At 45.5% G+C, this 45,883-nt stretch carries 36 protein-coding genes, 1 riboswitch and 2 other annotated features; of the genes, 25 read left to right on the top strand and 11 right to left on the bottom strand.

Annotated features, from left to right (window positions below; genetic code table 11):
- Window positions 1-308: 308 nt before the first annotated feature.
- Window positions 309-1,715 carry a glucuronate isomerase gene (gene uxaC / locus C0033_RS25305; protein ID WP_103230636.1) on the bottom strand — a complete coding sequence of 469 codons (1,407 nt, stop codon included), beginning with the start codon at window positions 1,713-1,715 and terminating at the stop codon, window positions 309-311.
- Window positions 1,716-1,734: 19 nt separating this feature from the next.
- Window positions 1,735-2,736, bottom strand: coding sequence for a LacI family DNA-binding transcriptional regulator (locus tag C0033_RS25300; protein WP_103230635.1), 1,002 nt, complete (start codon window positions 2,734-2,736; stop codon window positions 1,735-1,737).
- Window positions 2,737-2,912: 176 nt separating this feature from the next.
- On the opposite strand from C0033_RS25300, the gene C0033_RS25295 reads away from it, so the two are divergent.
- The 13 genes from C0033_RS25295 to C0033_RS25235 all read left to right on the top strand — a co-directional run bounded on the left by C0033_RS25295 (window position 2,913) and on the right by C0033_RS25235 (window position 16,899).
- Window positions 2,913-4,394 (top strand): altronate dehydratase family protein, encoded by a 1,482-nt coding sequence (locus tag C0033_RS25295; RefSeq protein WP_103230634.1) that lies wholly within the window; start codon window positions 2,913-2,915, stop codon window positions 4,392-4,394.
- Between the two features lie 67 nt (window positions 4,395-4,461).
- On the top strand, window positions 4,462-5,223 hold the full coding sequence (locus C0033_RS25290) for an IclR family transcriptional regulator (RefSeq protein ID WP_103230633.1): 762 nt from the start codon (window positions 4,462-4,464) through the stop codon (window positions 5,221-5,223).
- Between the two features lie 105 nt (window positions 5,224-5,328).
- A complete protein-coding gene (locus C0033_RS25285) occupies window positions 5,329-5,979 on the top strand; it encodes a bifunctional 2-keto-4-hydroxyglutarate aldolase/2-keto-3-deoxy-6-phosphogluconate aldolase (RefSeq protein ID WP_103230632.1) in 651 nt (216 codons plus the stop codon).
- Window positions 5,980-6,026: 47 nt separating this feature from the next.
- Complete coding sequence (locus tag C0033_RS25280; RefSeq protein ID WP_103230631.1) at window positions 6,027-7,058, top strand: sugar kinase; 1,032 nt, start codon at window positions 6,027-6,029, stop codon at window positions 7,056-7,058.
- Between the two features lie 100 nt (window positions 7,059-7,158).
- Window positions 7,159-8,187 (top strand): sugar kinase, encoded by a 1,029-nt coding sequence (locus C0033_RS25275; protein WP_103230630.1) that lies wholly within the window; start codon window positions 7,159-7,161, stop codon window positions 8,185-8,187.
- Between the two features lie 17 nt (window positions 8,188-8,204).
- On the top strand, window positions 8,205-9,224 hold the full coding sequence (locus C0033_RS25270; RefSeq protein ID WP_103230629.1) for an aldo/keto reductase: 1,020 nt from the start codon (window positions 8,205-8,207) through the stop codon (window positions 9,222-9,224).
- A 15-nt stretch (window positions 9,225-9,239) separates the two neighbouring features.
- Window positions 9,240-10,043, top strand: coding sequence for an amidohydrolase family protein (locus C0033_RS25265; RefSeq protein WP_103230628.1), 804 nt, complete (start codon window positions 9,240-9,242; stop codon window positions 10,041-10,043).
- Window positions 10,044-10,356: 313 nt separating this feature from the next.
- Complete coding sequence (locus C0033_RS25260; protein ID WP_103230627.1) at window positions 10,357-11,568, top strand: ROK family transcriptional regulator; 1,212 nt, start codon at window positions 10,357-10,359, stop codon at window positions 11,566-11,568.
- Window positions 11,569-11,591: 23 nt separating this feature from the next.
- Window positions 11,592-12,086: a tripartite tricarboxylate transporter TctB family protein gene (locus C0033_RS25255; RefSeq protein ID WP_103230626.1), complete on the top strand. Its 495-nt coding sequence runs from the start codon at window positions 11,592-11,594 to the stop codon at window positions 12,084-12,086.
- Between the two features lie 31 nt (window positions 12,087-12,117).
- Entirely contained in the window at window positions 12,118-13,164 is a 1,047-nt protein-coding gene (locus C0033_RS25250; protein ID WP_180994895.1) for a tripartite tricarboxylate transporter substrate binding protein, read from the top strand.
- 55 nt (window positions 13,165-13,219) lie between these two features.
- The gene (locus tag C0033_RS25245; RefSeq protein WP_180994894.1) at window positions 13,220-14,716 is read left to right on the top strand and encodes a tripartite tricarboxylate transporter permease; all 1,497 of its coding nucleotides are present in this window, start codon (window positions 13,220-13,222) and stop codon (window positions 14,714-14,716) included.
- A gap of 18 nt (window positions 14,717-14,734) precedes the next feature.
- A complete protein-coding gene (locus tag C0033_RS25240) occupies window positions 14,735-16,216 on the top strand; it encodes a sulfatase-like hydrolase/transferase (protein WP_103230623.1) in 1,482 nt (493 codons plus the stop codon).
- Between the two features lie 110 nt (window positions 16,217-16,326).
- Entirely contained in the window at window positions 16,327-16,899 is a 573-nt protein-coding gene (locus C0033_RS25235) for a DNA-3-methyladenine glycosylase I (protein WP_103230622.1), read from the top strand.
- Window positions 16,900-16,999: 100 nt separating this feature from the next.
- Here the strand turns inward: C0033_RS25235 and C0033_RS25230 are convergent, their stop codons facing one another.
- The 4 genes from C0033_RS25230 to C0033_RS25215 form a co-directional block, all read right to left on the bottom strand.
- Window positions 17,000-17,773, bottom strand: a complete 774-nt coding sequence (locus tag C0033_RS25230; protein ID WP_103230621.1) for an ATP-binding cassette domain-containing protein — start codon at window positions 17,771-17,773, stop codon at window positions 17,000-17,002.
- On the bottom strand, window positions 17,766-18,662 hold the full coding sequence (locus C0033_RS25225) for an ABC transporter permease (protein WP_103230620.1): 897 nt from the start codon (window positions 18,660-18,662) through the stop codon (window positions 17,766-17,768). The genes C0033_RS25230 and C0033_RS25225 overlap by 8 nt, the downstream gene beginning before the upstream one ends.
- A 26-nt stretch (window positions 18,663-18,688) precedes the next feature.
- Window positions 18,689-19,780: an ABC transporter substrate-binding protein gene (locus tag C0033_RS25220; RefSeq protein WP_103230639.1), complete on the bottom strand. Its 1,092-nt coding sequence runs from the start codon at window positions 19,778-19,780 to the stop codon at window positions 18,689-18,691.
- Window positions 19,781-19,944: 164 nt separating this feature from the next.
- Window positions 19,945-20,179: a binding site (T-box leader), on the bottom strand.
- A 59-nt stretch (window positions 20,180-20,238) separates the two neighbouring features.
- Window positions 20,239-20,649, bottom strand: a complete 411-nt coding sequence (locus C0033_RS25215; protein ID WP_103230619.1) for a hypothetical protein — start codon at window positions 20,647-20,649, stop codon at window positions 20,239-20,241.
- Between the two features lie 161 nt (window positions 20,650-20,810).
- Here C0033_RS25215 and C0033_RS25210 point away from each other — a divergent pair, with 161 nt between their 5' ends.
- From C0033_RS25210 to C0033_RS25190, 5 genes are all read left to right on the top strand, one after another.
- Window positions 20,811-21,323 carry an isochorismatase family cysteine hydrolase gene (locus tag C0033_RS25210; protein ID WP_103230638.1) on the top strand — a complete coding sequence of 171 codons (513 nt, stop codon included), beginning with the start codon at window positions 20,811-20,813 and terminating at the stop codon, window positions 21,321-21,323.
- A 246-nt stretch (window positions 21,324-21,569) separates the two neighbouring features.
- A riboswitch (cyclic di-GMP riboswitch) is annotated at window positions 21,570-21,645 on the top strand.
- Between the two features lie 278 nt (window positions 21,646-21,923).
- A complete protein-coding gene (locus C0033_RS25205; RefSeq protein ID WP_103230618.1) occupies window positions 21,924-25,139 on the top strand; it encodes a hypothetical protein in 3,216 nt (1,071 codons plus the stop codon).
- 15 nt (window positions 25,140-25,154) lie between these two features.
- Window positions 25,155-25,553: a hypothetical protein gene (locus C0033_RS25200; RefSeq protein WP_103230617.1), complete on the top strand. Its 399-nt coding sequence runs from the start codon at window positions 25,155-25,157 to the stop codon at window positions 25,551-25,553.
- Between the two features lie 14 nt (window positions 25,554-25,567).
- Window positions 25,568-26,497, top strand: coding sequence for a DNA repair protein (locus C0033_RS25195; protein ID WP_103230616.1), 930 nt, complete (start codon window positions 25,568-25,570; stop codon window positions 26,495-26,497).
- The gene (locus C0033_RS25190; protein ID WP_242984595.1) at window positions 26,475-28,382 is read left to right on the top strand and encodes a DNA repair protein; all 1,908 of its coding nucleotides are present in this window, start codon (window positions 26,475-26,477) and stop codon (window positions 28,380-28,382) included. The genes C0033_RS25195 and C0033_RS25190 overlap by 23 nt, the downstream gene beginning before the upstream one ends.
- 167 nt (window positions 28,383-28,549) lie before the next feature.
- On the opposite strand, the gene aroA is transcribed toward C0033_RS25190, so the two are convergent.
- The 3 genes from aroA to aroF are packed head-to-tail and all read right to left on the bottom strand — an operon-like array spanning window position 28,550 to window position 31,952.
- A complete protein-coding gene (aroA, locus tag C0033_RS25185) occupies window positions 28,550-29,827 on the bottom strand; it encodes a 3-phosphoshikimate 1-carboxyvinyltransferase (protein ID WP_103230615.1) in 1,278 nt (425 codons plus the stop codon).
- Between the two features lie 11 nt (window positions 29,828-29,838).
- Window positions 29,839-30,939, bottom strand: a complete 1,101-nt coding sequence (locus C0033_RS25180) for a prephenate dehydrogenase (protein WP_103230614.1) — start codon at window positions 30,937-30,939, stop codon at window positions 29,839-29,841.
- A complete protein-coding gene (aroF, locus tag C0033_RS25175) occupies window positions 30,936-31,952 on the bottom strand; it encodes a 3-deoxy-7-phosphoheptulonate synthase (RefSeq protein WP_103230613.1) in 1,017 nt (338 codons plus the stop codon). Before aroF ends, C0033_RS25180 begins: the two co-directional genes overlap by 4 nt.
- Before the next feature lie 196 nt (window positions 31,953-32,148).
- On the opposite strand from aroF, the gene C0033_RS25170 reads away from it, so the two are divergent.
- From C0033_RS25170 to C0033_RS25150, 5 genes are all read left to right on the top strand, one after another.
- Window positions 32,149-32,577, top strand: a complete 429-nt coding sequence (locus tag C0033_RS25170) for a hypothetical protein (protein ID WP_103230612.1) — start codon at window positions 32,149-32,151, stop codon at window positions 32,575-32,577.
- Between the two features lie 339 nt (window positions 32,578-32,916).
- Window positions 32,917-33,990 (top strand): 5'-3' exonuclease H3TH domain-containing protein, encoded by a 1,074-nt coding sequence (locus C0033_RS25165; protein WP_103230611.1) that lies wholly within the window; start codon window positions 32,917-32,919, stop codon window positions 33,988-33,990.
- A gap of 102 nt (window positions 33,991-34,092) precedes the next feature.
- Window positions 34,093-35,652 carry a HEAT repeat domain-containing protein gene (locus tag C0033_RS25160; protein WP_103230610.1) on the top strand — a complete coding sequence of 520 codons (1,560 nt, stop codon included), beginning with the start codon at window positions 34,093-34,095 and terminating at the stop codon, window positions 35,650-35,652.
- A 175-nt stretch (window positions 35,653-35,827) separates the two neighbouring features.
- Window positions 35,828-37,930, top strand: coding sequence for an elongation factor G (locus C0033_RS25155; RefSeq protein ID WP_103230609.1), 2,103 nt, complete (start codon window positions 35,828-35,830; stop codon window positions 37,928-37,930).
- Window positions 37,931-38,909: 979 nt separating this feature from the next.
- Window positions 38,910-39,863, top strand: a complete 954-nt coding sequence (locus C0033_RS25150) for a type II CAAX endopeptidase family protein (RefSeq protein WP_103230608.1) — start codon at window positions 38,910-38,912, stop codon at window positions 39,861-39,863.
- Between the two features lie 77 nt (window positions 39,864-39,940).
- Here C0033_RS25150 and C0033_RS25145 read toward each other — a convergent pair whose 3' ends face one another.
- Window positions 39,941-40,531 (bottom strand): Crp/Fnr family transcriptional regulator, encoded by a 591-nt coding sequence (locus C0033_RS25145; protein WP_242984594.1) that lies wholly within the window; start codon window positions 40,529-40,531, stop codon window positions 39,941-39,943.
- Between the two features lie 374 nt (window positions 40,532-40,905).
- Between C0033_RS25145 and C0033_RS25140 the strand changes: the two genes are divergently transcribed.
- Window positions 40,906-42,069 (top strand): FprA family A-type flavoprotein, encoded by a 1,164-nt coding sequence (locus tag C0033_RS25140; protein ID WP_103230606.1) that lies wholly within the window; start codon window positions 40,906-40,908, stop codon window positions 42,067-42,069.
- Here C0033_RS25140 and C0033_RS25135 read toward each other — a convergent pair.
- On the bottom strand, window positions 42,066-42,821 hold the full coding sequence (locus C0033_RS25135) for a YwaF family protein (protein ID WP_103230605.1): 756 nt from the start codon (window positions 42,819-42,821) through the stop codon (window positions 42,066-42,068). The genes C0033_RS25140 and C0033_RS25135 overlap by 4 nt on opposite strands.
- 153 nt (window positions 42,822-42,974) lie before the next feature.
- Window positions 42,975-43,223, top strand: a binding site (T-box leader).
- Between the two features lie 45 nt (window positions 43,224-43,268).
- Here C0033_RS25135 and leuS point away from each other — a divergent pair.
- A complete protein-coding gene (gene leuS / locus C0033_RS25130) occupies window positions 43,269-45,680 on the top strand; it encodes a leucine--tRNA ligase (protein ID WP_103230604.1) in 2,412 nt (803 codons plus the stop codon).
- Window positions 45,681-45,883 lie beyond the last annotated feature (203 nt).

Genomic DNA, 45,883 nt, shown 5'->3' with positions numbered 1-45,883 from the left:
TTTTCTTATTATTATTCCAAAGTATGTGAAAACTAAAGAACCGCCGTATACGAGACCCGTTCGTACGGTGGTGTGAGAGGTCGGCTACCCAAATAATGGGTAGCCTCCTACTCGATGCCCCTTGAGCAGTGAAGTCATCAGGAGTTCACTGCGAATGGGCGCCGCTCTGCCTTTTTCCGTTTCTGGCGGCCTTAGTACCTCTTAGGGTCGAAACTCGAATCCCCTATCTCTTATTATTCCCGCCGCCCGCCCAGGTTTCCCCTTCTTTCCGGCGTACCTTAGTTAACTAAAAAAGACTTCTCAATCCCCTACAGTTTGAAGCCGAAGTAGCGGACTGCATTGTTGTAAGAGATATCTTCAACCAGGCTCTTTAAGGACTTCATGTCAGCCGGATATTCTCCGTTTTCAACCCATGAACCGAAGATATCGCAAAGGATTCTTCTGAAATAGTCATGTCTTGTATAGGAGATGAAGCTTCTGGAGTCTGTCAGCATGCCGATGAAGTTTCCAAGGCATCCTAAGTTTGCGAGACTGGTGATCTGCTCTGTCATGCCGATCTTATGATCGTTGAACCACCATGCGGAGCCGTGCTGGATCTTGCCGGCCATGGTAGGGTCCTGGAAGCAGCCGATGATGGAGCCGATGGAAGCGTTGTCGTTTGGATTCAGGGAATATAAAACGGTCTTCGGCACTTCGTCGGATGCGCTGAGTGTATTTAAGAAATCAGCCATTTCTGAGGAAGGAGCGTAGTTGTTGATGCAGTCGAATCCTGTGTCGGCACCCAGTTTTTCAAACATTAAGGCGTTGTTGTCACGTTTGCAGCCGTAATGAAGCTGCATTACCCAGCCGCGTTTGTGGTATTCTTTTGCTACGAACAGCATGAAAGCAGTTTTGTATTTTAATTCTTCTGCGCGGGTAATCGCCTGTCCGGAGATTCCTTTTACGAAGATTTCATTTAATTCCTCTTCAGAAGCAGGAGCGTACATTACATACTCTAATGCGTGGTCGGAAACAAGGCAGCCGCGTTTTGCAAAGTAATCCATGCGGACCTGAAGGGCCTTTTTCATGGAATCCAGATCTTTGATCTCTACGCCGCTCACTTCTGATAATTTTGCGATGTAAGGAACGAAGGTTGGTTTTTCGATATTCATGGCCTTGTCCGGTCTCCATGCAGGAAGAACCTGAACGTCGAATGTGGAATCAGCTGCGATCTTATCATGCCATTCCAAGGTATCAACAGGATCATCGGTTGTACAGATCAGAGTAACATTGGACTGCTTGATGATATTGCGGACAGTCATGGAAGATTCCTGAAGTTTTGCGTTGCAGAGATTCCATACTTCTTCTGCGGTGTCACCATTTAAAAATCCGGTATAGCCGAAATATTTCTGTAATTCCAAGTGGCTCCAGTGATATAATGGGTTGCCGATCAGTTTTGGCATGGTTTCCGCCCATTTCTGGAATTTCTCTCTGTCGCTGGCATCTCCGGTGATATATTTTTCGTCAACTCCGTTGGAACGCATCTGGCGCCATTTATAATGATCTCCGCCCAGCCATACCTGGGTGATGTTGTCAAACTTTCTGTCTTCGTAAATTTCCTGTGGGTTGATGTGGCAGTGATAGTCTAAAACCGGCATCTTTGCTGCGTAATCATGATACAGGGTTTTGGCTGTATCGTTGGATAATAAAAAATCGTTGTCCATAAATGCTTTCATGTTTAAAATCCTCCTTGAATTAGAAATTGGTTGTATCTCTTTTTATTAAATCGGCCGCAACGGTTGTCTTGCTTGGTACGTTGCCGCCATTAAAAACGCCCATCAGCGTATTGATGGTAGTGGTGCAAAGCGCTTCGACCTTGTTGTCAACGGTTGTGATCTCAGGGTCGGTGCATAAGGAATAGATGGAGTTATTATAACCCACAATGCTGAGTTCATCAGGAATTTTCAGACCTTTTATATGGGCATATTTGACAGCTCCCACAGCCAGCTCGTCTGCAGCGGTGAGGACGGCATCAAAATGCAGGCCGGATTCGTGAAGCTCAATCAGCAGATTTTTGGCGGAAACCAGATCCTTGGGGCAGAGATGGATATAGGAATCCCGGATCTCCAGCTGGTTGTCCCGCAGCGCATTTTTATAGCCCTGAAGTTTATTGAGTCCGCTGAAGGAAGGGCTGTTATAAAGATAGAGAATATCCTTTTTGCCGGACCGGATTAAAAGGTCGGCGGCCTGATAGGTGGCGGTAACGTCATCACAAACCGTACAGTAGATATTCTCGCCTTCCAGAAAACCGTTTACCAGCATAACCGGAAGTTCTTTGGCAGCATCCAGAATGTAGGAATTGTCTTTTGCTTTTGCTTCTATGAATTGGGAGCCGGCGAGAATGATCGCGTCCACCCGTTTGGAACGAAGCAGGTCAAAATACTTTTTTTTAGTTTCCAGAAGATTGCCGGTACAGCAGAGAATGGAATCGTAGCCGTTGTTTCTCAATTCCCGTTCCAGATAGTAAATGGCGTTGGCCAGGTAGGGATCGGAAGAATCGGCGCACATAATACCGATCGTCTTCATGGTTCCGAGTCCGAGGCCGCGTGCGAATACATTGGGGGTGTAGCCGAGCTCATCCATAACGGCCAGAACCCGCTTGCGCGTCTTTTCACTGACATTGGGATTGCCGTTTAAAACTCTTGATACTGTAGCGATGGATACTTGGGCTTTTTCTGATACGTCGTAAATATTCAAATCATCACCTCTACATTCTGTAAGTACTTACAACATAAAATTATTATACATATTTACCATTAAAAATGCAAGAGCTTTGCATTTTTTTATTGACTTCTATTCCCGGATTTTGTAGAATATTTGTAAGGGCTTACATTATTTTTTAAATATTTATGAATAGAAGGCGGGAAAAAAGGATGCAGGATATTATCAGGATACACGAAGACGACAACGTGGCGGTTGCATTAAGACCCATCGCAAAGGGTGAAACGCTGGACGTTAACGGCATCTTAGTCACCACAATTGAAGAGATTTTGCAGGGACATAAGTTTGCGGTCAGACCGGTGAAGGCGGGAGAGGAAGTGGTAAAATACGGCTTTCGTATCGGCTATGCCAAAGAGGACATAGAGAGCGGTCAGTGGATTCACGTTCATAATTTAAAGACTGCGCTGGGAGATGTTCTGGATTACACTTATGAACCAAAGCCTTCGGCGCTGAAGGAAACGGAGCATGCGTATTTTGATGGATTCAGAAGGGCTGACGGAAAAGTTGGGGTGAGGAATGAAATCTGGATCGTCCCTACGGTGGGATGCGTGAACTCCATCGCTCAGGCGTTGGAGAAAGAGGCCAAAAAATTTGTAAAAGGAACTGTGGAGGATGTGATTTCCTTCCCTCATCCGTATGGATGTTCCCAAATGGGGGATGATCAGGAGAATACGAGAAAGGTTTTGGCCGATATGATCAATCACCCCAATGCGGCGGGCGTGCTGGTGCTGGGACTTGGCTGTGAAAACAGCAATATTCCCATTTTAAAGGAGTATATCGGAGAATACGACGAACAGCGGGTGAAATTCCTCCAGTGTCAGGATGTGGACGACGAGATGGAAGCGGCGATGGCACTTTTAGAAGAGCTGGCAGTTTATGCAGGAGCATTTTCCAGGGAAGCGATTGATGCAGCGGAATTGATCATCGGCATGAAATGCGGAGGCTCCGACGGTTTATCCGGAATTACGGCCAATCCAACGGTAGGAGCATTTTCCGATCTTCTGATCTCCAAAGGGGGAACAACGATTCTTACCGAGGTACCTGAGATGTTTGGAGCGGAGACGATTCTGATGAACCGCTGCGAAACTCCCGAGCTTTTTGAAAAAACAGTTTCACTAATTAACGATTTTAAGAATTATTTTACGAGTCACAACCAAACTATCTATGAGAACCCGTCACCAGGCAACAAAAAGGGCGGCATCTCCACATTGGAGGATAAATCCCTTGGATGTACCCAGAAATCAGGAAGCGCTCCTGTTAAAGGCGTACTGGCCTATGCACAACCGATAAAGGTAAAAGGGCTTAATCTGCTGAGCGCGCCGGGCAATGACTTAGTGGCTTCCACCGCATTGGCGGTTTCCGGCGCCCATATCGTATTGTTTACCACCGGGCGCGGCACTCCGTTTGCTTCTCCGGTGCCTACGGTGAAGATTTCCAGCAATTCCACCCTGGCAGGCCATAAAAACAACTGGATCGATTTCAATGCCGGACCGGTTGTGGAAGATTCTAATATTGAAGAGATGGCTCAGAAGTTATTTGATTATGTACTGGAAGTTGCTTCCGGCAAAAAAGTGAAGGCAGAAGAAGCCGGATTTCATGATATGGCCATCTTTAAACAGGGAGTGACATTATAATCCGGTTGCATGGTTCAGGAAACATGAGTATACTGAAAGAAGAGACTTATGAAAAGGGGACTTGAACATGAAACTGAACAGGACAACACAGAGAACCGTGGAGATCTTAAAGATGGTTTCCAAGAATCCGGAAGGAATTACATTGGATGAGATCTGTGAGAGAATGAAACTTCCCAAAACCAGCGCCTACGATATTGTGACAACGTTGGGCGAGATGGGGATGGTGAACGTTCTGCGCGGCCAGAAACAGAGATATACCATCGGCCTTACCGCATACCGGATCGGCATCAATTACACCAACAATCTGGATTTTATCGGAACCATAGAACCGCAGCTGCGCTCCTTTGCAAAGGAAGTGGGAAAAACCGTCTTTTTCGGTACGCGTTCAGGCCATGAGATTGTATATATTTGCAAAGCTGAACCGGAGAACCCGATTATCACGACTTCCACCGTGGGATCGAAAAATCCCATTTACTGCACTTCGTTGGGAAAGGCCATTCTGGCGTTTACGGAAGATGAGACGAGAGATGAGATTCTAGGCCAGGTGAAGTTCCAGAAGAAGACGGAGAACACCATTCTTTCGGCAGAAGCTCTTTTACAGGAACTTGAAAAGGTGCGCCAGCAGGGATATGCGCTGGATGCCAGAGAGGTGGAGGACCACATGGAATGTGTGGGTGCGCCCGTATTTGGACCGGACGGCAACGTGCTGGGAGCCATCAGCATTTCCAGTTTGTACAAGCCTACGGAGGATTATGAGGCTTTAGGACTGCTCGCCAAAGCAAAAGCGGATGAAGTTTCAAAATTATTAGGATTTCTTGGAAAAATATAGGGATTTGCTGTTGACAAATGGGTTGGTAACTATTAATATTTATATATAAAATCGTAATTATGAAAGTACTTCGTATATACGAATAAGAAAGAGAGAGGATTAATCATGAAAAAAGAACAAGTTATTTCAAAAATGAAAGAACAGTGTTTGGTTGCCGTTGTTCGTGCAAAGAATTTAGAGCAGGGCGAAAAAGTAGTTGACGCTATCATCAAAGGCGGCATCAATTTCATCGAAATTACTATGACTATGGATGAAGGAAACCCGGTTGAATTCATTCAGCTTATGTCTAACAAATATAGATCCAATCCGGACGTGGTAATCGGCGCAGGTACTGTACTGGACCCTGAAACTGCAAGAGCAGTCATCCTTGCAGGCGCTAACTATGTTGTAAGCCCAGGCTTAAACGTAGAAACCATCAAACTTTGCAACCGTTACAGAGTTCCTATGCTTCCGGGCGTTATGACACCAACCGAAGCGATTACCGCATTAGAAGCAGGATGCGACGTAATTAAAGTGTTCCCAGGCAACATCGTAGGACCGGCAGCCATCAGCTCCTTCAAAGGACCTCTTCCTCAGGGCGAATTCATGCCTTCAGGCGGCGTTGACGTAGACAACGTGGACAAATGGCTGAAAGCAGGCGCTTGTGCAGTAGGTACAGGAAGCAGCCTTACAAAGGGCGCTAAGACAGGCGACTTCGACGCAGTTACAGCAAAAGCTCAGGAATTCGTTGCAGCAGTAGCAGCGGCCCGCGCATAATCAGATCCGATAACAATATTATATTATATAAATAAGGAGATTTAAAAATGGCTAAGATCGTAACCATGGGCGAAATCATGTTAAGATTATCCACCCCAAATAATGAAAAATTTATTCAGGCAGACGAATTTGATATTAACTACGGCGGCGGAGAAGCTAACGTAGCAGTTTCTTTAGCAAATTACGGACATGATACACAGTTCGTAACAGCAGTTCCGGCTAACCCGATCGGTGAGTGCGCAGTTGCAGCTTTAAGAAAATACAATGTAGGAACAAAATACATCTCCAGAAGCGGTGAGAGACTTGGTATCTACTACTTAGAGACTGGTTCCGCAATGAGAGCTTCCAATGTTGTTTATGACAGAGCTCATTCTTCTATCTCCACAGCAACAGCAGCTGAATTTGATTTTGACGCAATCTTCTCTGACTGTGACTGGTTCCATTTTACAGGTATTACACCTGCAGTCAGCGATGCAGCAGCAGAACTGACAGAGATCGCTTTAAAGGCAGCTAAGGCTCACGGTGTAACCGTATCCGTAGACTTAAACTTCCGTAAGAAATTATGGTCTTCTGAAAAAGCTCAGAAGGTTATGACAAACTTAATGCAGTATGTTGATGTCTGCATCGGTAATGAAGAGGATGCTGAAAAGGTACTCGGCTTCAAACCTGGCAACACAGATGTTACTTCCGGAGAACTGGAATTAGCAGGTTATGTAGATATCTTCAACCAGATGGCTGACAAGTTCGGCTTCAAATACATCATCAGCTCTTTACGTGAAAGCTTCTCAGCTTCCAACAACGGCTGGTCAGCATGTATTATGGATGGTAAGACACGTGAGTTCTATCATTCCAGAAAATATTCCATCACACCGATCGTAGACCGTGTAGGCGGCGGAGATTCTTTCGCAGCTGGTTTAATCTGCGGTTTAGCTGATGGAAAAGATATGAAGGCAGCTCTGGAATTTGCAGTAGCAGCTTCTGCTCTGAAACACACCATTCCTGGAGACTTCAACCTGGTAACACGTGCAGACGTGGACAGCCTGGCTGGCGGCGACGGATCAGGCCGTGTACAGAGATAATTAACGGTACAAGACTGTAAGCAGATGATTAAAGGGACAGCTCTCTTGCTCATAGGAGCATAAGAACTGTCCCTTTCTTAAAAGAGCGAGGTAAACAGAGATGGAAAGTGAGAGAAATTTCGATTTATTGACATTGGGACAGCTGTTGCTGCGGTTATCTCCGCCTAACAATGAACGGCTTTCAAGAGGGGATACATTTGTAAAGCAGGTGGGCGGCGCGGAACTTAATGTGGCCGTAGGCGTGGCTTTATTAGGACTTCATACCGGAATTATTTCCAAGATCCCGGCTCATGATATGGGAAGCTTTATGAAGAGCAAGATCCGTTCTTATGGGGTGAGCGATGATTACTTCATGTATGACAATTCGCCATCTGCGAGAGTGGGAATCTATTACTATGAAAACGGGGCTTATCCAAGAAAGCCCAAGGTGATTTATGACCGGGCCAACAGCTCATTTTATTCATTAAATATTGACGAGATTCCAGAAGACGTATATACTGCAACCAGATGCTTCCATACAACGGGAATCACGCTGGCCCTCAGCCAGAAATCCAGAGAAACCACGCTGGAGATGATTAAGCGGTTTAAGGAAGCGGGAACATTAGTGTCGTTTGATGTGAATTTCCGTGCAAACCTCTGGACCGGAGAAGAGGCGAGGGAATGCATTGAAAAGATTCTGCCGTATGTGGATATCTTCTTCTGTTCGGAAGATACGGCCAGGCTGACCTTTAAAAAGACGGGAACGGCCAAGGAGATGATGAAGAGTTTTGCGGAGGAATATCCGATCTCTATCATCGCATCCACCCAGAGAATTGTTCACAGTCCAAAACGCCACACCTTTGGTTCCGTCATGTATGATGCCAAGAAAGACATGTATTATGAGGAAGAGCCATACCGCGATATCGAAGTGGTGGACAGAATCGGAAGCGGAGACGCCTATATCTCAGGCGCATTATACGGCCTTCTTACCAACAATTTTGACTGCTCAAAAGCAATCCAGTACGGCAACGCTACCAGTGCTGTGAAGAATACCATACCGGGAGACCTTCCGTCTTCTGATCTGGAAGAAATTGAAACAATAATCAAAGCTCACAATCAGAAAGGACCTCAAAGCGAGATGGCCCGTTAAAAAAAGGGGGAGATAGGATGAAGGTAACATTAGGCTCAACTGGAATCACCGTGGATAAAAATGGGTTCGGCGCCCTGCCGATTCAGCGAATTCCAAAATCAGAGGCGGTAAAACTGATAAGGAAAGCATTTGAACATGGAATCCGTTTTTTCGATACGGCCAGAAGTTACACGGACAGTGAAGAAAAGCTGGGAGAAGCCCTGGAGGGGATTCGGGAACAGGTGTTTATCGCCACAAAAACTCCGTCCAAGACAGTGGAAGGTTTTTGGAAAGATCTTGAAGAATCGCTGAGGCTTTTAAAAACGGATTATATTGATTTGTTCCAGTTCCACAATCCGACGTTTTGTCCGAAGCCGGGGGACGGCACCGGGCTTTATGAAGCCATGTTGGAGGCAAAAGCTCAGGGAAAGGTTCGTCATATAGGCATTACCAACCACAGGCTGAATGTGGCTAACGAGGCAATCGAGTCCGGACTTTATGAGACACTGCAGTTTCCGTTTTGTTATCTGGCAACGGAGAAAGATGTGGCGCTGGTGGAAAGCTGCAAAAAGGCCAACATGGGCTTTATCGCGATGAAAGCTCTGTCCGGCGGCCTGATTACCAATTCGGCGGCGGCTTATGCCTATCTGGCCCAATTTGACAACGTGCTTCCCATCTGGGGCGTTCAGAGAGAAAGAGAATTGGATGAATTTTTATCCTATGTGGATAACCCGCCGTCCATGACGGAGGAAATCAAACAGCTGATTGAACATGACAGAGAAGAACTTCTTGGAGAATTCTGCCGCGGCTGCGGATATTGTATGCCCTGTCCGGTGGGAATTGAGATTAATACGTGTGCCAGAATGTCTCTGTTAATCAGACGTTCGCCGTCGGAAAAGCAGCTGACGGAAGCGGCTCAGCAAAAGATGAAAAAGATTGAGGAGTGTCTCCACTGTAATCAGTGCATGAGCAAATGTCCTTATGGGCTCAACACTCCGGATCTTCTGGCTAAAAACTATCAGGACTATCAGGAGATTTTGGCGGGAAAGGCTTATTAGAAAGGCATAAAGATCATGAAAATAATTGATGCGCATCTTCATTTTTGTCTCAACGACCAGTATTTTGACGGAATAGCTCTGGCCGCAGGCCATAAAAACAATGCCGGCCATCTGTGGTCCCAATATAAAGAGCTGGGGATCGTGGGCGGCGTGGTGATGGGAAACAGGAGTCTGGAGCCCGAGCGCCACCAGTATCCTGAGTATCTGCGCTACTGTATCGGGCTGGACAGTCATTACATGGAAGTACACAAGATCGCAGATGCCATCGGCCAGGTGGAATACCACCTGCAGCAGGATCAGTGCGCAGGAGTGAAGCTATATCCGGGCTATAATCCGATCTATGTCACCGATCCTATGTATGAGCCGGTATATGAACTGGCAGCCCGCTACCATAAGCCGGTTGCCATTCATACGGGCGAAACCGCGGGGCCTAATGCATTGTTAAGATACAGCCATCCGCTGACTCTGGATGAAGCGGCGGTAAAACATCCCGATGTGCAGTTCGTAATGTGTCATTTTGGAAATCCGTGGCTGAACGACGCGGCCGCGGTGCTCAGTAAAAATCACAATGTGGCGGCTGATTTGTCCGGGCTTTTGGAGGGCAGAGTTCTGATTCCCGAATTTGTGAAAGAGAAAAAAGGATATATTGCCGCTTTGCAGACATGGCTGGAGTATTTAAGCTATGACAGAATCATGTTTGGAACGGATTGGCCGTTGGTAAATCTGAAGGATTATATCGAGTTTATCACTTATCTTGTGCCTGAGCGGTATCAGGAGCAGGTGTTTTACGAGAACGCAGCCAGGATTTATGGATTTTAATTCATAGATCCTGGCTGTATTTTTGTGCGGACGGGTGATTGGATAAGGGAAAAGCGGAGGAAAAAGCAGGTATAAAATTGCCGAAGAAAAGAATTCGTGGGATAGCAATATAGGTAAGAATACACATCTTTATTTAAAATAATATTAAAGTATGTAAATGAAAACTTAAAAAGTGACTATAAAAGGCTTTTTGAAAGATTAAAACATAAAACTTATTTACAAATATAAATAAAGTGTTATAATATACAATATGATAAACAATCGTATAACCCAATGTTTTTGAAAATATTGAATTGGATAGATAGGAGAAATTATGGCTGAGTATTCATTAGAGGAATTGTCACTGGAACAGATGACAGTGCTCCGTACCATTTTTGAAAGCGAAATAATATCCAGAGATGAGATCAGTGAAAAGACAGGATTTAAAAGCCCTACAACCAACCGCTTCCTGGAGAGCCTGAAGGATTACGGATTTGTGGTCGTTTGCGGGGAGGGGGATTCCACCGGAGGACGAAGACCCCTTCTTTATTCTCTGAATGAAGAAAAACGGATTTTCAGCGTCGGTCTCATGATCGGTCTATATCACATTGATGTGGCGGTTCTGCACTATTCCGGGCGGCTGGTGGATGTAAAGTCTAAAACGCTGAGCGGTGACTATACTCCGCAGGAGGGAATACTCATTATCGAAGAGCTGTACCGCAGTATCCTGACGGAGAACAATATCAGGCCGGAGGAAGTGAAGATGGCGGGCATGAGCACATTTTGTTCCGTTCAGAAGACGGAAGGGGCGGTGCTCAATGTGCTTCCGTCTATGCTGCCCAATAAGGAATGGGAGAACTTTCCGCTGAAACAGAAGGTTTCTCAAGTCTTTGGAACGGATGTGATCGTGGAAACGTCGGCCAATGGAGCCTGTATGGGAGAATATCTGCTGGGACAGGGCAGGCACTGTTCCAACCTCTGCTTTCTGCTCTGCGGAGGCGGAGGGATCAGAATCGGCAGCATTCAGAACGGAACCATCATCCGGCCCATCTATAATCAGGACGATGCGTTCAGCCATATGGTGATTGTGGCAGGGGGAGAGAAATGCGAATGCGGCAATTACGGATGTATCAACGCATACTCTTCGGCAAAGGCAATTGTAAAGCGTTTCGTTACCCTTTTGAAGATGGGAAGATCCAGCTGCCTTGAGAATATGGATATTGAAAGCATTACCGTTCAGGATATTTTAAGCGCGGCTGATGAAGATGATTTCCTGGCGAAAGAAGTGGTTACCCAGGCGGCAACCATGCTGTCCGTGGGAATTGCCAATTATATCAACATCATGAATCCCTCGATCTTTGTGTATGGAGGAATTATGATAGAAAACCACCGCCTTTACCGGGAAATCATACAGGAAAACGTACAGAATAAGGTTCCGTTTCTAAAAGAAAACCATACGCTGTTCCGATGCAGAAGCAATTACGGAAAGCCGGTGATCGGAAATGGGCTTTTAGCGATAGAAGCTCTGTTGGGAAGGAGGTATTAAGGAGGAGAAATTCAACAATGTGAATGAGTCTGCATGAGAAAGGAGGAAGCCGGGTGAAGCTGCAGTTTAACAAAAAAGTCTTTGGAGAAAAGGAATTCTTTATCGGCATTTTCGCAGTGGTTTTCGGCGGATTTTTGTTGATGGAAAAGGACAAGAATCCGGAGATTTATCAGATTTATCCCAGATTTGTTTTTACGGCACTGATGATGATCGGTATTATTATGGCAGGAAAAGCGGTGCTGCAGTCCGAAGCGAAGAATAAAAAAGGGACTGGAGTTACGGTGCTGGAGCTTATCATATTGGCGCTTTTGCTGGCAGTAAGGCCTGGAATGGAATTTCTGGGGATTTACAGCACATTGTTTCTTGTGTGCATGGCAATCGGGATTTTGCTGGAAAAGGAACGGACCATGAAAAACCTGGGAAAGCTGGCCTGCTATAATCTGGGGCTGACGGCGGTGTTATACGTGGCATTTACGGTACTGTTGAGGGTGAATATGCCGAAAGGACTTTTGTTCTGAGAGGCAGGCAATGAAAGTGGAGGGAATTTACATGAAAAAAACGATTGCGTTATTGTTGTCATCTGCAGTTATTTGCAGCCTTTTGAGTGGGTGTTCAGGCGGAGGTTCATCATCCCAAAGTACGGCGGCAGAACAGACCACCAAGGCTTTGGAAAGCAAAGCGGAGGAAAAGCCCGTACAGACGACGGAGGCTTCCGGAACGGAATGGCCGGAAAAGACAGTACAGATTACCGTTCCGTATAAAGCAGGAGGCGGTGTGGATAAGGCGGCGCGGCTGGTCTGCAGCGCGTTGGAAAAAGAAACGGGGAAATCATTTGTAATCACCAATAAACCGGAAGGCAATGGAATTGTGGCTACCAATGAACTTCTGAAGCAGGAACCGGACGGATATAATCTGGAGATCGTTTCTGTTAGAGATATCTTTGGACATATTGTAAACGGAATTGAAGGTGTGGAATATGACAAGGACAGCTTTACTTACATAGCTTCTCTGCTGGAACCGGCGGATGCAATTTATACTCAGGATGCAAAATATGCCTCGTTTGAAGATCTGGTTGCGGCGGCTAAGGCGAACCCGGGAGGATGTACCATCGCTATCGCCAATAATACGGGGCAGCAGGTGCTGGATATCATCGATGAACAGCTGGGGGTTGAATTTAACGGAATTGTATACAGCAGCGGATCAGAAGCATTTGCCGATCTGTTGGGCGGCCATGTGGACGCATGTATGGTAGCTACATCATTCTGCAGCCAGGCATTTGAAAACAAATGTGCTCCTGTTGTTACGATGACTTCTCAAAAATATGACATTCTGGACGGAGTTCCCTGTATTACGGATCTGGGGGTGAAGGATGCGGTCAGCCCGATGAACCGTCTGCTTCTGGGGCCTGCCGGTATGCCTCAGGAGCTGGTGGATGCGATTGTAGCCCAACTGGACGGGATCTATGTTCCGGATGGCGAGCTGATTCAGCAGATCAACAGCCAGTATGATATGCCTACATATCTGACAGGAGATGCGCTGAAGGCATTTATCGATGAAAACTTTGCATTCCGCCAGTCACAGGCCGGAAACCAATAACTGATCCGGATAATGGAGGGAGAGGGAGCAATTGAGCCAGATATTTAGTATATTTTTGAATACTTTTCAGCCGGTTATGCTGCTGTCCGGTTTTTTTGGAACCCTGTTCGGGGTGGTGTTAGGCGCTATACCAGGATTAAACGGCGGGATTGGAATCGCAGTCATGCTGCCGTTTACCTATACAATGCCCCCTGCGGTAGGGCTGCTGTTTTTAGGCGGAATCTACATGGGCTCCGGGTACGGCGGGGCAATTTCAGCCATCCTTCTCAATGTGCCGGGTACGGTAAATGCAGCCTGCACTGCCATCGAAGGCAGCTGCATGGCTAAGAAGGGGAAGGGAAAAGAGGCGTTGTATTATGCCGTGCTGGCCAGCTGTGTGGGAGGTTTTGTAGGCGTCGTTGCGTTGATTTTATGCACGCCGCTGCTGGCAAAGCTGTCGCTGCGTTTTGGCCCGCCTGAGATGTTTCTCGTGTCGCTCTGCGGTTTGGCCATTGTAGGAAGTATGTCCAGCGGAAAGGTGCTGAGGGGGATTATGTCCGCATTTTTAGGACTGTTTCTCAGCATGATCGGGATGCAGGCGTCCACGGGATTTACCAGATTTACATTCGGCAGCAAGCTGCTTTTATCAGGAATTGATACGATTCCTGCAATTATCGGACTGTTTGCCATCTCTGAAATGATCCATCAGGCATATGTGCTGAAAAACAGTGAAGAGCAGAAGATTAATTATCAAATAGAAAACAATATAAGAGCAGTCACGGCCATAAAAGGGATGATGACCACTTTTCGGTCAACTCTATTGAAATCCTCATTGATGGGAACCTTTATCGGTATTTTACCGGGAACCGGCGGGGCGATCGCTTCATTTTTAGCTTACAGTGAGGCGAAACGAATCTCTAAGGAACCGGAACAGTTTGGGAAGGGTGCGCCGGACGGAATTGTGGCAGTGGAAAGCGCCAACAATGCTGCTGTAGGCGGTTCCATGGTTCCTATGCTGGGACTGGGGATTCCGGGCTCCACCAATTCAGCCATCATGCTGGGGGCGCTGACCATTCATGGATTGATTCCGGGAAACCAGCTGTTTACGGAGACACCTGAGGTGGCATATGGATTTTTGTTCGGAATGCTTTTGACGGTTGTATTCATGGGAGTAATCGGAATATTTGGTATTCCTCTGTTTTCACAGATACTGAAAGTGAAGATGAAATACATTATCCCGGCTGTCATCATGTGCTGTCTGTTAGGGGCTTACAGTTCCAGAAATTCCATGGCAGATGTATTTTTTGCCTGTATATTTGCAGTGATCGGTTTTGTGTTCACTAAGCTGGATATACCCAGCGCACCCCTTCTCTTAGGCTTGATTCTCGGCGGCATTATCGAGAAGAATTTTGTAAAAACTCTGTCGCTGGCCAATGCCCATAATAACCCGATGGTGCTCTATATTATAAAGCGGCCTCTTTGCATAGGGATCTTGGCGGTTGTGCTTTATCTGATCTACAGCAATGCCAGGGATGGGGGAAAGGCGAAGAAGATCAAAAAAGAAATCAATTGACGGAGAGAGGGGTAGTTCATGAAACAGCCGAATATAATTATGATTTTGACAGATGAGCATAACGGCAAGGTGGTGCATTGCGGCGGCGATCCATGGGTGAGGACGCCAAACATGGATGAGCTTGCGAAAGAGGGTGCTCTGATGGAACACGCATACTGCAACTCGCCGCTCTGCGTTCCAAGCAGAAGCTCTATGCTGTCGGGGCTCATGCCTCATACAGTTGGAATCTTTAATAATGCTCAAAGCCTTCCGAGCGACAGGGCTACATTCGTGCACTGCCTGGGGGCGGCGGGGTATGAGACTGTGCTCTGCGGAAGAATGCATTTTGTAGGTCCGGACCAGCGCCACGGTTTTGAAAAAAGGCTGGTGGGAGATATTACGACTGCTGTGCTGGGGGTGTCCTTGGCAGAACGGCGGTACGGGTATTTTGCAAAATGTTCTATGCCCGGGAGAACCGGGATTGAGCGTTCCGGAAAGGGCGAAAGCGCCGTAATGGCTTATGATAAGGATGTAACGGACGCTGCTGTGGACTTTCTGGAGACAAGAGAAGAGGAACGGCCTCTGTTCTTAACAGTAGGTCTCTACGGCCCCCATTCGCCTTATGTGGCCCCTCAGGAGCTGTTTGACTACTATTACAGCATTCTGCCGGAACCGGCGGGGCTGAGCGAAGAGGATTGGAACTCCATGCATCCGTTTGAAAAACAGTTTCTTAATAACCGGGGCCTTGGAATGGAGACGCCGGAAGAGATAAAGCGGGTCAGGGCCGCTTATTACGGTATGGTTGAATATGAGGATTTTTTGTTAGGAAGAATTGTGGACGTGGTGAAGAGAACCGTAGGGCTGGAAAATACGATCCTTCTCTATACTTCGGACCATGGCGACGGAATCGGCTGTCACGGCTTATTCTGGAAGTCCAATATGAGAGAGGAATCTTTGAGGGTTCCGATGATTTTCTGCTGGAAGGATCATATTCCGGCGGGCAGTAAATTAGGCGGGCTGCCTAGTCTTCTGGACCTGTCACAGACGTTCATCGACGCGGCGGACGCTCCAAAACTTCCGGGAGCGGAAGGAACCAGCCTTATGCCCTATCTGCTGAATGGAGAAGACCTGCCCGAGAACCGCCCGGTCATCAGCGAAATCTGTGACATCAAGGGAGAAGACCCTGCGGCGATGATACGGAAAGGAAGGTATAAATACATATCCTATTATGGGTATGAAAAGGAATGTCTCTACGATCTGGATGAAGATCCTGACGAAAATTGTGATCTTGCGGAGGATGAAAAATACGGCCGGATTAAGGGGAAATTAAAAGCTGAGCTGGAGCAGGTTTGGGATGCAGAAAAAGTCTGCCGCCAAAGAGCTGAATTCCTCCCTCACATGATGCTCATGAGAACCTGGGCCAAGGAACAGAAGGTTAATTTATTGTACGACGAGTGGAATCAGGAAGGCGAGAGCCGGAATCAAAATTATCTGATTGTGGACGGGGAAAAGCTATTTTGAGAGACGGCAGCAGGATGGACAGGAGCGGCGGGTTATGGTAGAATACAGGTATCAATCATAGCCTCGGGCCCGGATGCCCGAAAGGGAAGTGGCTTGAAAGGACAGACTTTATGTGTGAGAAAAAAAGATGTTCCTGGGCGGGGGATCTCCCCATATACATCGATTATCATGATAATGAGTGGGGGCGGCCTGAACATGATGACAACAAGCTGTTTGAAATGCTGATATTAGAGGGGATGCAGGCAGGACTGAGCTGGATCACCGTGCTAAAAAAAAGGGAGGCGTTCCGGAAAGCCTTTGATGGTTTTGATCCGGCTAAAGTGGCTCTTTACGGTGAGGAAAAGATACAGGAGCTGCTGGCAAACGAAGGAATTATCAGAAACCGCCTAAAAGTGAACGCCGCCGTGACGAATGCCAAAGCATTTTTGGAGATTCAGGAAAGATACGGAAGCTTTGACAAATTTATATGGTCATATGTGGATGATACCCCGATAAAAAACCACTGGGAGAAGATGGAGGATATCCCGGCCTCAACACCGGTTTCAGATCGGATCAGCAAGGATTTAAAAAAGTTGGGATTTAAATTTGTAGGTTCCACAATCATCTATGCTTTTATGCAGGCGATAGGTATGGTAAATGACCATGTGACCGATTGCTTTATTTATCAGAATGAGAATGTGTAAATACATATTTGCCTGCCTTTAACCGGGCAGAGAACCAAATAAAAGAGGACTGCGGCATTTCCTGCTGCAGTCCTCTTTTGCATATCCGATATTTCAATTTTTAATTGCCGCATTCAATACTTATCTCGTTGAATTGATCCAGAATATCGTCAATTTGAACCTTCGCTTTTTCATCGCCGGCCTTGTCGATTATGGCGCGGCCCTGATGCATCATGATGAGGCGGTTCCCGTATTCAACGGCATATCTTAAATTGTGGGTGACCATAATGGTGGTCAGTTTTTTCTCTTTTACAACTTTATCGGTCAGCTGCATGATGATCTCCGCTGTTTTCGGGTCTAAAGCGGCGGTGTGCTCATCCAGAATCAGGAATTCAATGGGAGTCATGGTGGACATGAGAAGAGCCATAGCCTGACGCTGGCCGCCTGACAGAGACCCCACTTTAACGTGGAGTTTGTCTTCCAGGCCGAGTCCGAGAAAGCTTAACTGGTCACGGTAAAAATCGATCCGCTGTTTGTTGGTTCCGCGGCGGAGATTAAAGGATTTCCCTTTATTGTCGGCCAGGGACATATTTTCCAGGATGGTCATGCTGGGACAGGTTCCCATAGCCGGATTTTGATAAACGCGGCCGATGGTGCGCTGGCGTTTGTATTCCGGCATATTGGTAATATCAGTGGTGTTGATTATCACCTGGCCGCTGTCAACCGGTATGCTTCCGCAGATGATATTCAGCATGGAAGTCTTGCCGGAGCCGTTGCTTCCGACCACGGATACAAATTCATTGTCCCGGATTGTTAAATTAAAGTCTTCAAACAGGCACATTTCATTGACGGTGCCAGCATTGTAGTATTTATTGATATTTTGAAGTTTAAGCATGGCCGGCCACCTTCTTTCCTTTTTGATTGCTCAGCACCAGAATCACTAAGAAAAGGACGGAAGTGATGAGCTTTAAGTTGGAAGCGCCTAATCCCAAAGATATAGCGAAGGAAATGGCAATGGATACGCAGGCTTTGTAAATGATGGAGCCGATCACTACCGCGGTGGTGGCTTTTACAAAGCTGACGCGTTTCAAAAGCTTTGTACCGATAATCACGTTGGCAAGGCCGATTACAATGGTGCCGGTTCCCGTGCTGATCTCGAAAAATCCGTTCTGCTGGCAGTAGATACTTCCTGCAAGGGCCGCAAAGCCGTTTGCAATGGCTAAACCGATGATTTTTACCGTACCCTTGTCTTTTGCAAGAGAGGTTACGAGGACATCGTTGTCACCGGCGGCGCGCAGAAGATAACCGGAACGGGTTCTCATATAAAGATCCAGAAGGATTTTCACGAAAACAACGATGAGGAACAGGATGATAACCACTGAGTAAGGAGCCAGAGCAGGAGGAATAATGCTGTCTAAAAATGCATTTTCAAAGATCGTTTCCTTACTGAAGATCGGGACATTAGCCTTTCCTGCAATGGTTAAATTAATGGAATATAAGGCAGTCATGACAATGATACCGGACAGAAGGTCGCGGACTTTCAATTTTACGTGAATGATGCCGGTGACGGCCCCGGCGGCGGCTCCTGCTATAAATGCGAACAGGAGAGCGGTGGCCGGATTCATTCCGGACAGGATTAACGTAGCAGTGACAGCCGCTCCCAAAGGGAACGTGCCGTCAACTGAAAGATCCGGAAAATCCAGAATTTTATATGTGATGTAAACGCCTAATGCCATGATGGCATAGATAAAACCTTCTTGTAAAACGCCAAGTACGATTGACATGATTAAACCTCCGGTGTCATTTTCTATTAATGGGAGATGGTGTCAAACATCTCTTTGGCTGATGAGGTCAGGGATTCAGGCAGTGTGATTCCAAGATTCTCAGCAACCTCTGTGTTGCCGTAGAAGGATGCTTCCGCGATCACTTCAAAGTTGATTTCGCTGGCTTTTTTCTCGCCTTTTAAAACCTGGGCAGCCATTTTTCCTGTCTGCTTTCCTAAGTCGATGTAATCCAGACCTACGGTTGCCAGACAGCCGATCTTAACCTGCTCTACTTCGGAGCCGAATACAGGGATATTTTTCTTGCCCGCTTTATCCAGAATAACAGGGAGAGCGCTTACGACTGTGTTATCTGTTAAATTGTTCAGACAGTCCACTTTTTCAAGAAGGGAATCGGCTGCCAGAGGAATGTCTGCTGCGGCTGAAATACCGCTTTCTACGATTTCAAATCCATAGGCAGGAGCTGCCGCTTTATATTCTGCAATGGCGGATTCGGAATTCACTTCGCTGGTGCTGTACATGATTCCGATTTTTTTTGCGTCAGGTAAAATGGCGCGGATCATTTCCAACTGTTTTTCTACAGGAAGTTTATCGCTGGTGCCTGTAATATTGCCCACCGGTGTGCCGTCCGCGTTGGCAAGCTCAGCTAAAACAGGATCTGTAACGGCTGTGTAAATAACCGGAACGTCGGTCTTCTTTGTTGCGCTGTATGCGCTCTGAGCGATAGGAGTTGCGATAGCGCAGATCAGATCCGCTTTTTTGCTCATGAAATTGTCCATGATCTGACTTGCGGTTCCGCCGTCGGCCTGGGCATTTTCATAGTAGATAGTCAAATTCTTGCCTTCGATGATTCCCTCATCGGCCAGACCCTGTAAAAATCCTTCCCGGCAGTTGTCGAGAGAACCGTGTTCCGCAAACTGTCCGATGCCGATGGTATAGCTTTCTTCTGCGGAAGTTTCTTTTACATTCTCCGCCTGCTTCTCTGTAGTGCCTGCCGTTGCCGAATCGGTGGAAGCGGCAGCAGATGATGACGCGTCATTGGATGCAGGTTTGGAACAGCCTGATAAAAGGGAAGCAGCAGTTGCAGCTGCCAGCATTACTGATAAAATAGTTTTCTTCATAATCGTTTCCTCCATAATTTGAAATAATATTTTAATAAAATACCGTCCATGTTTTTGTGAGGTGTTGGGGATGAAATAAGAAAGAATCCCGCCCGGAGGGCTTTTTTTTGTCATAGGAGCATTTCTATGACATAAAAAAAGTCTCAAATATGTTAAATTAACATATTTGAGACGAATTAACATCCGCGGTGCCACTCAAATTGACCGAAGTCCACTTTTCCTCATATACAAACATATATGCCACATCAATAACGGTTGTGGTTGCCGTCGGTCCCTACTGATAAATTCAAGACCGCCCTCAAAAGTCCATTCAGCTAAAAACGCCATATCGCAATCCCACCACCTGCGACTCTCTGTAATCTTGTTTAGAAGCTTACTCCTCTTTCTCAACGGTTTATTTTATTAATCAGTATCATAATACTTTGAACAGTATTTGTCAACCGGGTTTTTAAAATTAATTATTGGTAATTAAACAGTTTTGAAAGCGGCTCGACGATATCGTGAAGGCTTTGGATGGACTTGTTCAGGCTGTCGATATCCAGGGCATTCAAACGGTCGGATGCCTGTTTGATGCTGTATTCGCTGGTGGAAACCAACTGGTCAATCCCGTCTATCATCTGGCCCAGGTTAGCTTTTGCCAGTTCGTTGGTTATGGTTTCCATATCGGACATGACCGTGTCGATGCTGGTAAACATGGTTTTTAAACGAGGCAGCGCAAACAGGCTGGCACTGATAACAAGGGCCAGTGCCGTCATGCTGGCGGCGGCCGTTATTTTAGACATCAGGTATTGTTTTTTGGCATATTCTTCTCTGCGCTCGCTTGATTTTTTTAATTGTGTGAGCAGTTCCAGCATTTCGTCCTGTTCCATAAATACTTCCTCCGGATTGTTTTCTATATTTTATAAGTATACTACAGCAGGCTTTTGTTTAAAATCAAAAATTAAAGATATTTCCTTTTTTCCGGACGCAAACTATGATAAAATATCTGATAACAGGATAACATTTGATGAAAAACAGTGAGGCAGAGGAAATGAAAAAATTATTGATTGTGGTGGATATGCAGAATGATTTTATTGACGGAACATTGGGCACTAAAGAGGCGGAAGCGATCGTTCCTGCTGTGATTAAGAAGATTGAGGAATATCAGGAGCGTTCGGACGAGGTGATTTTTACTCTGGATACGCATTTTGACGATTATCTGGAAACCATGGAAGGGAAAAAACTTCCCGTTTCCCACTGCATAAAAGGGACGCCGGGCTGGGAACTGCAAAAGGAGATCGGCCGTTATGACGGAAAACGGTTTGAAAAAATCACGTTCGGAAGCCTGGACTGCGCCGGGTACGTTGCGGCGGGCGGATATGAAAGCGTGGAACTTGCAGGACTTTGTACGGATATCTGCGTGATTTCCAATGCGCTGATTTTAAAGGCTGCGATGCCGTCTGTGCCAATTCTGGTGGACAGCAGCTGCTGTGCGGGGGTAACGCCTGAAAGTCATCAAAATGCATTAGAGGCGATGAAGATGTGCCAGATCGATGTGATATGATTCAAAAAAACGGAAAATAAAAAAGAGTAGGGCAGATGCATGGAAGGTATTCCGACATCTGCCTTCTTTTTGAAAAAATACATTCAATTTATGATAATTGCACTAAAATATAGAATGATAATCAGAAATATATAAAAATTATACAAAATATCGTTGATCTTGTATCAAGAGTCGGTTATAATATTTTTATCATAAGGATGTGATAATTGAGCGTTGAACAATTCCTTATATCGTAGTTTAGTGAGTTGTTCTTTTTGGCAAAATAAGCGAAAGCTTATGACGCAAAACTATAGGGACTGTAAAATGTCAGCCAGTTGCATTTATCGCGGGCATTGTAGAAAGAGATCTCTGCAATGTCTTTTTTGATGGGAGGAAAGAAACGGATAAAAAATATGAGATAGACAATAGATGTCCATGGGATTTTGTATAATAGGCTTTGTGGGAGGTGATTGCATGGTGATAAAACGGCAATTAGAGCAGGTCAGAACCTGGATATCTTTGAATGATCTGCTGCTTTATAAATATTAAATACATTAAAAATAAGGGGAAATGGTATCGGGTTTGTGAAAATAGAAATGATACGGGTTGAGGAGGCAAAAGATGGAGCAGCTGGAAAAATTAAAGAAATTAATAGAGCAGAAAGCGCAGTATTGGTACATGGTTGTGACCAGTTTTGCGCTGTTGGAAATTCTGAACTGTGGGATCTTGAAACATTTTATCCCATTTTGGGCTGTCACTTGCGTGACCGTTTTCTTATTGCTTTTGATGATGGGGTATGTTGGCGTTCTGTATTTACATGTCCGTCATAAATACAGGGAGTATTTGGAAAACAACAAAAACATTTTGCTTGAACGGGTCGGCCTGCTGGAACAGAATATGAATGAGATGAATGAGAAAAACACAGAATTGGAAAACCGGCTGGCAGATTTAATTCAAAGGCAGAATGAAGATCATACGGAAAAAATCTTGAATGTTATTGATAACGCATTAAAGACAGAACTGGATGCATTCAATAAAACATCCAACGAAACGATGGAAAAACTTTCAGGATTTGAAGAAAACTTTGATATAACAAGCAGCAGGATCAATGACAATCTGGATAAGCACGGAAACTTACTTCTGGATAAACTCATTGATAATCAAAAAGAGGAAAATGCCCTGTTTATAGAGCAGTCGTCCCTTCTTACGGATAAGCTGGAATCCATGGAATCCGGTTTTCAGGAAATCAGCGACCGGAATGCCTATGCCGCACAGGAACAGGCGGAAACTCTGCTGTCACAATGCATCACATTGGAAAAGAATTTGGACGGCCTGATCCATGAGAAAGCGGATATGTTAAGAGGACAGACTGACCTTCTAAACCGTGAGGCGGAAATTCTTTCGGAAAAACTGGATGATATGCAGCAGAAAGCAGATCAGTCTATGCAGGAATGCAGCGCTCAGATGACGGCGCATACACAGGCGGTTTTGGATAAAACAGAAGTCTCCGCAAAAGAGGCATCAAAGGCAGTTACTGATTATTTGAATCTCGTTCAGGAAACCATTCTTAATTCAAATGAGAAGAATGGGGCGGAGATGAAAGAACTGGCTGAAATACATATGCAGCAGAATGCTGCGGAGAATAAACAGCTGAATGAACTCATAGAGAAAAAGTCAGCCATGTTAACGGAGCAGAATACAGAACTGAATAAGGAAATCCTTGAATCCAATGAGCGGATGATGGAGAATGCCGGAATCAATACAGAAGGCATATTAACGCATATTGCGGAGGCAGCGAAAGCGGGAAGCACTCATCTGGAACAGAAGACAGAAGTTCTTACAGATCGATTGGATGCATTGCAGATGAAAGCGGACCAGTCCATGAGGGAATGCGGGGAACGGATGGAGCAGCACAAAGCGGCTGTTGTTGCAAGTGTGGAAGAATCCTCAAGAACCAATTCGGCTGAAATCAGGGCCAGCATTGAAGAGACATCAGGAAGAACGGATGGTTTGATGCGGGAAATGGCAGAATCAGCTGCCGGTCATTTGACTGATGTTCAGAAGTTGATTTCTAAATTGGCAGAGGACGAAAAAGGCTGGATTGACGAGCAGTCATTGGCTATTTTAGGAGAAATGAAGGAAGCTTCCGCTGTGGAAAATACCCTGATCCGGGAGAAGGCGGATGAGGCGCTGCGTACAATGGAGCTTTGTTCTGAGAAGACAGACAGATTAATAGCAGCTCAGGGAGTTATGATAGATGGTCTTATAAAAGACCAGGGGTTTAAGACAGGAGAATTGATCGAAGAGCGCGGCAATAAGACCGACGAACTGGTGAATGTTCAGGAAATCAAAATTAGTGAGTTGGTGAAAGCTCAGGGAATTAAGCTTAGTGAGCAGATGGAGACCCAGGGAGCTAAGACCGAAGAATTGATCGAAGCCCGTGGAAATAAGGCCGACGAACTAATGAGCGCTCAGGGAATCAGGATTAGTGAGTTGATAGAAGCGCGTGGAAATAAAACGGACGAACTGATGAGCAATCAGGGAGTCAAGATTAGTGAGTTGATAGAAGAACGTGGAAGTAAGACAGACGAATTGATGAAAGCTCAGAAATTCGAAATGAATGAGCTTATGAAGACCCAGGGAACCAAGGTAGGTGATCTGATAGAAAAACAGGGAATTGAGACGAATGATCTTATAAAAGCTCAGGAAATCAAGACAGAAGACCTTATAAAAGCTCAGGGAGCCATGATACACGGCCTCTTCCAGACCCAGGAAACCAAAACAGAAGAACTGATAAGCAGCCAGGGAACGATGACGAATAACCTCATAAAAGCCCAGGGCGATAGAGTCGATGGCCTTATAAAGGCCCATGGGGAACTGGCGGATAAGCAGCTAAATGCGCTGGGGAATAAAATTGACATATATGAAAACAAGACCAGGGTTCATTCGGAAAAACTGGCTGAACAGGTGGTGCGCATCACCAGAGAGTTGAACGAACATCAGGAACAAGCGCTTCATTTGTATGAAAAAGAAGTACAAGCGATTACCGTAGGACTTGAAGAACAGGTGATCCGGGTTCAGAATGGTCTTGAGAAGCGGATGGATCAGCTGTCAGTGGGTACATCCATGCTTCAGCAGAGCATAACAAAACTGTTGGTTCAAGTGCTGGATAACACGGATGAGAATGCGGAAAAGGCAGATAGGTCATATAATTATCTGTTTAAGCAGGTCAATGACTTTTCAAAGAATACAAAGAGCCAGATTGAACAACTGAAAAATGAACTGGAACGCAGAAAACAGGAAGAGGAGCAGGCTCATAAAACCCAGCTTCATGCGATTTATGAGGATACATCTCAGGTAAGCAGGCTAAATGATACAGTTACCAGCTATTCAAAAATAGTGGAAGTCTATCAGGCGGGCGTAAACGGTAAGCTGAACAATTTAGAGAGTCAGATTGCCAGCCTGAATTCTCTGGCCCAGATGTTAAAAAATGCTTCAGAGCAGAGGGAAAGCGTCGCACCGGCAGGCAAAAATCCAAACCGGGTGGAGGAGATTCATGACCAGGAAACCGGTATGACGATTTTCAACCATTATAAAGGGAATAAGCTGGTACTCAGTGAGATGAAGTCCGGCAAAAAGAAGATATATGAAATGGAATACGATAAGGACGGCCGTATCACAAGAAGCCGGAATTATGATAATGCCGGAAATGTGACCACAGAGATGCATTTCTATACCAATGGACAAGTGGAGGAACGGACAGAGCGGATTCTTGTGGATGGAAAAATAAGAATTGTTAAGACAAAATTTGATCCAAATGGAAAGAAAATCAATTAACGGAGGGGAGACAACATGTTTTTGAATCTACTGAATGAAAAAGAGCAAAAAAACTTTTTGGAACTGGCTGCAATTGCAATGAAAGTGAACGGCACAGTAAAAGCGAGCGAAGAGGCGGTATTCAATACCTATAAAATGGAGATGGGAATCGATGGCTACGTTGTTCAGAATAAGGAATTGAAGGAACTGGTCACCGCATTTCAGGCCAGCAATAAAAAGGTGAAACGTGCAATTATTATTGAGCTGGCCGGAGTTTTGGATGCGGATGAAGAGATTGACAGCAACGAAGAAAGCTGGATCATGAAACTGGGCAACGACTGGGGCTTCAGAGATTCCGAAATCAGAAAGATGGTTCGCTGGACCCAGGATTTCAACGATTTATTAGCAGAAGGATACGAATATATTAATAAATAGCAGAGGAGAAAGTGATGGGGATTTTCGGAGGATTTTTTGGAAAAATCACAAGTGCCATTAAAAGCGGATGCGAAAAGGTTGCATCAGGCGTAAAAAAAGCCGCAAATTATGTAAAGGAGAAAGTGACCGGGGCATGGAATAAGTTCACGGGAAAAAAGACATTTGAAGAAGCGGAAGCTCTTTATCAGCAAATTTCCGAACGGTACCAGAAAAAACGATCGCAGTTTGATTCGGAGGTTGACCGGTATACGGATTCCATCGAACAAAGGGTACAAAATATCAATAAATATAAGGAGAAAATCAAAACGGAGTTATTTGTCCAGATGGCGGCACAGATGGAAAAGATCAAAGATATATCCGTAAGCCGGGATTTTACGGTGGAGGAGTATAAGGCGGCCGTGCTGTCTTTTGATGGTGTGCGCTCCAGAAGTCAGCTGTATAAAATCGATTTTAATAAGCATAAATTTAAAACTACTCTTCAGGCTATTTTTACCGCCGGTTTTTATACCAGGAAAAAAGCCAAGGAAACCTTATATGCGGTGGAAGAAGAGGAGATGAAAGTCAATGCGGAGATTGCCAAAATGGACGCAGAGCTCACTAAATTAAAGGTAATCGATGAGTCTCTTGAAAACGTGGAGGAATATTTCAATTCTCTGATTGAGATTTATTCCAATCTGTTGGTAAGACTTGATAATTCCGTTAATTATCTCTACATCCGCTGCATCAGTTTTGCACATAAACTGGTGCATAAGGAGATGAGCATCAGAAGGCTGCCGGAAATGCAGCAAAAAGAGGTGGAAGCAATTATAACGGCCAGCAAAATTATGAAAGCGATGATCGACGCTCAGATTATGTCATTGGAAGACTCCGCCAGTGTTAAGAAATACAGTGATACAATGAGAATGCAGTACGAAAGCGTGGATGAAACATATCGGGTGGCCTAAGTGGGGTGAAAAGATGGATGAGCAAAAGAAACGTGCAATAGAGGAATTAAAAGAAGCATCACCGCTGGAAGTGACGAAGATTCTGGAGGAGCTTGAACTCTATGATGCGAAATCATCACAGGAGATCATTGATGAGGTATATAAACAATTTGAAACAGCAGAACATATGGAAGATGAAATTTTAAAACCTGTCTTTATGGCGGTCATAGATGGACTTTTGGAAGCCACAGCAGGCGGAAGAACGGCCAGAAAGAAGGGGTTAAATGCGTCCAGAGTTCTGCAGGAATGCGAATCATTTCACTATGACGGCATCCAAAAGAATACAACATCGGTGAATGCCTATACGGAATATAAAAATGCCAGGGAAAATGATGATGTAAACTCCAATATGACCCAGGAATATAACGCAGACAACAGGCGAAAGCTGTATGAAGACAAAGCGGCCATGGAGCGTTATAAGGAAGAACGGGTGGTTGGGGAGAAAACTCTGACCGATGAATATACGGGGAAGAGAAATCTATATTTAAAGCAGGATAACCCAAATCAGCATTATAATGACGATACCCACAGGAAACAGGCGCAGCCGGATCACATTGTACCTTTAAAACAAGTCCACGAAAAATTAAAAAGCAATTATGCCCTGGATGATTCCGACATCAAACGGATAGCCAATATCGATGACAATTTTGCGGTAACATCTGCAGAAATCAATCAGGTTAAAAAGGAAATGTCCAATTCGGAATACATCGAATGGATGGACGAACACGGCCGGCCGCTTGATGAACAGACAAAAGAGCGGATGCTGAACCTGCAGAAGAAGGCAGAGAAAGAGGTCGATTCTAAGGCAAATGAAGCGGTTGCCAAGAACCTTTTGGGTAAAGGTGAAGTCAATGAGAAAACCTACAAGGCGGCCATAGAGAAATACAAAGAGGAGCATGACGGAGAAGGCCCGTCCAAACAGGAACAGCAGGATATAGAAGCAGCCCTGCGCAAACAGAAAACCGGTGAAATTCACGGTACGGCTGTAAAAAATGCGGGCAAACAGGCAGCCGACTACGCAGTGGGTAACTTAATCCTTTTTATCGTAAAGCCCATCTATTACGAGATGTCCGATATCTTTAAAAATGGTATGGAAGCCGGTGTAAATGCAGGTTCTGTCGGTGAGGCCCTTAAAATAAGATTTGGACGTGTAAAAGAATATGTGATCACCCATGCGGCCGCATTTTTCGGAGACAACATTCTGGATTTTGTAAAAGGCTTTGTATCTTCTCTGGTTGAGGGAATTATCAGCCTGTTTGTCGGGATCTTTAAGCAGGTATTAAAAGTCATAAAAGAAGGAATCAAGATCTTTGTGCAGTCCGCAAAGGTTCTTTTTGGAAAAGAATCCAGCCAGATGACCCCGGCAGAAAAAGGAGACGCCATTGTCAAGATAATTGGAGGCAGTGTCATAGCCATATCCGGCATCGGAATTGAATTCTTACTGAACCGGATCGGAATCGGCGAACCATGGTCAGTGGTTTTATCCACAATGCTGTCAGGAATCGCATCCGCCTTATTTATGTATTTATTAGACAAAGTGGATTTGTTCAGCACCAAAGCGGAGAAACGCCGGGACAGGATTATCGAAATCTTCGAAGAACGGATTAAAGATATCAATGAGGCCACGGATACCTTGAACATTGTGGCCATAGAGACTCTTAAAAAGCAGAGGGAAGAGTTTGAAAAGATATCAGATGAGATCGGGCAGGGGCTGTCTTCAGACAATATCGATACCATAAATGACGGACTTTATAAAATGGCTGACTTTATGAAGGTCGATCTGTCCTACAGCAATACGGATGAATTCTGCGATTACATGGATTCCGAAGAAACCATCAATTTATAAGCTTTGCTGAAATGAGTATATCCCGAAGATGATGCGCTTTTACAAAGCATCTGATCTCGATAAATTGAAGAATAGGTTTAAAGAAAAGACAAGCATGAAGGATACCATCACAAGGTATCCTCTATGCTTGTCTTTATAGGTTAACGGTCTGGCCGGCAGTTATCCAATCACTGCATTAACCGTTCCAAATCCTTGTAAAATCCAGGATAAGAGATATCTACGCATTCCGCGCCCAGAATTTCCGTTTCTCCCTCTGCCATCAATCCGGTTACGGCAAATGTCATAGCGATCCGGTGGTCCAGTTTGCTGTCAATTACGGCACCGTGAAGCGGTCTGCCGCCGCGGATGATCATGCCGTCCTCTGTTTCTTCCACATCGGCTCCCATAGCGGTCAGATTGCGGACCATCACTTCGATCCGGTTGGATTCCTTCACCTTTAATTCTGCGGCGTCTTTGATGACGGTGGTGCCTTCCGCAAAACAGGCCATGGCGGCGATCATGGGAAGCTCGTCGATCAGGGTTGGGATAATTGCGCCTCCTATGGTGATTCCGTGAAGCTGGCTGGAAGAGATTAAGAGGTCTGCCGTCGGCTCGCCGGAACCGGAATTTTCATTAAGGAGGGTGATATCTCCGCCCATCTCCCTGCATACGTGGAGGATTCCGTCACGGGTGGGATTGATTCCCACATTCTTTATCAGAATCTGGGAATTTGGAACCATCAGTCCGGCCGCAAGGAAAAATGCCGCGGATGAAATGTCGCCGGGAACTTCAATTTTATTGCCGTACAGCTCCACTGCCGGCTGAATGACTGCCGTTGTTTCCAAAGTGGCCACATCAGCGCCAAAATAGGAGAGCATCAGTTCCGTATGATTCCTGGATACATAGGGCTCAGTCAGGCGTGTTTCGCCGTCCGCATACAGTCCGGCCAGCAAAACTGCGGATTTCACCTGGGCGGAAGCCACCTTTGAGGTGTAGTGGATTCCATGCAGCGGAGAACCTTTAATCTTTAACGGGGCGCATCCGTTGCCGTTAATGCTTTCGATGCTGGCGCCCATCATGCTGAGGGGCTCCATAATGCGCTTCATTGGGCGTTTTTGTATGGACTGGTCGCCGGTCAGCGTGACTTCGAAATTCTGAGCTGAAAGGATTCCGGAGATCAGTCGGGTGGTGGTTCCGCTGTTTCCGCAGTCCAGCACTCCGGAGGGAGCATTCAGGCCGCGGAGACCATTTCCCTTCACCAATACGGTTTCTCCTTTGTTTTCAATTTCAACACCCATTTTTTGAAAACAGGATATGGTGGACAGGCAGTCAGCACCCTGAAGATAATTATGTATTTCTGTGGTTCCCTTTGCGATGGAACCGAACATGACGCTGCGGTGGGAGATGGATTTATCACCCGGTACTGTGACTTCTCCTTTTAATCCCGTCACTTTTCTAAATTTCATAAGTTGAAACCTCACTCACATTTTATTAATTTGTAATTGTATTTTAACAGCTGCGTCCAGGCATTATTTCGGGATTCCTCATCGTAAAATACGATTTTTAAAGCGCCTTCGCCGTGTTCCCTGTTATGATTGATGCCGATGTTGCTGATGCTGATGCCGCGTGCGCTGAGGATTACGGATAAGGTGGAGATGGCACCCGGTTCGTCGGCCACATCTACGGTAAAGGAATATTCAGGAGCCACCGATCCTTTGGAGGATTCGGAAATGGAATTCCGGTAAGTTTTGGATGTATCGAATAATTGGTAAACGGCCTGCTTATCCTGAACTTTTAACCGGCCTAATATTTCCTGGAGAGAGCCGATATAGGCTTCCAGCATGGCAACGATATTTTCCGTATTGGTCATGCAGATCTGTTCCCACATCTCAGGAGATGCGGATGCGATTCGGGTGATATCCTTAAAACCGCCGGCAGCCAGACGTTTCATAAGCTCTTCCCGGTTATCGGAATCCTTTACCAGATTCACAAGGCTGGAAGCGACAATATGGGGAAGATGGCTGATGGCAGCCACAATCCGGTCATGTTCCCGGTAATCCAGAACGATGGGAATAGCTCCGATTAATTCCGCTATGGTTACCAGACGCCTGGTATCCTCTTCTTTGGATTGAGACGTTGGAGTGATGATGTAATAGGCATTTTCCAACAGGCGGTCCGTGGCATTTTCATAGCCTGTTTTTTCCGAGCCGGCCATGGGATGACCGCCGATAAAACAGGATTCCATGCCAAGAGAGGCGACTTCTCTGTGAATATCAGTTTTTGTGCTGCCCACATCTGTGATGACTGCTCCTGGTTTCAGATAGGGGCGGACAGCGGAGAGATACTGTGCATTATATTCTACCGGAGTGCACAAAAAGATGAGATCGCAGGAATTCAGAGTTTCATCGATTCCATCCAGAATAACATCCACAATCTTGTCCTGTTTTGCCTGTTCCAGTTTGGAACGGGTTCTCATATAGGCCATGATTTTGATCTCGGGACAGGCCCGTTTCAGCCCTTTGGCGATGGAACCGCCAATTAAACCGAAACCGATAAAACCAATGGTTAAATCAGTCATTTAAAACGCCTCCTTGAAAGATCAGCATAAGGTTTCAATTCTTCGGTAAGTTCTTCAAATGCCTCAAATGTCAGCGACTGAGGGCCATCCGACAGGGCGCATGCAGGATTTGGATGAACTTCAATCATTAATCCGTCGGCTCCTACTGCGATTGCGGCTTTAGCCAGCGGAGCCACATAAGCGCGCACGCCTGTGGCATGGCTTGGGTCCACGATGATCGGAAGATGGCTCTTGGTGCGGATGACCGGCACTGCGCTGATATCCAGCGTGTTCCGCGTTGCCGTCTCATAAGTACGGATTCCCCGTTCACACAGTACGACATTGGAGTTTCCTTCCGACATAATGTATTCAGCCGCATTTAACCACTCGTCGATGGTAGCGGAAAGGCCACGTTTCAGAAGAATCGGGATTCCCGATTTTCCGGCTTCCTTTAAAAGTTCGAAATTCTGCATATTTCTGGCTCCGATCTGCAGCATATCCACATAGTTGACTGCGGATTCGATAGCGCGCAGGCTGGTGACCTCACAGATAACGTTTAACCCGGTTGCTTCCCGCGCCTCTTTCATATATTTAAGTCCTTCTTCTTCAAGACCCTGGAAGGAGTAAGGGGAAGTTCTCGGTTTATATGCGCCGCCGCGGAGGAAGGTAGCACCCGCTTTTTTAACGGCAAATGCGGTTTCCATCAGCTGTTCCCGGCTTTCCACCGCACAAGGCCCGGCCATGATGGTCAGCGTGCCCGGCCCGATGGTAGTATTTCCAACCTGGATTACAGAGTCTTCCGGGTGGAATTTTTTGTTTGCCAGTTTGTAAGATTCCGTTACGGCAACAACTTTGTCGACACCTTCGGAAATCTCAATGTTGGAGCCCTGAAGCTTTGTTTTATCGCCTACAACACCTACGATTGTGACTTCGGCGCCCTTGGAAAGGTGAACCTGGAGTCCCTTGGCTTCGATCAGATTCGTGACTTTTTTAACTGCTTCGTCGGAAGCATTTGGCTTCATAATAATAATCATATTTTTTCCCTCATTTATGTTTTAATTGATTTATAGCTAGTATTCTAAACGATGTGGATGATAATGTCAACGCTTTATGCCGTTGAACTTTAAAGCGATAAAGCGGATGGGAGAAAGAAACGATGACAGGAGCAGCTGTTTTATGATATAGTAGATGAGTTAAAATGCTGTTATACATGAAAAGGAGCAGGAGAAATTGAATACAATCCAGGAATTAGAAGCGTGGCTGGTAAAAAATTGTTATTCTTTTCAGGAATTGACAATCGGACATCATTTTGCGCCGGAAGGCATTGTCATAGAAGAAGACGGAAACCGGTTTAACTGGTGTTACTCCGAGCGGGGCAATAAACGCATTTTAAAGTCTTTTGACAGCGAAAAAGAACTGGTCGATTATGCCATGGATCAATTAACTGCGGATAAGTGGTATAAGGCCCATATCATAGCGTTCACATTTGATGAGGAGAAGATCAAAGAATTGGAAGCATACCTGTCAGAAAGAAAAATCGGATATGAGCGGAACGATATTCCAAACTATACCAAGGGAAGGCCCGCTTACCGGATTTTCGTATTTGGATGTGATATTAAAAAAACAGAACATCTGAAAGCCCGGTATATGTATGCATGAAAATGCTCCCTTTATGTAACAGTTCAGCATTCCAATACCTGCGCCTGCTTTGGCAGTTTCCATGGCCGTTCCTATTCCAGTTTCGGGCATAAGCGATTCTAAATGTGCAGAATTTTTCTAAAAGCCAAGTAAAAATGTCCAAACTCGCTGCACTCAAACAAGCGGACATTTTCCTTGAACGAAAAATTTTGCGCATTAAGAATCGCTAATACCCTGCAAAGTCATAGGAACAGCCATGGAAACTGCCAAAGCAGGCGCAGGTATCGGAAGGCTGAACTGTTACCTCTTTATAGAAAACAATAGAATGAAGCCGTAAGAAACGGCGGAATCGAGGATAGGATGTCAGAGAAAAAATTAGTGATTATAGACGGCTCGTCCATGCTGTCAACCTGCTATTATGCAGTTCTTCCGAGGGAAATCATGTTTGCCAAAACGGAAGAAGAAAAACAGAAGCATTACAATAAGATCCTGCAGTCGGAGGACGGCGTTTACACCAATGCAGTTTTCGGTATGCTGAAAATGGTGGTATCTTTGCTCAAAAAGCAGCAGCCGGACCATATTGCTTTCGTATTTGATAAAACGCGGGATACGTTTCGCAGAGAGCTTTACCCGGACTATAAAGGAACCCGTTCCGTGACCCCGGCCCCGTTAAAAGAGCAGTTCATATTAATGGAACAGATTCTGGAAAATGTGGGCTTTAAGGTTTTATACAGTGACCGCTACGAAGCGGACGACTATGCCGGAAGCCTGGTGATGAAATTCCGGGACAGGATTTCCGTCGTTGTGATGACAAAAGATCACGATTACCTCCAGCTGGTAGATGATGAGCACAATGTGAGGGCATGGATGGTTCAGGCCAAACAGGAAAAAGCGGACGAACTGTATGAAAAATATTATTCCGTCTACGGAATGACAAAAAAAGACGTTAATCTTCCGGAAAAAGTTTTCGAGTTTACTGCAGAACATGTCTATGCGGAAGAGGGAGTCCGGCCGGAACAGATTGTAGATCTGAAAGGGATTCAGGGCGATACATCGGATAACATACCGGGGGTAAAGGGCGTGAGTAGCGCAGCTCCACTTCTTTTAAATGAATACAAAACCGTTGAGGAGATCTATTCCGTCATTCATGAGGCGGAAGCGGATAAAAAAGCGCTGAAGGATCTTCAGGATTTCTGGAAAAATGGTTTGGGCATTGGCCGTTCTCCCTATAAATCTTTAGTTAAAACCGGAGAAGACGGGGATTTGTGCGGAGAGGAAGCAGCCCTTTTATCAAAGCGGCTGGCAACAATCAAAACGGATATACCGCTGGAGTATGAATTGGAGGATTTTTCTACAGAGCTTTATGAAGAAGAGCGGCTGAGGAGCTGGTGTGAGAAATTGAATATACAGATTAAGTCGGTATTTGGGAAATAGACGGATTTGACGGTTCTGGTTCGCAGCTTTTTTTAAATGATTAAATGAGGGGAACGTGTATAATGAACTCAGATATCATCATAGGTTAAAGGAGGGAGCAGCTTGTTTTGGAACTATTTGAATAATCAAAAGAAAGAAAACTGTTATGAGGTATCTCTGCTTCATGCGATCGAACATCTGGAAGAGGGCGATGTATCATTTCTTCCCGCCGCTTACTGCGCATTCGCTTTTCCTGACAGCCATTTGACAGCCAGAAGCGGAAGGGCAATCCGCACGCTGCTGGCATCTTACACGATACAGCAGATGATCCGGCTCAGCGAGAGATTCCGCCAGTATACATCGTTGGAATGGAGCATTGACTGGCAGAAGGTCAGAATAAAGGACAGAAAGGATCAGTTTGAGTCGGAAGAAGACTACAAATATGCATTAATCGTGGGCAGCTTTCATCCTAACGGCTATTTCAGGGAACAGTGTGTCTGCGAACTGGCCGGATATCCCGAAACTTTGATCTATCTGGTTTTGCGGATGAATGACTGGGTTGCTGACATCCGAATCCGTGCTGTAGAGACCATAAAAAACCGTCTGGATCAATGCAGCCTGGAAGAAATCTATCCGGCTTTTCAGGCCCTTGAAAAAGTGAAGGGATCGGAACGCCGTGAAGACCGCGACCTGGTTTCCATTGAGGAACGGATGAGAAAAAGGATGGAACAGGATATGGGCGGAACGCCTGTTTACCTGATTCTGAAGCATGATTTCAGCGTCAGAAAAAGCGTATACCGCTATTTGTTTTCCGGTAAGATTTTAGAGAGGGAGAAGGAGGAGTATTTACTTGCAAAGGAAAAACACAGCTTCTGCCAGTCGGTGATCATATCCGGTATTCTGGCATATTATGATTGTTCACAGGAACAGATTGACGGATATCTTTTACATAAAAGCGCCTGTGTCAGGCGAAAGGCTATGGAGAAAAAATATGAGCTTTTAAAAGATGCATGGCCCGGCCTTTCGGAGCTTCTGCTGGATAAAAACAGAGGTATCCGTGAGCTTGCTGTATTTATATTGGATCATCACCGCGGGTTTGATGTGCCCGGTTTTTATATCAGCCATCTGAAGGATGAAAAGCCGGAGATTGCGATTATCGGCCTTTCTGAAAGCGGGAGCAGGGAGATGGCAGAACAGATTCGGCCGTTTTTGACACATGGTTCCGAGGCCGTTGTGAGAGCAGCTGTCAGAGCGCTTGGAAAACTGATGGAAGAGGATGGGGAAGAACTGTACTGGAAATATTTATTTGATGACAGAATTTCCGTATCAAAAGCTGCTTACCGGGCAATACACAGCAGCCGGATTCATTATGGGGCGGATAAGCTGTATGAAAGCTTTTGCAGTTGTGATTCTGCTCACGTGAAACGGTATCTGTTCCGCCTCATACTGCAGGAAAATTCCTGGAGCTGCCTTCCGTATTTAATCCTGATGTATCAGGAACCGGATATGGAGGAGGTGAAGAGCCGGATACTGGCCGCAATGCGCTGCCGGAGCCTTTATACAGTCATTGCTAAAGAACAAGGGCAGAGAATTGAAAAACTTTTGGAGGGATTTGGAGACAAACTGCCCGGACATCTGGAAGAAGAGATTCGTTTTGACCTTAAATTCGTCGTTAAAGGATAAGTAATCCGCAAAACAAGCCAAAAACCTCCCATAATTGCTGGTTTGCAGGGTAATTATAAAATTTTTGTATAAATTGCACATTATGCTTGTAAAATTCAGAAAAATTTAGTAGAATATCATCATAAGACTAAACTTGAAGCAAACCATCAGGTTTGCGCGAACAGGAGGAATGTTTATGAACGTATATGGAACGAAACAAATCCGTAACGTTGTATTACTTGGACATGGTGGTGCGGGTAAGACAACTGTTGCAGAGGCTATGGCATTGCTTACCGGTGTTACAAAGAGAATGGGGTCCGTTACGGACGGTAACACGATCAGTGATTATGACAAGGAAGAGATCAAGAGGCAGTTTTCCATTTCCACAACGTTAATTCCACTGGAGTATGAAGGCGAAGATGGTCCGATTAAGATTAATTTACTGGACACTCCCGGATATTTTGATTTTGTTGGCGAAGTAGAAGAAGCGATCAGCGTTGCTGATGCTGCGATCATTGTTGTAAACTGCAAGGCAGGTATTGAAGTAGGAACACAAAAAGCATGGGAGATGTGTGAAAAGTATAAACTCCCGAGAATTATTTTCGTAACGAACATGGATGATGACCATGCCAGTTACCGTGAACTCGTTTTGAAGCTGGAGAAGGAATTCGGAAGAAAGATCGCGCCGTTCCAGCTGCCAATCCGTGAAAATGAGAAATTTGTGGGCTTTGTCAATGTAGTTAAGATGGCAGGCCGCCGCTATACGAATTTAAGCGATTATGAAGAATGTGAGATTCCCGAATATTCCCAGAAGAATTTAGGCATTGCCAGAGAAGCTTTGATGGAAGCGGTTGCCGAAACCAGTGAGGAATATATGGAGCGCTATTTCTCAGGAGAAGAATTCACTCAGGAAGAGATCTCCACAGCACTCAGGGAACATGTTATAGACGGAAGCATCGTACCGGTTATGATGGGTTCCGGAATCAACTGCCAGGGCTTCCGTGTTCTGCTGCAGGCGATTGATAAGTATTTCCCGGCTCCGGATAAGTTTGAATGTATCGGTGTTGACGTATCTACCGGAGAGCGTTTCACAGCGAAGTATAATGACAACGTATCCTTATCGGCAAGAGTATTTAAGACGATCGTAGATCCGTTTATTGGGAAATACTCCCTGATGAAGATCTGTACCGGTATTTTAAAACCGGATTCCACGATCTATAATGTAAACAAGGATACAGAAGAAAAAGTTGCCAAGTTATACATACTGAGAGGAAAAGATGCCATTGAGGTTACAGAGCTGAGAGCAGGCGATATCGGTGCTGTAGCGAAATTAACCATTACCCAGACCGGAGATACAATCGCACTGCGCACGGCTCCGATCGTATATCACAAACCTGAGATTTCCACCCCTTATACTTATATGAGATATAAGACGGTTACCAAGGGCGACGAGGATAAAGTATCCAGCGCACTTTCCAAACTGATGGAAGAAGACTTTACCTTAAAGGCTGTGAATGATACGGAAAACCGCCAGTCACTTCTTTACGGTATCGGCGACCAGCAGCTCGATGTAGTTGTCAGCAAACTGAAAACACGTTACAAAGTGGATATTGAACTCAGCAAACCGAAATTTGCTTTCCGTGAGACAATCCGCAAAAAAGTGGAAGTTCAGGGAAAATATAAAAAACAGTCCGGCGGACATGGCCAGTACGGCGATGTTAAGATGGAATTTGAACCATCCGGCAATCTGGAAGAACCTTATGTATTCGAAGAGAGAGTATTCGGCGGCGCCGTACCGAGAAACTATTTCCCGGCAGTTGAAAAAGGCATTCAGGAATGCGTATTGAAGGGACCTTTAGCAGCTTATCCTGTAGTTGGAATAAAAGCTACTTTAGTAGACGGTTCTTATCACCCGGTAGATTCTTCCGAGATGGCATTCAAGATGGCTGCCACCATGGCATTTAAGAAGGGCTTTTTGGATGCCAATCCGGTTCTCTTAGAGCCGATCGTATCCTTAAAGGTTACTGTTCCGGATAAATTCACCGGTGATGTAATGGGTGATTTAAACAGGAGAAGAGGCCGCGTGCTGGGAATGAATTCCAATCACGGCGGAAAACAGGTAATTGAAGCAGACGTTCCGATGTCTGAACTGTTTGGATATAATACGGATCTGCGCTCCATGACCGGCGGCATGGGAGTTTTCGAATATGAATTCTCACGCTATGAGCAGGCACCTGGAGACGTACAGAAAAAAGAAGTAGAAGCCAGAGCATCCAAAGTAGACCGCACAGAGTCCTAGTCACCAAATAAATTGTTATTTAACGGATTCGTGAAAGATACGCCCGGAATCGAGATGCGAGGAAGGGAGAGGCGGTCTTTACGGGAACCCGGGCGGGGGAGAATGAAAAAAGGCCACTTGGGATTCGGGATTCGCCCCTAAGTGATACTAAGACCCGCAAGTACAGAAAGAGACAGGATAGCGCCCATTCGCAGTGAACTCCTTATGACTTCACTGCTCAAGGGGCGCTTAGAAACTGATTCGGAATTCAGTTTCTACCTGTCTCTTTCTGTACTTGCGTGTCTAAGAATCACTAAAGGGGTTCCATACGATCCCAATTGTCCTTTTTTCATTCTCCCCCCGCCCGGGTTCCCGTAAAGACCGCCTCTCCCTTCCTCACATCCCGATTCCGGGCTGGTTTTCGCTAGCCGGGTTAAAAACAATAGATGTGCTTAGGTAGTTGTATAGAACCGTATTTACATAGATCTTCAAGGGATTTTCAGAAATGCCTTCACGGTTGATGTAAAAACTTACTCACTACTCCACCAAATCTTTTTTATCCTTAGCCAGCCAAGCAACAGCCGGAAAGAAGGGGAAACCCAGGTGGGCGGGGGAAGTATGAAGATCAATGGGATCGTATGGAACCCCTTAGATGTACTTAGATCCGCGAGGACAAAAAGAGACAGGTAGAAACTGAATTCCGAATCAGGTTCTAAGCGCTCTTTGAGCGATACGCCCACTTGAGCAGTGAAGTCATAAGGAGTTCACTGCGAATGGGCGCGGTTCTGTCTCTTTTTGTCCTTGCGGGTCTTAGTACATCTTAGGGGCGAATCCCGAATCCCATTGATCTTCATACTTCCCCCGCCCACCTGGGCTTCCCCTTCTTTCCGGCGTATCTTTCTAAACTAAATAAAGATTTTTAAGAAAGAATTATTTGACAATACTGGGAATAGTCGATAAAGTATATGGTATTACAAAAGAATGGAGGTATGCTGTATAAGTGAGTGACAGAAAAAGATTTTCCAGAATTGGCCTCAATTATTTTGTGTATTTTGGAGTGAGCATTTTGCTGCAGCTGCTGATCGGTTTGTTGATCCGGGTGACTGATTTTAGACTGCCGGAGAATTTGAGATGGATGTCATTATTTCTTTCCGTGGCGCCGATGTATTTGATTGCGATGCCCCTTACCGCATGGCTGTTTGGAAAGATACCTGCGGCGGAAAAAAGGCCGGAGCAGAAATTGGGAGCGGAGAAGTTCTGGGTGATCTTTATTATTGGAATTTCGGCTATGGAAATCGGTAATTTGATTGGACAGGGTTTTATGCTGGCGGTGAAATACTTTACTGGAATTGAGGCGGATTTTAAACTGCAGGAGATTATCATGAGTACGGATATCTGGGTGGTATTTGTGGTGGTGGTGCTGATCGGGCCTGCGATTGAGGAATTTTTATTCCGGCGTCTGCTGATAGACAGGATCAGGATGTATGGGGAAGGGACGGCAGTTTTGGTATCCGGCCTCATATTCGGCGTTGCCCATGGGAACTTTTACCAATTCTTTTACGCATTTGCGTTAGGAGCGATTCTGGCATATGTTTACTGCAAGACATCCCGGTTGAGATATACGGTTATCATGCATATGATGATTAATTCGAGCAGTGTAATTTTACTGATCCTGATGAAATTTCCGGGTATCAGCCAGATCATGAATTCAGAGATTATTACGGAACGTCAGGTGCTGGCTGCTTTGCCGGGGACGATATTGATTTTATTATATGAATTGGCTGCATTGGGGATGACAATTACGGGAATCGTATTGTTTATCTGCTGTTTTAAGAAAATTACTTTTGAAAAAGGAGAAATCGCTCTTTCCGGTTTTCGAAGGATTCAAACAGCTTTTTTCAATATAGGTATGATTTTACTGCTGGCCATCAGCATTGTGGGAGCATTTTTATAAAAATGTAAGACATGAAATGTGGTCTGCCGTCGGAAATGAAAACTTTTTCAGCGGCAGACTGCGGGCTGGACAGATGTTTACAAGAACAGGGAGATACGTCTTTTGTTGACTTTTATGATGCCGTCGTCTTTCATTTTTTTTAGTTCCCTGGTCATGGCACTGCGGTCTACGGATAGATAATCAGCCAGATCCGACATTGTGAAGGGCAGATCAAAGGTATGGGCTTTCTGCCTGGAGGACTGCTGGATAAAGTAACAAAGCAGTTTTTCGCGAATGGTGCGTTTGGAAAGCAATTCCACCCGTTCGCTCAGCTGCAGGTTTTTTTGGGAGATGATCATCAGCATATTTTGGATCAGCTGATGATGGCAGCGGCATGCTTTTGCACATGGGCTGATGATATGGGAATAGTCGATGAACAGGACCGTACAGTTTGTTTCACAGATGACGCTTACGTGTTCGTATACGGAATTGAGGGCCGCCAGCGTGGCTCCGAAGATATCCTGCTCGTTCAGATGTTCTAAAATGGTTCTGGACCCGTTGTGCTCATAACGGACGATGACAGCAAAACCCTGCTGGATGATTCCGACCGCCTGGGAGTCTTTTTCAAATGTGTATATGGTTTCGCCTGCTTCAAAGGTACGCTCTCTGGCAGAAAGACAGAGTTTCATCGAGCGGTATTCTTCAGGGGAAATATTGAAAAAAAGATTTGTCTGTAAATTTTCCATATTCTGTATCCTTTCACCGTGTAATTTTGTTAAAATTTTAGCACAAAAATGGTGCATTTGCAACAGACGAGAACAGGTAAAATTGGTATTATTATGGCATAATAAAGACATAATATAAAAAGAGTGAAAATGAACGTATTGTTCAGCAGGTCTGCTCGTTTACTGTGCTGACCGTAATAAAGCGTGGAAAAGCAGGTAAAATCCCATTGCTGCATACGGTTTAGCATGGATTTTTGCTTGTAATTGTGAGCGGGCTGAACAACGGCAAACAAATGATAATGAATTGCTGACAGAGCAATAGAGATGGAGGAAAAATGATGAAAGCAAAAGAGATTGCAGAGGGAATTTACTGGGTAGGTGCGATTGACTGGTCGGTAAGGAGCTTTCACGGCTATACCACCAACAGAGGCGCAACATATAACGCATATTTGATTATTGATGAAAAGGTTACGCTGATTGATACGGTTAAGGGACCATTTGCGAAAGAACTTTTGGAACGGGTTTCCAGCGTGATTGATCCGGCAAAGATCGACTATATTGTAGCAAATCATGTGGAGATGGACCACTCCGGAGCTATTCCGGTAGTGATGGAAGCATGCCCCAATGCGCAGATCATCACCTGCGCCCCAAGCGGCGTGAAAGGCCTGACTGCTCATTATGGAGATTATCCATACATTGCGGTAAAGGGCGGAGACAGCATAAGCCTCGGTAAGAGATCGTTATCCTTTGTTATGACGCCTATGCTTCACTGGCCGGATAACATGGTTACTTATTGTCCGGAGGAACAGATTCTGTTTTCCAATGACGCATTCGGACAGCACTATGCATCCCCGGAACGGTTTGATGAAGAAAGCGATCTGAGCGTAATCATGCAGGAAGCTAAGAAATATTATGGAAATATCATCATGTGCTATGGAAAACAGGCGCAGACCGCATGGTCAATTGTGCACGGCCTTCAGCTTAAAATGATTGCTCCAAGCCACGGCGTGATCTGGAAAAAGAATATAAAAGAGATTCTGGACGCTTACCAGTTATGGAGTGCCAATGAACCTGAAACCGGCGCAATTGTGGTATTTGACAGCATGTGGCATTCCACAGAAGCCATGGCGAAAACGATTGTGGAATCCTTTATCGAGCGGGGCATTCCTGCAAAGCTTTATGACCTGAAAGAAAACCATATTTCCGATATTATTCCGGAATTGCTGACAACGAAATATCTGGCCGTAGGATCACCGACTCTGAACAATCAGATGCTTCCAACTGTTGCGGCATTTCTCTGCTACCTGAAAGGTCTGTCGCCAAAGCACAGGAAAGCATTTGCTTTCGGCTCTTATGGCTGGGGTGGACAGAGCATCAAACAGGTGGAAGAGGAGTTAAAAGCCTGCGGATTCGAGATCTGCATGGATGCGTACCGCGTACAGTATATTCCGCATAATGACCAGCTGAAAGAATTATCTGAACTGGTAAAACAAATTGACTAATTTTTTGTGAAATGGCGGAAGATCAGATGCACCAGATATCCGCCAAGGCAGATGGCCAGCAGATATGCAAGGTTTCCGGCCATTATGCCAAAATGTCCGGCAATTTGATGAAAGACGATCTGTGATGACGGATAGTAAGGGGAGATGTAGAACATATCCGCTTCTCCCTTTACCGGCGTGCAGATATTGATGGCGGATGCCGCCAGACAGCAGATTCCGAACAGAGGAATGGTTTTTAAATACCCTTTCGTGCTGCTGTCCGCCTGGCCGGAAAATCCGATGAGCAGTCCGATAAAGACCAGCATGCTGTGCCACAGAAAGCCATGCATGGTGAGCGTCCAGTAAGGATGGAGAAAACCTTCCGGATAAGCCAGAGCCATGGTTCCGCCTAACAGATTGAAATCCTGCATAAAGGTGAGAAAGACCCTGCGCAGCTTCACCGTCCGCAGAAATGGCAGTAAGAGGCAGAAGTACATGGGAATGCTGCAGAGCTGGAATGGAAAATACCACCAGTCATATCTTCGGCCGTTAACCACATAATATAAAAAGCATTGTTTGTAGAGTTCACTGGCGCCCAAGATGATACCGCAGCCAACCAGTATCCGGAAAAATACGGACTCTGAACAGTGCTTTAATTTTTTTGCCGCAAAAAATGCGAGGAGAATACCTGAAATTGCCGTAATCAGGTGAAATGGGGAGAAAAGCCCCGGCGTATTCATGGTCCACGCTGTTTTTCTTAATAATTGTTCCATAGATACCTCCTGTTTCATTAAGCGGCTAATGTCTGTCAAAAAGTTTCTTTTGGCCGTTCAATGATAAGTGCTCCTTTCATTATAGCGAAATGGATGGAAATGACAATAAAATTATTGACACAAATTTTTAAGTGTGATACATTATCATATAGCGTAAATACAGTGATGAGGAATAGTAAGCTGCCAGAGATAGACAGAGAGCCGCCGGTTGGTGCAAGACGGTTATGGATGTCAGCTGAACTCGCCTTGGAGTAGCTTGCTGAAGAAGGCATAAGCCTTTGTGTAGGTAAAGACGGAAGCCGGCCGTTACAGCGGATGGATATGGAAGTATCCGATAAGTGTATGCTTTTTAGGAAGCATAAAGCAGAGTGGTACCGCGCAAGTTTGTCCTGCGTCTCTTGCATATAGAGATGTCGGGGCTTTTTTATTTTAATTAAGGAGGAAATCATGGCAGCTTATAATCATAGTGCGATTGAAAAAAAGTGGCGTGAGAATTGGGAAAAACACCCGATTAATGTAAATGACGGCAAGAAGCCGAAATACTATTGTCTGGATATGTTTCCATATCCGTCAGGAAGCGGACTTCATGTAGGACATTGGAGAGGATATGTAATCTCTGATGTATGGAGCCGTTATCAGATTTTAAAAGGCCATTATGTAATTCATCCGATGGGATGGGATGCATTCGGCCTCCCGGCAGAAAACTATGCGATCAAGATGGGCGTTCACCCTGCGAAGTCAACTGCTGAGAATGTGGCCAATATTAAGAAACAGATTAATGAAATCGCAGCCGTTTATGACTGGGATATGGAAGTGAATACAACTGATCCTGAATTTTACAAATGGACCCAGTGGATATTTGTAAAAATGTTCAAAGAAGGTCTTGCATATGAGAAGGAATTCCCGATCAACTGGTGTCCTTCCTGTAAAACAGGACTGGCCAATGAAGAGGTGGTAAACGGATGCTGCGAACGCTGCGGCGCAACGGTTACCAAGAAGAACTTGAGACAGTGGATGTTAAAGATCACCGCTTATGCGGAACGTCTGCTCAACGATTTGGATAAACTGGACTGGCCGGAAAAAGTAAAGAAGATGCAGTCCGACTGGATCGGTAAATCCTATGGCGCGGAAGTTGATTTTAAAGTGGATGGAAAAGATGAGAAGATCACCGTTTACACCACAAGACCGGACACCTTATATGGTGCGACTTTCATGGTTCTGGCTCCTGAGCATGCTTTGGCGGCCGGCCTTGCGACACCGGAGAACAAAGCAGCAGTGGATCAGTATATCTACGATGCGTCCATGAAGTCCAATGTAGACCGTCTTCAGGACAAAGAAAAAACAGGCGTATTTACAGGAAGCTATGCGATCAATCCATTAAACGGAGCTAAAGTTCCGATCTGGCTTTCCGATTATGTACTGGCTGATTATGGTACCGGAGCAATCATGTGCGTTCCGGCTCACGATGACCGTGACTTTGAATTCGCAACAAAATTCAACATTCCGATCATCCAGGTTATCGCCAAAGACGGCAAAGAAATCGAAAATATGACAGAAGCTTACACAGAAGCAAGCGGCATCATGATCAATTCCGGAGAGTGGAACGGCATGGAATCCGCAGTTCTGAAAAAAGAGGCTCCTGCCATGATCGAAGCGCGGGGTCTCGGCAAGAAGACTGTAAACTATAAACTCCGTGACTGGGTATTCTCCAGGCAGCGTTATTGGGGCGAGCCGATTCCGATCATCCATTGCCCTCACTGCGGCAATGTAGCGGTTCCGGAAGACCAGCTTCCATTAAGACTTCCTGAAGTGGAGAGCTACCAGCCGACAGGAACCGGAGAATCACCTCTTGCGGGCATTGACGAATGGGTGAACACAACCTGTCCTCAGTGCGGCGCACCGGCAAAGAGAGAGACCAACACCATGCCACAGTGGGCAGGTTCATCCTGGTACTTCCTCCGTTATGTGGACAACCACAATGACAAAGAACTGGTATCCAAAGAGAAAGCGGACAAATATCTTCCTGTGGATATGTATATCGGCGGCGTAGAACATGCAGTTCTTCATTTGCTCTACTCCAGATTCTATACCAAATTCCTTCATGATATCGGAGCGATTGATTTTGATGAACCGTTCAAAAAACTGTTCAATCAGGGTATGATCAACGGCAAAAACGGCATCAAGATGAGTAAATCAAAAGGCAATGTGGTATCACCGGACGATTTAGTAAGAGACTATGGCTGTGATGCGCTCAGAATGTATGAATTATTCGTAGGACCGCCGGAATTGGATGCTGAATGGGATGACAGAGGAATCGAAGGCGTTGCCAGATTCCTGAACCGTTTCTGGAATCTCGTAACAGACAGCAAAGATAAAAATGTGGCTGAAACAAAAGAGATGGTGAAACTCCGTCATAAACTGGTATTCGATATCGAACAGAGATTTAACCAGTTTAATCTGAACACAGTCATTTCCGGTTTCATGGAGTACAACAACAAATTGATCGAACTGTCTAAGAAAACAGGCGGTATTGATATAGAAACATTAAAGACATTCGTAATTCTTCTGGCTCCGTTTGCCCCTCATATCGGTGAGGAATTATGGCAGCAGTTAGGCGGAACCGACACCGTATTCCACGCACAGTGGCCGGAATGCGACGAAGAAGCCATGAAAGACGACGAGATCGAAATCGCAGTCCAGGTCAACGGAAAGACAAGAGCCGTTGTCAACATACCAGCTGACGCATCGAAAGAAGATGCCATCGCCGCCGGTAAAACAGCACTGGGAGACAAACTTTCCGGAACCATCCTAAAAGAAATCTATGTCCCAGGCAAAATCGTAAACATCGTTGCAAAATAAATAAGTTGCAAATCTTTATTTAACTGGCTAAGGTACGCCGGAAAGAAGGGGAAACCTGGGCGGGCGGCGGAACTAGAGAAAGGCAGGGGATTCGGGTTACGACCCTAAGTGATACTAGGCCGCCAAGAGCGGAAAAAGGCAGCGCGGCGCCATTCACGATGAACTCTTTATGACTTCATCGTTCAAGGGCGCCTCAAATACTG

Source organism: Clostridium sp. chh4-2 (assembly GCF_002899675.1).
Taxonomy (GTDB): Bacteria; Bacillota; Clostridia; order Lachnospirales; family Lachnospiraceae; genus CHH4-2.
The sequence above is the reverse complement of the archived record's forward strand: the minus strand, read 5'-3'. Positions and strand labels throughout refer to the sequence as shown.

Excerpts from the sequence above, each read along its gene's own strand:
- C0033_RS25270 (WP_103230629.1), top strand. The coding sequence starts at position 8,205 with ATGAAGGTAACATTAGGCTCAACTGGAATCACCGTGGATAAAAATGGG.
- C0033_RS25200 (WP_103230617.1), top strand. The coding sequence starts at position 25,155 with ATGTTTTTGAATCTACTGAATGAAAAAGAGCAAAAAAACTTTTTGGAA.
- C0033_RS25215 (WP_103230619.1), bottom strand. The coding sequence starts at position 20,649 with ATGGAACAGGACGAAATGCTGGAACTGCTCACACAATTAAAAAAATCA.
- C0033_RS25195 (WP_103230616.1), top strand. The coding sequence starts at position 25,568 with ATGGGGATTTTCGGAGGATTTTTTGGAAAAATCACAAGTGCCATTAAA.
- C0033_RS25225 (WP_103230620.1), bottom strand. The coding sequence starts at position 18,662 with ATGTCAATCGTACTTGGCGTTTTACAAGAAGGTTTTATCTATGCCATC.
- C0033_RS25165 (WP_103230611.1), top strand. The coding sequence starts at position 32,917 with ATGTCAGAGAAAAAATTAGTGATTATAGACGGCTCGTCCATGCTGTCA.
- C0033_RS25280 (WP_103230631.1), top strand. The coding sequence starts at position 6,027 with ATGGCTAAGATCGTAACCATGGGCGAAATCATGTTAAGATTATCCACC.
- aroF (WP_103230613.1), bottom strand. The coding sequence starts at position 31,952 with ATGATTATTATTATGAAGCCAAATGCTTCCGACGAAGCAGTTAAAAAA.
- C0033_RS25210 (WP_103230638.1), top strand. The coding sequence starts at position 20,811 with ATGAAAAAATTATTGATTGTGGTGGATATGCAGAATGATTTTATTGAC.
- C0033_RS25220 (WP_103230639.1), bottom strand. The coding sequence starts at position 19,780 with ATGAAGAAAACTATTTTATCAGTAATGCTGGCAGCTGCAACTGCTGCT.
- C0033_RS25140 (WP_103230606.1), top strand. The coding sequence starts at position 40,906 with ATGAAAGCAAAAGAGATTGCAGAGGGAATTTACTGGGTAGGTGCGATT.
- C0033_RS25260 (WP_103230627.1), top strand. The coding sequence starts at position 10,357 with ATGGCTGAGTATTCATTAGAGGAATTGTCACTGGAACAGATGACAGTG.
- C0033_RS25250 (WP_180994895.1), top strand. The coding sequence starts at position 12,118 with ATGAAAAAAACGATTGCGTTATTGTTGTCATCTGCAGTTATTTGCAGC.
- aroA (WP_103230615.1), bottom strand. The coding sequence starts at position 29,827 with ATGAAATTTAGAAAAGTGACGGGATTAAAAGGAGAAGTCACAGTACCG.
- C0033_RS25205 (WP_103230618.1), top strand. The coding sequence starts at position 21,924 with ATGGAGCAGCTGGAAAAATTAAAGAAATTAATAGAGCAGAAAGCGCAG.
- C0033_RS25230 (WP_103230621.1), bottom strand. The coding sequence starts at position 17,773 with ATGCTTAAACTTCAAAATATCAATAAATACTACAATGCTGGCACCGTC.
- uxaC (WP_103230636.1), bottom strand. The coding sequence starts at position 1,715 with ATGAAAGCATTTATGGACAACGATTTTTTATTATCCAACGATACAGCC.
- C0033_RS25145 (WP_242984594.1), bottom strand. The coding sequence starts at position 40,531 with ATGAAACTCTGTCTTTCTGCCAGAGAGCGTACCTTTGAAGCAGGCGAA.
- C0033_RS25295 (WP_103230634.1), top strand. The coding sequence starts at position 2,913 with ATGCAGGATATTATCAGGATACACGAAGACGACAACGTGGCGGTTGCA.
- C0033_RS25265 (WP_103230628.1), top strand. The coding sequence starts at position 9,240 with ATGAAAATAATTGATGCGCATCTTCATTTTTGTCTCAACGACCAGTAT.
- C0033_RS25235 (WP_103230622.1), top strand. The coding sequence starts at position 16,327 with ATGTGTGAGAAAAAAAGATGTTCCTGGGCGGGGGATCTCCCCATATAC.
- C0033_RS25240 (WP_103230623.1), top strand. The coding sequence starts at position 14,735 with ATGAAACAGCCGAATATAATTATGATTTTGACAGATGAGCATAACGGC.
- C0033_RS25135 (WP_103230605.1), bottom strand. The coding sequence starts at position 42,821 with ATGGAACAATTATTAAGAAAAACAGCGTGGACCATGAATACGCCGGGG.
- C0033_RS25180 (WP_103230614.1), bottom strand. The coding sequence starts at position 30,939 with ATGACTGATTTAACCATTGGTTTTATCGGTTTCGGTTTAATTGGCGGT.
- C0033_RS25190 (WP_242984595.1), top strand. The coding sequence starts at position 26,475 with ATGAAACATATCGGGTGGCCTAAGTGGGGTGAAAAGATGGATGAGCAA.
- C0033_RS25255 (WP_103230626.1), top strand. The coding sequence starts at position 11,592 with ATGAGTCTGCATGAGAAAGGAGGAAGCCGGGTGAAGCTGCAGTTTAAC.
- leuS (WP_103230604.1), top strand. The coding sequence starts at position 43,269 with ATGGCAGCTTATAATCATAGTGCGATTGAAAAAAAGTGGCGTGAGAAT.
- C0033_RS25275 (WP_103230630.1), top strand. The coding sequence starts at position 7,159 with ATGGAAAGTGAGAGAAATTTCGATTTATTGACATTGGGACAGCTGTTG.
- C0033_RS25155 (WP_103230609.1), top strand. The coding sequence starts at position 35,828 with ATGAACGTATATGGAACGAAACAAATCCGTAACGTTGTATTACTTGGA.
- C0033_RS25285 (WP_103230632.1), top strand. The coding sequence starts at position 5,329 with ATGAAAAAAGAACAAGTTATTTCAAAAATGAAAGAACAGTGTTTGGTT.
- C0033_RS25290 (WP_103230633.1), top strand. The coding sequence starts at position 4,462 with ATGAAACTGAACAGGACAACACAGAGAACCGTGGAGATCTTAAAGATG.